This window comes from Streptomyces sp. NPDC058683, from assembly GCF_042716195.1.
In the GTDB taxonomy this organism is placed as follows: Bacteria; Actinomycetota; Actinomycetes; order Streptomycetales; family Streptomycetaceae; genus Streptomyces.
The window spans coordinates 56260-112133 of sequence record NZ_JBHXSK010000024.1; the positions used below are offsets into that span (position 1 = coordinate 56260).

Consider the following 55874-nt stretch of genomic DNA (forward strand, 5'->3'; position numbering starts at 1 on the left):
CCTTCTTCACCGGCTCGGGGGCGGCGTTCACCGTCAGCTTGGACGCGCGCTGGACCAGGGTGGTGGCGAGGCCGCTCTGGTCCTTGTAGCCGACCTTGCTCAGGTCGGGGTTGGTCACGCTCTGGCCGTTGAAGGCGACGGCCTCGGCGGCGACGCTCCAGCTGCCGGCCCAGACGCTCTTCAGGTCGCCGTCGGCCGGGTAGATGTCGACGGAACCCGTGCAGGTGGCGGTGGTCGCGGAGGTGGCGGTGCAGGTCGCCGAGTCGGCGTCGCCGTACAGCTCGGGGGCCGTGTCGCTGTAGGAGCCCTTGTAGAGGAAGGCGTCCGTGTAGAAGTCCTTCGCGGTGATGTCCACGTCGGCGCCGTGCGTCAGCTTGTACGTGTACTTGACGCTGACCTTGGCGGTGGTGCCGACCTTGACCGCCTTGGCGATCGACAGGTTCGAGAAGCTGGCGTTCAGCGTGTACGGGGTGCCCGAGTCGCCGGCGGCCTGTGCGGCCGGGACTGCGAGGGCGGAGAGGGCCAGGGCGCCGGAGACGGCGGCCACAGTGGCACGAATGCGCATGGATTCCCCAAGTGGAGAACAGTGGGCACGAGGCCCAAGTGATCTAGGGAGTCTGTTGACTCGGTGATCAGATCCACGAGGGGCAGGAGTGGTTGTACGGACGAGACGTAATCCGGTCAGATTTTGATTCCTTTGCGACCGGATTACGTCTCCTTTGGATTACTTCACGTCGACGTAGTCGCCCGTCGCGTTGACCGCCGGGGTCGTGGAGGTACCCACGAAGGAGAAGCGGTAGTAGCCGTCCACCGTCGCCTTGGTCGTCGTCTTCAGCGTGCCGGTCGAGGACGACTTGATGCCCTTGACGTTCGTGTAGGTGCTGGAGTTCTTCTTGCGGAACTGCAGCCGCACGGACTGGGTGGCGTAGCCGTGGTACTGGCCGTCGTCCCAGTTGGCGCGGGACAGCTTGCCGGTGACCGTGATGGTCTTGCCCTTCTTCACCGGCTCCGGGGCGGCGTTCACCGTCAGCTTCGACAGGCGCTGGAGCTTGGTGGTGGCCAGCTTGTCCTGCTCGGCGTAGCCGATCTTGCTCCAGTCGTCGCCGGTCGGGTCCTGCCCGTTGAGGGCGATCGCGAAGCCGAACGCCTTCCAGCTGGTGGCGTCGGCGTTGGAGAGCTGCTCGTCCGCGTAGACGTCGATGGTGCCCTTGCAGCTGGCGGTGGTCGTCGAGGTGTCCGTGCAGGACGGCCAGTCCACACCGAAGAGCTCGTTCGCGGCGTCGTCGATGGTGGTGCCGCGGTAGATCTCGACGTCCATCAGGAAGTCGTCCGCGTGGATGTCGACGTCGGCGCCGTGCGTCACCGTGTAGGTGACCGGGAACGTGCCGTGGGTGGTGGTGCCCGCGACGATCGGCTTGCCCTTGTTGACCTGGACGTTGGAGAAGGACAGGTCCAGCGCGTAGGGGGCGCCCGCGTCGGCCGCGGTCGAGGCGGTGTACGCCGACCGGCCGGCGGTGCCCTGGTGCGCCTGGGCGAGCTTCGCCAGGCCGGAGGGGCTGTAGGAAGAACCGCCGGCGGCCTGTGCGGCCGGCACGGCGAGGGCGGAGAGGGCCAGGACGCCGGAGACGGCGACCGTGGTGGCGCGTATACGCATGTGGCTTCCTCGGAGAATTTAGAGCGGGAGAGGAGGCGTGGGGGGTGGTGGTTGCGGGGCGAAGGCGTTTCTCCTTCACCCCGCGCAGCAGACCTACTTGACGTCGACGAAGTCGCCCGTGGAGCTGACCGCGCCGGTGGTCCCGTTGCCCGCGAAGGAGAAGCGGTAGTAGCCGTCCACCGTCGCCTTGGTCGTCGTCTTCAGGGCGCCCTTCGAGGTGGCCTTGATCGACTTCACCGTGGTGTAGGCGCTGGAGCTCTTCTTGCGGAACTGCAGCTTCACCGACTGGCTGCCGTAGGCCGAGTACTTGAGGGACTCCCAGTTGGCACGGGTCAGGCTGCCGGTCACCGTGAGGGTCTTGCCCTTCTTCACCGGCTCCGGCGTGGCGTTGGCGGTCAGCTTGGCGGCGCGCTGGAACTTGAAGGACCCCGCCTTGTCCGCCGTGATGAAGTCGTCGTCGTTGGCGTCGATCCACGTGCTGACGTACCAGGTGCCGGCGTTGGCGTTGCTGAGGAAGTCGACCTTCGGGTCGATCTTCACGGAGCTGGTGCACGTCGAGGTGGTGGAGTCGACCGCCTTGCACGTCGGCTTGGAGCCGCCGTAGTAGCCGTAGTCCGGGCCCTCCAGCGAGATGTACGCGGCGTCCGCGATGCCGGAGTCGTCCTTGGCGGTGACGCTGACCTTGACGGTCACCGCGCCGGACGTGCCCACGACCACCTTGTTGTCGCCGTCGACGACGACCTTGGTGATCGCGGTGTCCCCGTATCCCCCGTCCGCCTGGGCGGCCGGCACGGCGAGGGCACAGAGGGCCAGGGCGCCCGTGACCGAGGCCCCGATGGCTCGTATACGCATGTGTTCCCCACGTTGAGAGGGCGCCGACGGCCGTCGTCCCCACGGCCCGTCCGGCCGCCGGAGCCCATTTCGATCAAGGAGTCTTACTGACTCGTGTGATCAGACTTCGCGGTCAGGGGAACGGTTGTACGTGCCGGACAAGTTGTGCCCAATCTGTGAAGCCCGGCCGAACCGGCGGCCCGGGTTCCCGGTGTCACCACCGACCAGGTTCCCGGTCGAACCACCCCCGGGTCCTCAGTCGAACCAGCGGTCCCGGGCCAGTTCCTCCGTGCGGGACGGGTCCTCCAGCAGGGCGGCCACCTCGAAGCGGCGCGGCCACTGGCCGGCCGCCCAGGCGAGTCCGGCGGCGACGCCCTCCAGGGTGGCGGCGTGCAGGACGCCGTCCCCGGTGAGCCGCCAGTCGATCTCGACGCCGTCGACCAGCAGCTCCTCGTGTTCGACGTAGGTCTCCGGGGTGCGCGGCCCGAGCAGGACGTGCACCGGCTCGGGGACGTCGTGTTCGGTGCCCTCCGAGTCGACCGACCCCGTCACCGACTCGCTCAGCCGCCGCACCTGGAACAGTTCGGCCAGTTCGGCGGCGCGGGCGGGCCGTACCGGGAGCAGCGGGACGCCGGCCGTGAACGGCAGCAGGTCCGGGGAGTCGACGACCACCGCGTCCGCCGCGTCCACCACCTCCACCCGGCCGTCGATCACCGTCCGCAGCTCGTCGGGGAGGGTCACCTGCTCGGGGTCCAGGTCCGCCAGCGCGCCGTAGAGGGCGTGCAGTTGGGCGCCGGTGACGGAGCGGTCCGGGTCGGCGAGGCGGTCCAGGAGTTCGGCGGCGCCGCCCGGCTCGTCGAGGAGGGCGGCGACCGAGGTCCGTACCCCCAGCGCCCGCAGCACCTGCTCGTCCTCGAAGCCGGTCGCGTCGGCCTCCTCGTAGAGGCCGCGGAGGAGGGGGTCGCCGCCGGCGGCCAGCAGACCCGCCGGGCGGCGGCCGTCGAGGACCGGATTGCCGCGCAGCCACCATGCCGTGTACGGCCGTACGACCTCGTGGGTGCCGTCCGGCAGCAGGATGCGGACCGGTTGGGTGAGGGCGTCCCGCAGCGGCGGCTGGGCGAGCAGCGCGAGCGCCTCGGGCCAGTGGTCCTCGTCGACGAGGTCGAGGTCGCGGACGGCGATCAGCTCGGTGGCGACCGGGGGCACGGGCGTGTCCGGGAAGCGGTCGAGGATGTCCTCGCACCAGACGTCGACGGCGTCGAGGAGGCCGGCATCGTCCGGTTCGGCGAAGTCCCCTTCGCGGGGCTCCAGTTCGTCCGGGTCCAGGACGACGTCGGTGGCGCGGACGAGGGCGAAGTTCGCGAGCACCCCGCAGGCGGCCAGCGGCTGCTCGCCCCACTTCTCCGCCAGGTCGGCGGCCACGGCGGCGAGTTCGCCTTCCCTGATCACCCGGGCGAACGGGCTGCCGGGGAGGACGAGTTCACCGGCGGGGGCCGGTTCGCCGTCCTCGTCGGGCAGGGCGAGGGCGCCCAGCCAGGGCTCGTCGCCGGGTTCCAGGCCGGCGTCCCGGACCAGGGCGAGGACCGTGTCCGCCAGCTCCTCGGCGTCCGGGGTGTCCTCCTCCCAGTTCACGCTTCCCTCGTCGTCCAGGGAGGCGGCCACGGCGGCCCGTACCTGCGGGGTGGTGAGGACCGCGCGCGGGGTCGCGGGCAGGGCGCCGAGCTTCTCCAGGAGGGGGTGGGCGGCGTCCTGGTGGGCGACCTTGAGGCCGAGCCGGGCCAGGACCTCGGGGTCGATGGCCGCGTCCGCGGTGGGCAGCAGGATCTGGCGGGGGCCGATCGTCGTACGGCCGTCGGCGAGCGGCACCGGCAGGCCCGACAGCCGCTCCGGGTCGACGCCCGCGAGGCTGTCGTAGAGCCGCCACCACCAGTCCGGGTCCTTCTCCAGGCCGGCCAGGCGGTCGACGGCGTCGGCGAGCGGGAGGCGGCTGACGGACAGCGTCCGCAGTTCCACGCGGCGTTCGAGACCGGCGGGCAGGAGCGTGGGGAGCACCTCGGCGAGGACCCGGACCGTGTCCGCGCCCGCCCCCTCCACGATCTCGGCGTCCCGCGGCCGCAGCGCCTCGGGAAGCTCGCTGTCGTCGCCGGCCTCGACGGCGGGCGGCAGGAACGCGGTGCGCGGCAGCCGCTCCAGGATCGCCTGGCGCAGCGCGCCGTCCAGCTCGCCCTTGCCGAGCGGGCCGGGCACCAGATGGATGATCCCCTCCCCCACCGGCCGCCAGCCGGCGAGGAGTTCGGCGTACGCGTCGGCCGCGCGCTGCACCAGGAAGTCGGTGAGCGGGCCGGGGGCGGCGTGCCGGCGGGTGGTGTCGAGGGGGAAGGACGCGATGAGCAGGGCGGGGACGCCGAGGGGCTCGTCGCTGGGGGTGGGGGCGTGCAGCACGGCGGCGGTGCGCGGGCGGTCCGGGGCACCCGCGCCGTCCGTGGGCACGGCCCAGGTCAGCGACCAGTGCGGGCGCAGCCGCTCCTCCACCGGCCGGCCGGCGAGCAGCTCCGGGGTGAGCGGGCCGTGCGCGGAGACGGTACGCCAGCGGGTCGTGCCCTCCTGGGAGTCGGCTACGACGGTGAGCTCGCCGTCGGTGCCGCGGCGCAGGGTGCGCACGGTGTCGCCGGTCTCGACCACGACCTCTTCCAGCCCTGGCAGGGCGAGCAGGAGGGCGTCGTCGACGGCGGCGAGGAGACGCTCGGCGAGATCGGTGGCCGCGGTGTCCCTCAGCGGCAGGATCACGACCGTGTCGTACGGGTCCGGGGCGGTGCCCTCGGCGGCGAACGGGAGCCGGAGCAGCGGCACATGGCCGTCCCGGCGACGGATCTCGTCGCCCAGCCCGCCGCTCTGCCGGGCGGTCTCCTCGGCCAGTTCCCGGGCCTCGGCGAGCGACCACCGCACGCCACCGTGGCGACCGACCACCGCGGGCTCGTCCGTCACCGCCAGCACGGCGGCGAAGCCGACCCCGAACCGCCCGACGGCACTCTCGGTCTCCTCCCGCTTCGCGGAGGCGCGCAGGGTGGAGAGGGACTCGACGCCGGCCGCGTCCAGCGGGGCGCCGGTGTTGGCGGCGAACAGGACGCCGTCGCGGAGGGTGAGCCGGAACCGGCCGGGGACACCGGCGCGGGCGGCCGCGTCGGCGGCGTTCTGGGCGAGTTCCACGACGAGCCGGTCCCGGTAGCCGCCGAGGACCAGGTCCTCCTCGGCGTTGGCGTCCTCACGGAACCGGGCGGGGCTGGTGGCCCAGGCGTCGAGGACACCGCGGCGCAGGCGGTCGGTGCCGAAGGGGTCGGCGCCCTCAGCGGCCGGCCGCACGAACTTGCTCACGTTTTCTCTCCTCGTCGACGAGAGGACGAAGGTACCGCGCGCCGGGGGTCCCCCCACCCGCCCACCCGACCCGATCAGCCGACAGGCGCCCGCCCGGTCCCCGGCCCGATGGCCGCCCGGATCCCCCTGCCGTACCTTGACGGCAGAATCGGGTTCGTCGGCGCGTTGGTGGCTGGGTGACGCGTCTCCTCGACATGCCCGATGGAGACATCAGTGCCGTACCGCTCCCTGCTGCGCGTCGCGGGCGTGGGCTTCTTCCCGCTGGGATTCCTGGCCCGCCTGCCGTACGCCTCCGCGGCCCTCGCCACCCTCGTCCTGCTGCAGTCCTCGACCCACAGTTACGCCTTCGCCGGTCTCGCGAGCGCCACCCAGAGCATCGCGACCGCCATGGGCGGCCCCCTTCTCGGGACCCTGGCCGACCGGCACGGCCACCGACGCGTCGGCGTCCTCGCCGCGCTCGCCAACATCGCCGCGTGGGCGGGCCTGTTGGCCGCGAGCCACGGCACCCGGGCCGGCATGCTCGCGGCCGCCGGTCTCGTCGGCCTGACCCAGCCCCAGGTCGGCCCGCTCGTCCGCGTGCACTGGTCACGTCTGATCCACCGGCGCGGCGAGCACCGCCTCCTCCCCGCGGCCCTCTCCTACGAGGCGGCCGCCGACGAACTGAGCTTCGTGGCCGGCCCGGCGCTGGTCGGCGTACTGGCGACGGTCACCCCCCACGCCCCGGCCACGACGGCCATGCTCCTGCTCACGGCGGCCACGCTGCCCTTCGCCCTCCGCTACGCCGACGGCACCCCCGCACGCGCTGCCGCGGGTGCGGGCGAGCGCCCCCTGCCGTACCGCCCGCTGGCCGTGCTGTTCCTGGCGATGGCGGCCATGGGGGCGGTCTTCGGCGCGGTGCAGACGGCGGTCACCGTGTACGCCGACACGATCGGCGAGACGGGCGCCGCCGGACTCGTGTACGCCGAGTTCGGCATCGGCAGCGCCGTGGCCGGCGCGGCCTGCGCCTGGCTGCCGCGACGGTTCTCCCTGCGGGCGCGGTACGTCACGTTCGCCGCTGCCCTCTTCGTCGGCATGCTGCTGCTGTTCGCGGGCGCCCGCGTGCTGCCCCTGCCCGCCGCCGTGCCGGTGGCTAGCGTCACCGTGGCGCCGTACATGATCACGCTCTACGCCCTCACCGAACGGCTCGCCCCGGCGGAACGGGCCGCGACCGCGATGACCGTACTGTGCGCCGGGGGTCCCTTGGGCACGGCCGCCGGCCAGGCCGTCTCCGGCGTCCTCGCCGAGCCCTACGGCACCGAGGGCGCCCTTCTGGTCGCCCTCACGGCAGCGGCCGGCGCACTCCTGCTGGCGGCAGGGGCCGCCCTTCGGAGGCGTACGTGACGACGACCGACCACAGCACCTCGTCGGCCCTGTGCAGGGATCCGCCCCCGCCACAGCTGTAACTGGAGTTGCCCCCGGCGCGACAGGAGCCGGGGCTTCGCGGGCGCGGGCGCGCTCGTGCGGGCGGACCGCCGCGCCCGCGGCGTCATCAGGTCCTCCGGCAGCACCCGGGCGACATACGTGCCCGAGCCCTGCCGTCCCTCGATGTAGCCCTCGGCGTACAGCTGCGTGTAGGCGTTGAGCACCGTGTTGCGGGCGACGCCGAGCTGTTCCTGGAGCGCACGCGAGGCCGGCAGACGGGTCCCGGGCTTGAGCCGGCCGTCGAGGATCGCTTCGCGGAGCCGCCGGTACAGCTGGATGTGGAGAGGCTGCCCGGAGTTCCTCTCCAGGTCGCCGTTGAGCGAGGTGAGGTCCATGAGTGGCTCCCCTCGGCGCACTGCACGCGGATCTGCTCGATGGACCGATCCAACCACGGGGTGGCACACCCGCAGCCGCGCGCCGTCGCTCGGTCCGGACGTGGAGCCGGCACCGCACCACGGAGGAAAACGCCCTCTTGGTTCGGGTTTCAGCCTCCGAGGCCGGGAACCGCGGGCGTCAGCCCGGCCGTTCGGAGATCAGCGCTCGGGTTCGGGCGCGGGAACGCTGCCGCTGGGAGGGGTCGGCGGCCCCGGGGCATCCCACGGCCCGCCTGCGGCTGCGGCGAGGTTCCGCCGTACGTACGTGAGGCGTGCGATCTGCGCGTCCAGGGTGGCCAGGCGATCGGCCACGACGTCGCTGAACTCGCCTGGGGGGCTGCCACAGGATGCGGGCGGGGTCCGGGCGAGGAGGTCCAGGCGGTGGGCTCGGCGGCGGAGGTCCTCCAGGGTGAGGCCCAGAGCCAGCAGGTCGCGGATCACCCGGACGCGGGCCACCTCGGCAGCGCTGTAGTCACGTTGGCCGGACGGAGTGCGTGGCGGGGGCGGGAGCAGGCCACGGGCCTCGTACAGGCGCAGAGCGCGCGGTGTGGTGCCGGCTGCCGCCGCTGCCTCGCCGATCCGCATGTGCTCCCCCGTCCTACAGTTCCACGACGGCCGCCCCGAAGGAGCGGCCCGCAATCAGTTCCGGCAACGCCTCCGGAGCGCGCTCGATTCCACGGAACGGGGTGTAGGGGAACTGGATCTCGCCCGTCCGCAGCCAGTCCCCGAAGCGGGCCTCCCACTCCGCCTCGACATCCGGGTGGTCCGTGCCGTGGTAGCCGGCGATCGTGATGCCCCTGTTCAGCAGCCGGAAGGTGTCGAGCACGGCCGGCGCGCTCCCGCCCGCTCGGTCCGGGGACAGCTGCCCGTCCAGTGCGCCCACCAGGGCGAACCGGGCACCCCGGTTCGCCGCGTGGACGGCAGCCGTCAGCTGTTCGCCGCCCACGGTGTCCAGGACGACGTCGATGCCGTCCGGCGCCGCCTCGGCGAGCTGTCCGCCGATCGGTCCCGCTCCGCGCAGCACGGTGGCGTCGTAGCCGAGTTCCCGCTCCAGCCTCCGAGCCTTGTCCGGTGAGCCGGTGCTGCCGACCACCCGGGCGGCACCCAGCAGCCGGGCGATCTGGCCCGCCAGGGTGCCCACGGCACCGGCGGCGCCGGTCACGAACACGGTGTCGCCCTCCCGGACCCCGGTCAGCCGGGTCAGCGCGCCGTACGCCGCGGAGCCCTGCGCGAGGTGGGCCACCGGGTCGGGCAGCGTGCCCTCCAGCGGCCTGCACTCGGCAGCGGCGGGTGTCGCGTACTCCCGCCAGCCCTGGAGGTGCAGCACCAGCCGGCCCTTCTCCAGCGGCCCGTCGACCACCTCGCCGACCGCGGGGCCGAACAAGGTGTCACCGGGGCACAGCGGCGGCAGCGGGACGTCGCGGGTCTCGCCTCCGATGAGGGTGCGCAGGCCTGGGAACACCAGGAAACGGGTGTTGCGGACGAGTACCCGGCCGTCCTCGGGACGGGGGACGGGGACCCGCGCCAGGGTGAAGTCGTCCGCGGTCGGCAATCCGGCGGGGCGGCGGACCAGGCGCACGAGGCGATGCGTCGCGTTCATGTCCGGACGCTAAGCCCTGACCCATGGGTCAGGGGCAAGTCCCGGCTGCCGCGTCTACGGCCGGGCGCGTTCCTTCTCGTGGTCGGCGATGGGGTCCTGGATACCCCGGTCCACGTCGGCCGCGTTCCCGCACCCGATACAGAAGGCCAACTGGAGTGCCCCCTCGCGCAGTTCGCCCGGGCTCAGTTCGCCGTTGCGCAGCGCCCCGAGAGCCTGGACGGCCGGCCGCTCTGCCGGTCCACCGGCTCGCGGACCGGCTCCCGCCACCCCGCCGTTCCACGCCCCCGCGGAACCTCCGTCCGCTCCGGCCCGCAGGCGGACGGCCGGGCTGCCCGCTACGAGTGACCCAGCTCCGCAGACGTCTCGTCCTCCGTCGCCGGTACCGAGCCGGAGTCGGAGGCGGGGCGGAGCGGGAAGGGATCGACACGGGTCTCGTCGATCACCGGGGGTGCCACCACCGGCGGCTTCGGCATCACCGCGGCCTCCGAGTGGCCGCCGCAGCCGTAGGAGAAGGAGACGACCCGGCCGTCGGCCGGGGAGAACTCGTTGGCGCAGACGCCGAAGGCCTGGCCCAGGGAGCCCCCGATGGGGGTGAGGAAGCCGCAGCTGACGCACGTCGCGGGGGCCGCCTGGGCCATCGGGGTCTTGGCGCCGAACGACTCCTCCCAGCGGTCGGCGGCGATGTGCAGGCCGTAGCGGGACAGGACGCGGGCGCGGCGCATGCCCAGTTCCTCGGCGACCGACGCGATCGTGCCCCGCGAGGGGACGGTGGGCAGATGCGCGGGCGTGCCCGCGGTGACCTCGGCGTCCTCCGCCTCCGCCAGCTCCTCCATCTCCGCCGAGACCGGGGAGTTCGGCTCCGGCCCGTCCTCGCCGGTGTAGCCGGGCTCCAGACGGAGATCCTCGGCCTCGGTGGGGAGCAGGTCGCCGGGGCCCATGTCGCCGGGGCGCAGCCGCTCGCTCCAGGGCACCCATTCGGGGGCGAGGAGGGCGTCGGAGCCCGGCAGGAGGACGACCTCGTCCAGCGTGACGACCTTGGCGCGGGAGGCGCGGGCCACCGTCACCGCCCAGCGCCAGCCGCGGTACCCGAGTTCCTTGCACTCGAAGTAGTGCGTGACGACGCGGTCGCCCTCCGCCACCGCTCCGGCGTGCTCGCCCACCACTCCGGGTGCGGCGGCCTCCTCGGCGGCGGTCCGGGCGAGGTCGACCGCCTCGGCGCACAGGCGGTCGGGGGTGCGGCTTCGCGTTGTCGCTGCGCTCACAGGTATCGCTTCTCTCCTACGCCGTCTCACGAGTGCGGCTGCCTCCGGCGGTGGGGCGAACGGAGCGGACCTGTGGGCCGCATCGACGTCCGCGTCCGATCGCGCTCGGGCGCACCTCTGCCATCCATTGTGCTTTATGGCTGAGATAGGCACGCTACCCCGTCGCCGGTAGTGGGGGACAGTCCGCCGCGATGCCTGCGCGGCGACGGGGGGCCGACAGCGGGGGGTGCCGGGCGGGGTTGTGGGCCGGTGCGGGTGGGTGGGGGCTGGTCGCGCCCACGCGGCGGAGCCGCATATCGATTCAGCCCCGCGCCCCTGCGGGGCGCTGCGGTCCCCTCCGACTCGCTTGGTCACAAAGTGCACTAGGAACTGTCGTCTCAGGGCACTATGAACGACGTGGCAACCGCGAAGTCCCCCCAACACACCGTCGGGGTCGGCAGCGGTGCGGGCCGGGTGCGCGGTGCCGTCCGCTCCGTCGGGCGTGCCCTGCACCTCCCGGTGACCGGTACCGCCCGGGGCATCCGCAAGGCCACACACGCGCACGGCGCCGGCGAGTCCGGCCTGGGCAAGCTGATCGAGCTGCACGCGGTCAACGGCGCGGGCGATGTCATGATCACCATCGCCCTGGCCTCCACCGTGTTCTTCTCCGTGCCGACCGACGAGGCCCGGGGGCGGGTGGCGCTCTATCTGGCCATCACCATGGCGCCCTTCACCGTTCTCGCCCCGGTCATCGGTCCCCTCCTGGACCGTCTTCCGCACGGCCGCCGCGCCGCGATGGCCGGCGCGATGCTCGCCCGGGCGCTGCTCGCGCTGATCATCTCGGGGGCGGTGGCCAGCGGCAGCCTGGAGCTGTATCCGGCCGCGCTCGGGGTGCTGGTCGCGTCGAAGGCGTACGGCGTGGTGCGCAGTGCCGTCGTGCCCCGGCTGCTGCCGCCCCGGTTCTCCCTCGTGAAGGCCAATTCACGCGTCACCCTCGCCGGGCTGCTCGCCACCGGTGTGGCCGCCCCGATCGGGGCCGGGCTGCACGCCGTCGGCGACCCCTGGCCGCTCTACGGCGCCTTCGTGATCTTCGTTGCCGGGACGATTCTCTCCTTCACCCTCCCCTCGAAGGTCGACTCGGCCAAGGGCGAGGACGTGGCCCTGCTCGCCGCCGACGAGGACCATCTGCACGGCCCGCTCCGCAAAGGGGCGAAGCGGCCGGGGCTGCGAACGGTGGGGCCCGCCGTCACGCACGCGCTCGGCGCGAACGCGACCCTGCGCTGCCTCTCCGGCTTCCTGATCTTCTTCCTGGCGTTCCTGCTCCGCGAGCACCCGCTGACCGGCGAGAGCGCGGCGGTGTCGCTGGGGATAGTGGGGGTCGCCGCGGGCGCGGGCAACGCGCTCGGTACGGCGGTGGGGGCCTGGCTGCGCACCCGGACACCGGAGATCATCATCGTGACGGTGGTCGCCGTGGTGCTGGGGACGGCGATCGTCGCGGCCCTGTTCTTCGGCGCCTTCCTGGTGGCCGTGCTGGCCGCGGTGGCCGGGTTCGCGCAGGCGCTGGCCAAGCTGTGCCTGGACGCGCTGATCCAGCGGGACGTGCCGGAGCAGGTGCGCACCTCGGCGTTCGCGCGCTCGGAGACGCTGCTCCAGATGGCCTGGGTGTTCGGCGGCGCGGTGGGCATCGTGATGCCGCTGAACGGCACCTTGGGCCTGGTGGTGGCCGCCGTGATCGTCGCGGCCGGCTGGCTGGCCACCCTGCGCGGCCTGCTCAGCACGGCCCGGCACGGCACCCGCCCGCGGCAGAGGGTGGCCTGAGAAACGCACCTGGCGTAACGAACCGGGCACGCCGCACCCCGCTTGGGGGGAGGGCCGGGAGCTCCCGATAGCCTTCGGCCATGACCACGCTGCAATCCCGCTCGCGACGCCGCCGCGTCGTCGCCGCCGCCGGCGCCGTTTCCGCCGGACTGCTCGTCCTGTCGGCCTGTGACAAGCCGTCGCCCATCGCCACGATCACCGTCGGCACGAGCTCGGTCAACTCCGAGGCCACCTGTTACAACGACGGCAAGGCCCTCGACACGGCCTCCCTCGCGAACTGCCTCAAGGACACCGGGATCAAGTCCATCAAGGTGGACCCGGACGACACCGTCCGCTTCGGCGTCGACCCGAAGATCGCGGACAACGGCTGGACGATCCTGATGAACGGTCAGGCGCTCACCGAGTCCAGCACCAAGACCTACCGCACCATCCCGGGCAGCGTGTTCTTCAACGCCCAGTACGGCGCCTCCGGCAACTCGACCCTCGTCTCCATCAAGGAGGGCGACAAGTCGGTGCTGGGCCTGTGGTCCTTCAAGCTCAAGAAGGACGCCTGACCACGTCCGCCGTACGCATCCTCGTGGCCACCGCGGTCCCCGCCGAACGGGACGCGGTGGCAGATGCGTTCGCGGACGGGACGACCGAGGTACGGCTGCCCGGCTCGGCCCTGCTGCACCGCACGCGCGCCGGACGCGCGGGGTACGACCTGCTGGCCGCCGGAGTCGGCCCCGCCCGGGCCGCCGCGGGCACCGCGACCGCCCTCACCGCCGCCGCCCTCGACGGCCGGCCCTACGCCCTGGTCGTCTCCGCCGGGATCGCCGGCGGTTTCCAGCCGCAGGCCCCCGTCGGCTCCCTGGTCGTCGCCGACGAGATCATCGCGGCGGACCTGGGTGCCGAGACGGCCGACGGGTTCGCGCCGGTGACCGAACTGGGATTCGGGACCGTCAGCCACCGTCCGCCGGATCCACTCGTACGAGCCACCGCCGAGGCGACCGGAGCACGCCCCGGAGCGGTACTCACCGTGTCCACCGTGACCGGCTCGGCCGCCCGCGCGGCCGAACTGCGCGCCCGGCACCCGCACGCCCTGGCCGAGGCCATGGAGGGCTTCGGCGTGGCCGAGGCGGCCGCCGCGCACGGCGTGCCCGTGCTGGAGATGCGCGCGGTCTCCAACCCCGTCGGCCCCCGCGACCGCGCCGCCTGGCGCATCGCGGACGCCCTGGCCGCCCTGACCGGGGCCTTCGGGAAGCTCGCGCCCGTTCTGGAGAGTTGGAACCCACATGACCACCGCTGACTCGTTGCGCATCGCGTACTCGCCCTGCCCGAACGACACCTTCGTCTTCGACGCCCTCGCCCACGACCGCGTCCCGGGCGCACCCGCCCTCGACGTGACCTTCGCGGACATCGACATCACCAACGGCATGGCCGAGCGCGGCGAGTCCGACGCGCTGAAGGTGTCGTACGCCGTGCTGCCGTACGTCCTCGACGAGTACGCGCTGCTGCCCTGCGGGGGCGCGCTGGGCCGGGGCTGCGGGCCGCTGGTGCTGACGCGGGAGGCCGGCACGGACCTCACCGGCCGTACGGTCGCCGTACCGAGCGAGAAGTCGACGGCGTACCTGCTGTTCCGCCTCTGGGCGGCGGACACGCTCCCCGGCGGCGTCGGCGAGATCGTGGTCATGCCCTTCCACGAGATCATGCCGGCCGTACGGGACGGGAAGGTCGACGCCGGGCTGGTGATCCACGAGGCGCGCTTCACCTACCAGAACTACGGGCTGCACAAGCTCGCCGACATGGGCGAGCACTGGGAGAACACGACGGGCCTGCCCATCCCGCTCGGCGCGATCATCGCCAAGCGGTCGCTGGGCGCGGAGACGCTCACGCGCCTCGCCGAGTCGATCCGCACGTCCGTCCACGCGGCCTGGGACGACCCCGAGGCCTCCCGGCCGTACGTCATGGCGCACGCCCAGGAGATGGACCCGGCCGTCGCCGACCAGCACATCGGGCTCTACGTCAACGAGTTCACCTCGGAACTCGGCGAGGACGGCTACGCGGCGGTACGCGGACTGCTCACCCGGGCAGCGGCCGAGGGACTCGTACCGCCCCTCGGTCCGCACGCACTCGATTTCCCGTAAAAACACTTACGGAACTTGCACGCTTACGCGACTTGCCTGTCTCTTACACGCTTACACGTCAAGCTGGTCCGCGACCGCGCGCAGCAGCCCGGCGATCTTCGCGCCGGCCGCCTTGTCGGGGTAACGGCCGCGCTCCAGCATCGGCGTGATGTTTTCGAGCAGGGTCGTCAGGTCCTGCACGATCGAGGCCAGCTCGTCCGGCTTCTTGCGCTGGGCGGCGGCGACCGACGGGGTGGGGTCGAGCAGAACCACCGACAGTGCCTGGTCACCGCGTTGACCGGCGACGACGCCGAACTCCACGCGCTGTCCGGGCTTCAGAACGTCGACCCCGTCGGGGAGAACCGAGGAATGGACGAAGACGTCACCGCCGTCGTCACGGGAGAGAAAGCCGAAGCCCTTCTCACTGTTGAACCACTTGACCTTGCCGGTAGGCACGTCTGTCCTCGTCCTCGTATCTCGTCGGAAACTGCTCGGGAAACTTCTGAATGCAACAGCTCTGGAACGGGCCTTGATAGCACTCGGGCGGGTCGACCATGACCCGCCGGTACCAAGGCTAATGGTCTTCGGGCGCGTGACAAGACGTCGCCCGGTTGTTCCTTCGGGCAGGGAACTACCCTGGTCGAGTGCGTGACAAAACCCAAGCGAATTCCGCCGGGCCCGGTGACCGACTGATCCGCGCCGGTGCCGTGCTCTTCTTCATCGGTACGGTGGCCACTCTCGTCACCGTGATACCGCTGTTCCTCGGTGCGAAGCCTTTTCCGACCTACATGTACCTGCTGAGCATGCTCATGGGCGTCGGCTTCCTGGTCGCCGGCGCCGGAGTGCTCCAGTCGATCGCGGCGGGGCGCCGTCAGGCCCGGGAGGCGTCCTCGCGGTAGGCCGACAGCCAGGCCGGGAGTTCGGTGAGGTCCCCGAGAACCACGTCGGCGCCCGCCGCGAGCAGTTCGTCCGCGTCGCACGGCCCGGTGGCCACGGCGACGGACAGCGCTCCGGCGGTACGTGCCCCGCGCACGTCGCCGACGTGGTCGCCGACGTACACGCCCGCGCCGTGCTCGCGCAGCGCGACGGCCTTCTGCTCGGCCCACAGGTCACCGACCACCGCGTCGGGGACTATGCCGAGGTGGCTGAGATGCAGCTTCGCATTGGGCTCGTACTTTGCGGTGACGACGACGGCCTTGCCCCCCTCGCCCTGCACCGCCGCGACCGCCTCCCGCGCGCCCGGCATGGCGGGCGTCGCGGCGATCGCGATCTCCGGATACATGGCCCGGTACAGATCGCTCATCTCCGCGATCCGCTCGGCCGGAAACCAGTGCACCAACTCGTCGGCGAGCGGCGGCCCCAGCCGCGTGATCGCCAGATCGGCGTCGATGTAGGTCCCCGTGCGCTCGGCCAGGGCCGTGTAGCAGGCGTGGATCCCGGGCCGGGAGTCGATGAGGGTCATGTCGAGGTCGAAGCCGACGGTGAGGGCGCGAGAAGTCATATGAGCCATTGTGCCCGGGGGGTGCGTCGAGTCAGGTTGTCGGGCGGCTGCCGGCCGGTGGGGGCCGTTCGCGCCCACGCGGCGGAGCCGCATATCGGACACAGCCCCGCGCCCCCAAGAACGTGGGTCCACTGGTCCCACTTGAAGGGGCGCGGGGAACTGCGCGGCAAGCCCCCACGCACCCGCAGCCGCCCGACGACCGGACCCGGCGCCCCCCCTACCGCGCTCTCTGCGACCGCCACACCAGATACAGCGCCGACGCCACCGCCGCCCCCCGCACCACCCATGGCCAGGTCTCCCCCACCGCACCGCTCATGTGGCCCTGGGCTATCGGGGCGCCCCAGCGGCCGGCGCTCCGTCCCCACAGCCAGACCACGCCCGCCGCGACCGAGAGCCCCGGTACCCACATCACCGCCAGCTTGGTCTCCGTGGGGCCGAGCCGTCGGGAGCCGTAGGCGATGAGCCAGCCGAGGAGCAGCGCGAACCAGTTGCCGAGCACCGCGCCCACGACCAGCGCGACGGCGGCGAGCAGCAGCAGGGGGTTGCTCCAGCCGGTCGCGGGCCGGGGGACGACGCGGAAGCGGCGGCGAGCGGGCGGCACGGCTTCGGCCGCCTCGGCCTTCGGGGCCGGCCCGGCGGTCTCCTCCGGCTCCCCGGCCGCCGCCTCCGGCTCCTCCTTCCGCAGCCGCGGCTTCCTGAGCAGCTCCGGGATCTCCACACCGCCCACGAACCCCGGCACGCTGTCGCCGTCCCCGAACGGGCTGCTGTCCACCCGCCACCAGTCGGGCGGCATCGGACCGTCCTCCGGCTCGGCGGGCCGCGGACGCGGTACGACGCGGCGCAGGTTCTCGCCCCCGGCGGGCGCCCCGGTCTCCCGCTGGGCGGGAACCGCGGCCGGCGGCGGTGCGGTCTCCGTCGTACCCCCGGCCGCCTCGACGACCTCGTCGGGCGAGCCCAGCCGGTCCAGGATGCGCCGCACGGCGGCGGGACTGTCGACGGTCGCCTTCGCCCGGTGCCGGTCGATCTCGTTGCGCAGCCCCGACACCAGCCGCATACGGTCGGACGACGACAACTGGCGCTGGTGCGCGATGTCCCCGACGCGGCTCAGATACTCGTAGACGACCTGATCACTCTCGATACCCACGAAGTCCCCTCCGGGGCCGCTGCCTTGAATAACCCGTCGCAACGACGGTAGCGCAGGTCACGGTTCACGTCGGCCGGCACACCAGCGGGTAACGCGTCTCCGAGCAGGGGCGGTTGCCGTACTCGCGGAGGATGTCCTTGCCGCCCTGGTCGGTGAGGTAGCGCAGGAAGGCCGCGGCGATGGAGCCGGCGGGCGGTTCGCCGAAGGTGTAGGCGTACTCGGTCTGCCAGTACGGGTACGTGCCGTGCTCGACGCCTTCGAGGGTGGGCGGCATGTCGCCGATGTTCAGTTTGACCAGGTCGGCGGAGGTGACGCCGGCCGCCTCGCTGTAGCCGAGGGCGCCGCGCTGCGCGGCCGTGGTGTCCAGCATGGTGTCGGTGCTGTCGACCTCGCAGACGCCGGGCCTGGCCGGGTCCAGGGACGCGCAGTCGCCGTTCGCGGCGCCCGGCACCGGCTTGCCCGCGAGGACGCGTTCTTCGAGGGCGTTGCGGGTGCCGGAGTCGGAGTAGCGGTTGACGAGGTGGATGGAGAGGTCGGCGCCGCCCACCACGGACCAGTTGGTGATGTTCCTGGCGTAGATGTCGCGGATCTGCTGGAGGGAGAGGTTGCTGACGTGCGCGTCCTTGTTCACGACGAGGGTGAACAGGGAGTAGACCACCGGCCGGGGCAGATCCTCGGGGTGGCCCTTGCCGGCCGGGCCGTCGGTGAAGGCGATGTGGTCGCCGAGCCCCTCGTTGCCGGAGATCCCGGCGTCCCTGCCGGCCTTCTCCAGCGTGGTGAGCCCCGCCCCGCTGCCGCGGAACACCCCGCCGTCGACGGGGATGTGGGCGCCCTTGGCCGAGCACAGCCGGGTGTACTCCTCGGCCGCCGCCGTCACCGCCGGCTCGAAGGCGGTCGAGCCCGTCAGATGCAGGGTGCCGCCGACGCAGTCCAGCGGCGCGGGCCTGGCGGGGAAGAACAGGGTCAGGCTGGCCTGGAGCACGACCGCCGCCGCCAGCAGGGCCATGCCGGCCAGCGCCGCCCCGGAGGCAAAGGTGTGGCTCTCGGTGTGGGCCAGCTTGAGCCGGGCCAGCCAGCGCAGCCAGGCGAAGGAGTGGTCCATGCCCCCGGTGACCGCGGCCTGGAACTCCGGCTGCGGGAAGGGCGCGTGCGGGCTGCCGCCCCGGCGCTCCAGCACCGCGAGGACCTTGTAGTGGGCGCCGGGGTTCAGCGTCACCTTGGGCAGCCGGATGACACCGGTGCCGTCCTCCCAGTCCTTCCCGAAGCCGTCGGTCTCCTGGGTGGTGCCGTCCCGGGTGGTGACGAAGAAGTGCCGGAGGGTGGGCTGGCTGAGTTCGGTCACCGCCATGCCGACGACCCGGCGGTCCCGGAACATCACCCGGATACCGGTCTTGTCGTCGGGCGGGGTCAGATAGTCGCCGGGGACGATCTCCCGCCAGCCGGCGTTCTCGATCCGCACCAGCACGAACGACGGCTCCACCAGTTCGTGGCCGTCGTCCCGCATCCGCGCCAGCACGTCGGCGCTCGGCGCGTGCGCGGTGTCCGTGGCCAGGGTGTCCATCTGGAGCCGGTAGCCGAGCCGCTTGCGGCGGATGACGACGAACTCCCAGAAGAACGCCAGCACCGGGATCGCGACGCTGACGATCGCGACGACGTTGTTGAAATCGAGCTCGGCGTCGAACACTCGCACGACCGCATCCTCCCGAATCCCCGTGACCGGTCGCACAGTTGACTTCACGCGGCGGCCAGGGAGCCCAGGGTGACGAGTGCGCGGCGAGTGTCGCCGGAACTGCCGCGATCCTCCCGCTGAAGTTCATGTGGGGGACATCTACGAAACGTTCCGTTCGCCCGGTCGCTGCCCTGTACACAGAAGAGGCCGTGGGACAGGTGATCCCGGTCCCCGCCCCGCACCCGCTACCGTGGGTCGGATGAGCAACCCGGCCACCCCGCCGCGTTCCCTCGCGGAGGCGCTTCGCGCCAAGGACGACGCGTCCCTGGCCGTACTGCTGCGCGCCCGCCCCGACCTCATCACCCCCGTCCCCACCGACCTCACCCAGCTGGCCACCCGGGCCGGCACCCGCGCCTCGGTGCTGCGCGCCCTGGAACGCCTGGACCGCTTCGCCCTGCAGACCGCGGAGGCGCTCGCGGTGGCCGGCGACCCGGCGTCGTACGGGGAACTGCTGGGCCTGATGGCCGGCGACGGCGGGGACCCGCTGGTCGCCGCCGCCCTGCCGCGCGCCCTCGGCACGCTCCGCGACCAGGCGCTGGTGTGGGGCGACGACGACCGGCTGCGACTGGTGCGGACCACGCGCGAGGTGCTCGCCCCGTCTCCGCAGTACCCCTCGCCGACCGGGCTGGGCCCGACCGTGCGGGAGGCCACCTCGGGCATGTCGCCGGGCCGGATCCAGGAGATCGTCACCACCGCCGGGCTGCCCTCGACCCATGACCCGGTGTCCGCGGCGGACGCGCTCGGCCGGCTGTTCGGCCACCGCAAGAAGATGGCGAAGCTGCTCGCCGCCGCGCCCGCCGAGTCCCGCGAGGTGCTCTCCCGGCTGGTCTGGGGACCGCCGTACGGCCAGGTCACCCCGGAACCGGCCGCCCATCTGCGCTGGCTCCTGGACCGCGGCCTGCTGCTGCCGACCGGGCCGGGCACGGTCGTCCTCCCCCGCGAGGTCGCCCTGCACCTGCGCGAGGGCCGGGCGCACCGCGAGCCGGAGCCGGTGCCGCCCGCGGTCGAGCCGACGGCGACGCACCGTCCACAGGTTGTGGACGCGACGGCGGCCGGGCAGGCGTACACCGCGCTCGCCACCGTCGAGGAGCTGCTGAAGGACTGGGACGAGGGCGGGCCCACCGTGCTGCGGGCCGGCGGGCTCAGCGTCCGGGACCTCAAGCGGACGGCCGTGGCCCTGGACCTGCCCGAGCCCGTCGCGGCCTTCTGGGTCGAGCTGGCGTACGCGGCCGGGCTGCTCGCCTCCGACGGCGAGGCCGACGAACGCTACGCGGCCACCCCCGCCTACGACGAGTGGGTGGACCGCCCCCCGGCCGAACGCTGGGCCCAGCTCGCCCAGGCCTGGCTCACGGCGACCCGCGCCTCCGGGCTGGTGGGCGGCCGGGACGCCAAGGACCGCGCGCTGTCGGCGCTCGGCCCCGGCCTCGACCGCTCGGCCGCCCCCGAGGTACGGCACCGGGTGCTGACCCTGCTGGCGGGGCTCCCGGAGGGCACCGCCCCGGCCGCCGCCTCGGTACTGGCCCGGCTGCGCTGGGAACGCCCCCTGCGCGGCCCGCAGCAGCGTGACGACGACCTGCGCGGCCGCCTGGCCCGCTGGACCCTGTCGGAGGCCGAGCTGCTGGGCGTGACGGGACGCGGGGCGCTGTCGGCGCACGGCAGGGCGCTCCTCGGGGCGCCACCGCTGGAGCCCTCGGCGGACAAGGGGCAGGAGGCCACCGGGCCCGGCGACAAGCTCCCCGTGCACCACCACCGTCCCGCCGCCGTCCTCGAACCCCTCTCCCCGCCCGAGCAGGCCGTCGCCGCCGCGGCCGCCGGCCGTCTCCTGGCCCCGCTGCTGCCCGCGCCCCTCGACCACGTCCTGCTCCAGGCCGACCTGACGGCGGTCGCCCCCGGCCCGCTGCAACGCCCGCTCGCCGACGCCCTGGGCGTACTCGCCGACGTCGAGTCCAAGGGCGGCGCCACCGTCTACCGCTTCACGCCCGCCTCGGTCCGCCGCGCCTTGGACGCCGGCCGTACCGCCACCGACCTGCACGCCTTCCTCGGCACCCACTCCCGCACACCGGTCCCGCAGCCGCTCGCCTACCTGATCGACGACGTGGCCCGCAAGCACGGCCATCTGCGGGTGGGGGCGGCCTCGGCGTACGTCCGCTGCGACGACGACACCGTCCTGAACGAGATCATGGCCGACAAGCGGGCCGCCGCCCTGCGCCTGCGCCGCCTGGCCCCGACCGTGCTCGCCACCCAGGCCGACCCGGCCACCCTCCTGGAGGGCCTGCGCGCGATGGGCTACGCGCCCGCCGCCGAGTCCGCCGAGGGCGACGTCCTGATCACCCGCGCCCACGCCCACCGCACCCCGCCGCGCACGGCCCCCGAGCCGGTCCCGGACGGCCCGCCGCCGCCGGACGGCACCCTCCTGACCGCCGCGATCCGGGCGATCCGCGCCGGCGACCTGGCCGCCACCACCCCGCGCAAGCCCGCCGGCACCGCCGTCCAGGGCGGCGAACTCCCGCGCACCACCCCCGCCGAGACCCTCGCCACCATGCAGGCCGCCGTCCTCACCGGCGGCACCCTGTGGATCGGCTACGTCAACGCCGAAGGCACCGCCAGCCAGCGCGTCATCGCCCCGATCCGCGTCGAGGGCGGCTTCGTCACGGCGTACGACCACACGGCCGACGAAGTACGCACCTACCCCCTGCACCGGGTGACGGGAGTGGCGGAACTCGCGGAGGACTAGCGGTGCGGGTGGCTGGGCGGGTCTGGCGGGTCTGGCGGGACGAGCGAAGTCGGCCGGGATTCGGCAGCGCCGCGAAGGGTCGGCCGCGGTTCGGCAGCGCCGCGAAGGGGCGCGGGGCCACCGGGCGGCTCCGCCGCGGGGTGCGAGCGACCGGCCACGACGGTGCCGCAGCCGAACGACGGCCCGTCACGGCGCTCGCCGCGAAGCGCTCAGCAGTACCGCACCGGTGCGTCCGCCGGCAGGGCGAAGTGGGTGCGGGCCACGGTCTCCAGTCCGCTGGACTCCATCTCCTCGTCGAGGCGGGACTCGGCGTAGCGGCTGAAGTGGCCGGCCGTCCACGTGCCGTAGCCCTCGCCGTCCGGCGGCTCCTCCTCGGAGAGGACGCGGTAGCCGCCGTGCGCCGGGTCCCGCTCCAGCCGGACCACCTGCGGTATCTGCGCACCGCCGCACTCCACCAGGGCTCCGGCGCGCTCGCCGTACTCCAGGCACAGGGTGTTGACCCCGGCCCGTACCTGGCCCCCGCTCTCCGCCAGGTCCAGGGCCTCCGCCCGGCAGAACCACCGCGACCTGAGCGCGGGCTCGCTCTCCCCGGCCCCGGTGCCGGCGGCCTGCACCACGAGCCGGGCCTCTATCGCGGGGCGCACCCCGGCCCACAGACCTGCGTCCACACCGGCCGACCCCTGCGCCCACACCGCCGTCACCACCAGCACCGCCACCGCCCCGGCGCCTACCCCCCAGATACGTACGGACGTCACCCCACCCCTCCTCCCCGAGCCACACGCCTTGCGCGGCTCCCCCGGGACATGACACCCGAAACGGGCTCAAGGTTGCACGGGACGATCAGACACCCCCAAAAGCCGGGCAGGGACGGTGTACATCGCGTCGATCGGCGGAGGTGATCGCTCACCCATGAGGCACACTGGAACTTTGGCCCATGACGATGGCCGCCATGGCGATGGCCGCATGAGCCGAAAGGGAAAGGGTGCCGCGCGTGAATGGTCCGTTGATCGTCCAGTCCGACAAGACGCTGCTCCTGGAAGTCGACCATGAGCGGGCCGACGACTGCCGTCGGGCGATCGCGCCCTTCGCCGAGCTGGAGCGCGCGCCGGAGCACATCCACACCTACCGGGTGACCCCGCTGGGGCTGTGGAACGCGCGGGCGGCCGGACACGACGCCGAGCAGGTCGTGGACGCGCTGGTGGAGTACAGCCGCTACCCGGTGCCGCACGCGCTGCTGGTCGACATCGCCGAGACGATGGACCGCTACGGCCGGCTGACCCTCTCCAAGCACCCGGCGCACGGGCTGGTGCTCACCACCACCGACCGGCCGGTCCTGGAGGAGATCCTGCGCTCCAAGCGGATCATCCCGCTGGTCGGCGCCCGGATCGACCCCGACACCGTGGCCGTGCACCCCTCCGAGCGCGGGCAGATCAAGCAGACGCTGCTGAAGCTGGGCTGGCCCGCCGAGGACCTCGCCGGATACGTGGACGGCGAGGCGCACCCGATCGAGCTCGCCGAGGACGGCTGGGCGCTGCGGCCGTACCAGAAGCAGGCCGTGGAGAACTTCTGGCACGGCGGGAGCGGTGTCGTCGTGCTGCCCTGTGGGGCGGGCAAGACGCTGGTCGGTGCCGGGTCCATGGCACAGGCCAAGTCGACGACCCTGATCCTCGTCACCAACACCGTCTCCGCACGGCAGTGGAAGCACGAGCTGGTGAAGCGGACGAGTCTCACCGAGGACGAGATCGGGGAGTACAGCGGGACGCGGAAGGAGATCCGGCCCGTCACGATCGCCACGTACCAGGTGCTCACGACCAGGCGGAAGGGCGTCTACCCGCACCTCGAACTCTTCGACTCCCGGGACTGGGGTCTGATCGTCTACGACGAGGTCCATCTGCTGCCGGCTCCTGTCTTCAAGTTCACCGCCGATCTGCAGGCGCGCCGGCGGCTGGGGCTGACGGCCACCCTCGTGCGCGAGGACGGCCGGGAATCGGACGTGTTCTCTCTCATCGGGCCCAAGCGCTTCGACGCCCCGTGGAAGGAGATCGAGGCGCAGGGCTACATCGCGCCCGCCGACTGTGTCGAGGTGCGGGTGAACCTCACGGACTCGGAGCGGCTCGCCTACGCCACCGCCGAGACCGAGGAGAAGTACCGCTTCTGTGCGACCACCGCGACCAAGCGGAAGGTCACGGAGGCGATCGTGCGCCGCTTCGCGGGCCAGCAGATCCTTGTCATCGGCCAGTACATCGACCAGCTCGACGAGCTGGGCGAGCACCTGAACGCCCCCGTCATCAAGGGCGAGACCTCCAACGCCCAGCGCGAGAAGCTCTTCGAGGCCTTCCGCCAGGGCGAGATCAGCGTGCTGGTGGTGTCGAAGGTCGCCAACTTCTCCATCGACCTGCCGGAGGCGACGGTCGCCATCCAGGTGTCGGGCACCTTCGGCTCCCGACAGGAGGAGGCCCAGCGCCTCGGCCGGGTGCTCCGCCCCAAGGCCGACGGCCACAAGGCCCACTTCTACTCCGTCGTCGCCCGCGACACGATCGACCAGGACTTCGCCGCCCACCGGCAGCGGTTCCTGGCGGAGCAGGGCTATGCCTACCGCATCGTGGACGCGGACGAGCTCCTCGCCGAAGGCACGGAGGGCTCCGGGGGCGCCGAGGGCGTGGAGGGCACGGAAGGCTGAGTTTCCGGCAGGGCGCGGCTGTGCCGTCGCAGGGCTGCGGCCGCGCCCGCCAGCAGCGCCAGCCCCAGCAGCGGGTACGGCGCCGCGAACGGCTGCTGCCACCACGGGAGGTGCAGGTCCCGGTCGCCCTCGTGCGGCAGCAGCCACATCGTGCGGGCGGTGAAGAGTGCGGCGGCGGTGAGCGCGAGGGCCGTGCGGGTCTCCGCCAGGAGCACCGCCAGCAGCGGGACGCACCACACCCAGTGATGGGACCAGCTGATCGGGCTGATCAGCAGGGCCGTGAACGCGGTCAGCAGGATGCCCCACCGGTCGCCGGCGGCGCGGTGCGTGCGGTCGGTGCGGTCGGTGCGACGGGCGCGGTGGGCGCGGGTCGCCAGCCACAGGCCCGTCGCCGCGAGCACGGTCGCCGGGAGCACCCAGGCCAGGCCTGGTGCCTGCGCGCCCGTCACCCTGGCGATCAGGCCCTGGAGCGACTGGTTGTCGACGATCCAGGCCTTGCCGACCCGGCCGGTCTCGAACAGGCGCCGCGTCCAGAAGTCCACGGTCGCCGCGGGCAGGAACAGGGCACCGAGCAGTGCCGTACCGGCGAAGGACGCCGTCGCAACGCCTGCCTCCTTTCTGCGTGCGGTGAGCAGCAGGTAGGCGATGAAGATCGCCGGGGTGAGTTTGACGCCCGCCGCGATGCCCAGGACCAGGCCCTTGGCGCGGGCGCCGGGCGGGCGGGTGAGGTCCCACAGGACCAGGCAGGCGATCGCCAGGTTGATCTGGCCGAAGAGCAGAGTCTGGAAGACCGGCTCCAGCCAGAGGGACAGGGCGGTGGCCGTGCACAGCACGGGGAGGGGTGCCGTGCGGCCGGCCAGGCGGGCGGAGAGGGCGACGAGACAGGCGAGCAGGAGCGCGTTGCCCGCGAGGAATGCCGCCTTGAGGGCCGGGACGGGGATCCAGGTCGTCGGGACGAACAGGACCGCCGCGAAGGGCGGGTACGTCGCCGGCAGCCGCCACTCGGTGACCGTGAAGCCGTACAGGTCACTGCCGTGGACCACGGCCTCGCCCTCGGCCCGGTAGACCAGCAGATCGGCCATCGGGGCGTGCAGCAGGACGCAGAGGGCGGCGAAGGAGGAAAGGGAGACTGCCAGGAGAGAGAGGGAACGGGAGAGGGAGAGGGAGGGCAGGGGGTATGACGTCACCGTCCGGTTCGGCACGGAGGTGACACTATGCCGTCACTTACGGCGTATGCCTGCTTCCTCGCCGTATTCGCCGAGTATGACGACGCTGAACGCCGCGCCGACGAAGACCTTGACGGCACGCAGGGCGTCGCCCAGACGGTGCTGGGAGTGCGGGACTCCGTCCAGGGCGGTGGCGCCCGGCGGACCCGAGGGAACTGGATGGATGGTTGCTGCGCTCATGCCTCAATGGTGGAACTTCGGGCACCAGTACGGCATCGGTCCACGGGTCCAATTTCCGGCTTCCGCCAGTCCACCCGCCGATGGACCCCACCCCCTACCTCCGCCCCACCCCACGACGGACACACCCCCTAGGGGACCCGGCCCCCACCCCGGAGACACGACCGCCGCCCACCCTCCCCGCCGCACGGGCCAGGCCCCCTGCCCGGCACCACGCCCCCCGGCGCACCCACGCCCCCCTCCCGGCACACCCATGCCCCCCGGCCAGGCACCACGTCCCCCTCCCCGGCACACGCCACCCCCCTCCTCGGCGCCCCGCCCCACCCCCCCTCGGCGCATCCGGGGGAAATCCATTGGCCTCCCCCGCCCCCGCCTCACTAGAATCTCCGCTCTTGCCCGCCTCCTTCCCCGGAGTGCCGCCGCCCGGACGGAAACCGGTCGGCTGATCGCCACCTGTGCGCCACTCACCACCTGAGCGCCACCCACTCGCAGGCCTTCGGAGGCACCCCCTTGTCCATGCCCGCCCACGACCCCCTCACGGACTCGCCCGCCGGCCGCGGAGCCGATCCACGCACCGAACCCGCCACCGACCCCCTCTCCCGCGAGCGCGCCCACCTCGCCGGCTCCCGGTCCGCTCTGCGGGCCATGCGGAAGGACGTCGAGTCGCTGGACATCAGTGACGTCACCGCGAACTGGGTCAACGCCGAGGTGCTCGCCCGCCAGATCGAGGAACGCATCAAGGCGCTGGCCGACCTCAGCGACACCCCGCTGTTCTTCGGCCGCCTCGACTACCTGCACGCCCCCGGCGCCGACCAGGCCGAGGGCGCGTACGGCGAGCGCTTCTACATCGGGCGCCGGCACGTCCACGACCACGACGGCGACCCGATGGTCATCGACTGGCGGGCACCGGTCTCGCAGCCGTTCTACCGCGCGTCCAAGAAGGACCCGATGGACGTCGCACTGCGCCGCCGCTTCGGGTACACCCGGGGCGACATCACGGCGTACGAGGACGAGCACCTGTCCGACCCGGCCGAGGCCGCCCGGACCAGCAAGCTGCTCCAGCAGGAGATCGAGCGTCCGCGCGTCGGCCCGATGCGCGACATCGTCGCGACCATCCAGCCCGAGCAGGACGAGATCGTCCGCAGCGGACTGGGCGGCACGGTGTGCGTGCAGGGCGGCCCGGGGACCGGCAAGACCGCCGTCGGCCTGCACCGGGTCGCGTATCTCCTGTACGCCCACCGCGAGCGGCTGGCCCGCACCGGCACCCTGGTCATCGGCCCGAACCGCTCCTTCCTCCACTACATCGAGCAGGTGCTCCCGGCGCTGGGCGAGCTGACGGTGCAGCAGGCGACGGTGGACGACCTGGTGGCGAACGGCGTCGAGGTGCGCGGCACCGACACCGCGCCCGCCGCCGTCATCAAGGGCGACGCCCGGATGGCGGAGGTGCTGCGCAGGGCCGTCCAGGCGCACGTCACGATGCCCACCGAACCGGTCATGGTGGTCCGCGGCTCCCGGCGCTGGCGTGTCCCGGCGCACGAACTGGAGGTCATCGTCAGGGAGTTGCTGGACCGCGGCATCCGGTACGGCGCGGCGCGCGAGGCCCTGCCGCAGCGCATCGCACACGCCGTGCTGGTCCAGATGGAGCGCTCGGGCGAGGCCCCCGACGACCGCGTGCAGGACTCGGTGGCCCGCAACGCGGCGGTGAAGGCGGCCGTCAAGCAGGTGTGGCCGCCGGTCGACCCGGCGAAACTCGTGCTGCGCCTGCTCACGGACGCGGACTTCCTCGCCTCGCACGCGGAGGGGATCCTCAGCGACGACGAGCAGAAGACGATCGTCTGGGCGAAGCCGGTGCGCAGCGTCAAGGCGGCCAAGTGGTCGCCCGCGGACGCCGTGCTGATCGACGAGACGACGGATCTCGTCCAGCGGACGCACTCCCTCGGCCATGTGGTCCTGGACGAGGCGCAGGACCTGTCGCCCATGCAGTACCGCGCGGTCGGCCGCCGCTGCACCACCGGCTCGGCCACCGTCCTCGGCGACCTGGCGCAGGGCACCACGCCCTGGGCGACCCGGAGTTGGGACGAGGCCCTGTCCCACCTCGGCAAGTCGGACGGCGTGATCGAGGAACTGACGGCCGGTTTCCGCGTCCCGACGGACGTCATCACCTACGCCTCCCGGCTCCTCCCGCACATCGCGCCGGGCCTCACCCCGGTGGCGTCGGTCCGTGAGAACCCGGGATTCTTCGAGGTCCGCACGATCGAGAACACTGCCGAAGTCGTCATTGCGTGCCAGGAGTTGCTGCGCAACGAAGGGTCGACGGGCCTGATCGCGGCGGACGCGCGCGTCCCCGCGCTGGCCGAGGCGCTCACCGCAGCCGGGATCGGCTTCCTGAACCCGGGAGAGGAGACCACGGCCGAGACCCGTCTCACCCTCGTCCCGGCATCACTCGCCAAAGGCCTTGAGTACGACTACGTGGTCCTCGACGAGCCCCAGGCCGTGGTCGACGGCGAACCCGACGAACGCACCGGCCTGCGGCGGCTGTACGTGGCGCTGACCCGAGCGGTGTCCGGCCTGATCGTCACCCACTCGGCCGCGCTGCCGCCGCAACTGACCTGATCCTGTCTTTCACGGTTCAACCAAAACGCCCTGGCCGCCACCGCGTTGATGCGACACCGCACCCCAAAGTGGGTACCTTATTCCTATATAGGGGAATTTTACGGGGTTGGTGGCGATGGATCCGATCGTAGCGTCGGCGGCCACGGCCTTGGTGGGCGCGATGGTCACCGACGCCTGGCAGGACGTGCACACGGCCCTCGTCAGCTGGTGGCGCCGCATCTGTCCACAGCAGGCCGACAGCGTGGACGCGGAACTGCAGCAGTCCCGGGACCGAGCAGTGGCAGCCCGCCGGGAACGGGACACGGACGCGGAGTCGGAGCTGGTCGCGGCCTGGGAGGACCGGCTGGCCGAGCTGCTGGGGGAGAACCGCGAGCTGGCGGACGAGCTGCGCCGGCTGATGGAGCGGGACATCGCCCCGCAGGTGCACCGCGAACACGTGCACCAGGACACCGGCAACCGCGCCGGGACCCAGGAGGTCCACGCCGAGGCGTCCGGAAACGCCCGGGTCTTCATCGCCGGGCGTGACCAGCACATCCACGAGCCATGACTCCCGCCGGCGGACCCCCCGCACGCGGCTTCGGCGGACCCCCTGTCCGCAGCGAGGAGATGCGGCGCGGTGAGCAGATCCGCCTGCAGGCGCACGCCTCGGACCGGGCCAGGATCTACCAGGCCCACCGGGACCTGTACGTCTCCGAGCGGGATCTGCATGTGCACTACGAGGACGGGGTGCGCGAAGCGCACCGGGTGCTCACCGGCTCGGTCTCCGACGAGTGCCCGTATCCCGGCCTGACCGCGTTCGGGACCGACCAGGCGCAGTGGTTCTTCGGCCGGGACGAGCTGGTGGCCAAGCTGCTGGTCCGGCTGGACACCTGCCTGGCGGTGGGCGGTGCACTGGTGGTCGTCGCCCCGTCCGGTGCCGGGAAGTCCTCGCTGCTGAGGGCGGGGGTCCTGGCCGGGCTGGCACGGGGAGCGCTGCCGGGTTCGACACGTTGGCCGCAGGTGTGGCTGACCCCGACGCCAAATCCCATGGAGGCTCTCGGCACCCATCTGTGGGAGGTCATGGGCAGCGGTTCGGACGGTTCTCCTGCCCTGCGGCCGGACCGACTGCGCCGAGCACTCGCGCAGGGCCCCGGGGAGCGCCGGCTGGTCCTGGTCGTCGACCAGCTGGAGGAACTGTTCACGCTGTGCCCCGACAAGCAGGAGCGGCGGGACTTCCTCGACGCGGTCCTGGGCATCGCGGAAGCCGGTCCGGGCAGCGAGCCCCCACCCGGCCTGGTCGTCTTCGGTCTGCGCTCGGACTTCTACTCCAAGTGCGCGGCCCACCCTGGCCTCCGGAACGCGGTGGAGCGCAACCAGGTGATGGTGGGGCCGCTGTCCCGGACCGGCGTACGGGAGGCGATCCTGTATCCCGCCCGCGCGGTCGGGCTGGACGTCGAACCCGGACTGGTGCCGGTACTGCTGCGCGACCTGGGCGCGACAGAAGACGGAACAGAAGACGGAGCGGACGACACCGGTGCCTACGAGATCGGTCGGCTGCCCCTGCTCGCCCACGCCCTGCGGGCCACCTGGATGCGCCGCGCGGGCCATGTCCTCACCGTCGACGGCTACGAGGCGACCGGCGGTATCGCGAACAGCGTGACCGCGGAGGCGGACAGTTGGTTCGACCGGCTGGATCCCGCTGCCCGGCAGACCGCGCAGTCCGTGTTCCTGCGCCTGATCAAGTTCGGCGGCAGCGGAACCAAGGACACGCGGCGTCCGGTGCCGTACGACGAACTCGTGAACCACTGCACACGCCCCGGGGAGGCGGCCCAGGTCATAGAGAAGTTCACCAAGGGCCGGCTGCTGACCCGGGAGCAGGACACGGTCACCATCACCCACGAGGTGCTGCTGCGGGCCTGGCCGCGGCTACGGGAGTGGATCAGGGAGCACCGCGTCCACTACATGGCCCGGCAGCGATTGGAGGACGCGGCGGTCGCGTGGCAGGAGGCCGGACAGGATCCGGGAATGCTGTATCGGGGTGGCCGGCTGGAGGAGGCCCGGGGCTTGGCGGGGGCCGACGGTGAGGACGCCGACGGGGGTGCGGGCGGGCTCGGTCCGGTCGCGTCCGGGTTCCTGGCCGCTTCGGTACGACATCGGGACCGCTCCCGCCGGATCCGGCAGGGGGTTGTCGCCTGCCTGAGCGTGCTGGCCGTGCTGGTGGCGGTGACGGGCGCCATCGCGCTCCTGCAGAGCAACACGGCGGAGCGCGAACGCAGGACCAAGATCCTGAGTGAGGTCGGGGCCAACGCGGACCAAGTACGCACGAGGGACGCCTCGCTCGCCGCCCAGCTGGACCTGGTGGCACACCGCATGAAGCCGACCGAGTCGACCGAGAGCGACCTTCTCAGCGACCAGAACGTGCCCCTTTCCACGATGCTGACCGGCCATGAGGGCGACGTGGACGCCGTGGAGTTCAGCCCGGACGGGCGCCTGCTGGCCAGCGGAGACGCCAAAGGCGTGATCCGGCTGTGGAACACCGCCCGCAGGGGCCACCCAGCCGCACTGGGCGATCCGCTGCATGACTTCAAGAAGAGCGTATGGGGACTGGTCTTCAACCCCGACGGACGCTTCCTCGCCGCAGCCGGCGAGGACGGTGCCATCCGTCTGTGGGACATACGGGAGCCCCTCCACCCCACCACCATCGGTGACCCGGTCAAGGTCGGCGGCGGTGAGCTGTACACACTCGCCATGAGCCCCGACGGACACTCCCTGGCGACAGGGGGTGAGGACGGTCGTGTCCACCTGTGGGACGTCACCGAACCCCGAACCCCGAAGCGCCTCGCAAAGCCGCTCACCGGTGCCGTCGGCGAGGTGTACGGGGTCGCCTTGAGCCGGGACGGCAAGCTGCTGGCGTGCGGCGGGAGCGATGGGACGATACGCCTGTGGCGCGTTACGGACCCGCGGCATCCGGCGGCCGTCGGCAAGGTTCCAGCTCCCATCACCGAAGCCGGAACCCGGGGCAGCGTCCAGTCAGTCGCCTTCAGTCCGAACAGCCGGACGCTGGCCGCCGCCGGTACCGACGGGACAGCCCATCTGTGGGACGTCACGAACCCCGCAAAGCCCTCCCCGCTGGACTCTCCGACCACCGAGGACATCGTCAACGCGGTGGCGTTCTCCCCCCGGGGAAACCTCATGGCCTTCGGCAGCGATGACACCACCGTCTGGCTTAAGAACGTGACGTCCCCGAAGGACCAGCGGAGTCTCACGCCAGCCACGAAGGGCCATACCGGACGTGTGATAGCACTGGCCTTCGACCCCACCGGCACCACGCTGGCCACCGCCGGCACCGACCGCACCGTCCGGCTGTGGACGATCCCGCGCACGATCCTCACCGGACACACGGATGCCGTAGAGGCACTGACCATGAGCCGTGACGGGCATCTGCTGGCCTCGGGTGCGGATGACGGCACCGTACGTCTCTGGGATGTCAGCGACCCGGCCCATCCCCGCCTGGTCAGCGCATCGATCCGAGGCGCCAAGCCCAGCTACGGCACCGTCGCCTTCAGGCCCGGCGGTAGGGAACTGGCCGTCTCGACCGGACCTGAGGTGCAGCTGTGGGACGTCACCGAACCGGCCAAACCCAGGCTCCTGGGCGACGCACCGCGCGCCCGAGGAGACTTCCAAAGCGTCGCGTTCGCTCCCGACGGGAATACGTTGGCGGGCGGCAACCAAAACGGAACGATCGTCCTGTGGAACGTCTCCGATCCATCACGCCCGAAACCTCTCGGCCGGCCGCTGGACATGGGCGGCGCCAAACAGGTCACCCAGGTGGCCATCAGCCCGGACCGACGCACACTCGTCGCCGCGACGGACTACGGCGACCTCCGCCTCTGGGACATCACCGACCCCACACGCCCCCACGTCCTGGCCAAACACCTGACAGCCAGCCAAGAAGCAGTCAACTCAGTTGCCTTCAGCCCGGACAGCCGCACACTCGCGACCTCCGGCGATGACACCGAGATCCGCTTGTGGGACCTCGCCGACCCCGCTCGCCCCCAGCAACTGGGTAACCCCCTGACGGGTCACGCGGGCCCCGTTTCGGACCTGACCTTCAGTCAGGACGGTCACAGACTGTTCAGCAGTGGCAGTTCCGACCTCACGGTCCGGCTGTGGGACATCCCCCGGGACCGGGCGGACGCGCGGCCCCACGGAGAGCCGGTGACCGGCATCTTCGACTACGTGAACACGATCGCGCTCTCCCGCGACGACAGCCGCCTCTTCATCGGCAACGGTGACTCCACCGTACGCATCATGCCCCTGACCGCCCCGGCAGCTATCGACTACATCTGCCGTTCCACCGGAAACCTGCTGACCCCCGAGCTATGGCACAGGTACGTCCCCGATCAGGCCTACGACCCCCCTTGCGCCCACCCTTGACCCACCTCATCCCTCACCCGGGCCGTCTCCGGCCTGATCGTGACGCACACGACCCCGCTCCCGACCCAGCTGACCTGACGCAGACGGTCGCGACACGAGGTGGGCGACCCGGTGGAGCGGCATCGTCCGGCAGGCGTGACGCGAGGGCGTAGAGGGCCGGTTCGGCGTGCTCGGCCTGGTCCTCGACGCCCTCGTGGGTTCAGGCGCTGTGGCGGTGGACCGCGTCGAGGAGCTGGTCGATGTCGTCGGTCTGGTGGGAGAAGGCGGTGACGAAGCGGACGATGCCCGGCTCCCAGCGGTCGTGGTAGAAGGCGTAGCCCTCGGCGAGGAGACCGTCGGTGACGTGCTGGGGCAGGCGGCAGAAGAGGATGTTGGCCTGCGGGGCGGCCAGCAGGCCGACGCCGGGGATGGCCTTGAGGCCGGCACCGAGACGGGTGGCCATGGCGTTGGCCCGGCGGGCGTTGTCCAGCCACAGGCCGTCGGTGAGGTAGGCGTCGAGCTGGGCCGTCTGGAAGCGCATCTTGGAGGTGAGCTGACCGCCGCGCTTGGCCCGGAAGGCCAGCTCCGTGGCGAGGGCGGGGTCGAAGCAGACGATGGCGTCGGCGGTCATCGCGCCGTTCTTGGTGGCGCCGAAGGACAGCACGTCGACCCCCGCCTTCCAGGTCATCTCGGCGGGGGTGGCGTCGAGGTGGACCAGGGCGTTGGCGAAGCGGGTGCCGTCCATGTGAACGCGCAGTCCCCCGTCCTTGGCGATCGAGGAGAGCCGGCGGATCTCCTCGACGGTGTGGACGCTGCCGCTCTCGGTGGCCTGGCTGATGCTCACCACGGACGGCTGCACGGTGTGGACGTCGCCGGCGCGGCGGCGCACCGCGGCCTGGAGCGCCTCGGGGTCGATCTTGCTGTCGAGGCCGGGGAGTCCGACGAGCTTGGCGCCGCCGGTGAAGAACTCGGGTGCCCCGCATTCGTCGTGGTGGATGTGGCTGTCCTGGTGGGCGAGGACGCTGCCCCACGGCGGGGTGAGGGCGGCCAGGGCGAGGCCGTTGGCGGCGGATCCGGTGGAGACGGGGAAGACGTCGACGTCCCGTTCGAAGATCTCGGCGAGCCTGCCGCGGGCGCGCTCGGTGAAGGGGTCGTTGCCGTACGGCAGGACCTGACCCGCGGCGGCTTCGGCGACGGCGGCGGCTATGCGGGGGGAGGCGCCGGCCATGTTGTCGCTGATGAAGGACAGGCCGGACGGGGTGGTGGTGACGGTGCTCATGAGGGGTGTTCCCGTTCTCAGGCGCTGATGGGGGAGGCGAAGACGACGGTGATGTCCACCGCCTCGGCGCCGGTGCGGTAGAAGTGCGGGGCATCGCCGGCGAAGGCGAGCATGTCGCCGGGGCCGAGGTCGTGCGGGGCGTCGACCGGTCCGGCGGTGACGTGACCGGTGGCGACGATCAGGTGCTCGATCGTCCCGGTGGCGTGCGGGACACCGGCCAGTTCGGTCTCGGGCCGGATGCGCAGCCGCCAGATCTCCAGGCTGTTGCCGCTGCTGATGCGGCGCAGCAGCTCGCGGGTGACCTCGCCGGGTTCGGCTTCCGTGCCCGCCCGGTAGACCGGGCCGGTGTCGGCGTCACGTGCGAGCAGGTCCGCGATCGGGATGCGCAGCGCGATCGCGATGGCGTCCAGGGTGTCGATGGTCGGGTTGCCCCGGCCGGCCTCCAGCTGGGACAGGGTGGCCTTGCTCAGTCCGGCGCGGCGGGCCATCTCGGCCGCGCTCATGCCGCGCTGCTGACGGCGCAGGCGGATCTTCGCGCCGACCGCGGCCGCGGTGCTGCTCACCGGCTGCCGCCCCGTCCCGGACTGCGGGCCCATCAACGGCCCCAGAAGTCGTTTGAGTGAACCATGCGTTCAATATAACAGGCCATGCCGATAAGAAAAACCCCGCGTTCACTAAAATGAACGCGGGGAACCTCCCGAAGGCGCCTACCCTTCGTCCAGCACCCGCCGCCACTCCCGTACGGCCGGCGTCGAGACCGGCCGGTCCCAGCCGCCCGGCCGCGCCGCGCCGCCGATGTGGAACGCGTCGATCCCCGCCGCCCGCAGCGCCGGCACATGGTCGAGCCGCAGACCTCCTCCCACCAGAAGCGTCTGCCCGTACCCCGGCTCGCCGCGGCGCCGCGCCTCGGCCAGCAGGGTGGGCAGCCCCTCGTCCACGCCCGTCGCCGCGCCCGCGGTGAGGTAGGTGTCGAGGCCCGGAAGGTCGGCGAGTTGCTTGCGCAGCGCGTCGCGGTCGGCGGCGCGGTCGATGGCCCGGTGGAAGGTCCAGCGGCAGCCCGCCAGCTCGGCCGCCACACGCTCCACGGCCGCCAGGTCCACGTCCCCGTGCGCGCCGAGGAACCCGAGCACGAACTGGTCGGCCCCCGCCGCCCGCAGCTGCGCGGCCACCCCGACCAGGCGGTCGACGTCCCCCGCCGCGAACCCGTCCGCCGGCCGCAGCATCACGCGCAGGTCGATGTCGACGGCGGCCCGGATCGCGGTGAACGTCCGGGGCGACGGGGTCAGCCCGTCGGCCGCCATGTCGGTGACCAGTTCGAGGCGGTCCGCGCCTCCGGCCTGGGCGGCGACCGCGTCCTCGGCGTCGAGGGCGATCACCTCCAGGACTGCACGCGTGCTCATAGGGCCCCTTCCGTGGTGTTCCCCGTGTACCCCTGGCGCGGCCGGCCGATCCGCAGGGCTGACCGGCCGACCGCAGGAGGTCTAGTCCAATCCAAGGGTACGTGGGGTCCGTATACGGCCGCGAGACCACCCCCGGCCGCTCACCCGAACAGATTCAGCCCCTCACCCGTACAGATTCAGCTCCTCCACGGCCGCCCCCGTCAGCTCGTACGCCGCCCCGTCGACCGCCCGTCCCGTGTACAGCCGTACGAGCGTCGCCGAGTCGCCGATGAAACGGGCCGGTGTCCGCGTCCCGCTCCTCGCTCCCAGGTGCAGCGGCTCGTCCACGTCGTCCAGGTCGGCCTGCAACCGCAGCCGCCCCCGCTCCCGGGTGACCCGGGCCAGCAGCGAGAGCGCGTACGGCCGGCCCGCGCCGGTGTAGGCCCCGGGCTCGCCGAGCGAGTCACGGACGTCACCGGCGTGCACCCACTCTCCAAAAGCAATCCCGTCCCAGGCCCCGTCGGCCCGCCCCGCGATCACCTCCCCGGCCTCGGTCATCCCGCGCTCCAGTTCGTCCAGGACCCGGGCGTTCGTCCAGTCGGCGCGGTCGGCGATGTCCCGGTCGTTCGACTCGGGCGAGAACACCCCCTTCTCGAAGCGGCCCTCCACCACCCGGAGCAGCGCGGCCGAACAGTGTGCGAGCACATCGCGCACCGTCCACCCCGGACACGCGGCGGCCGGCAGCGCGAAGTCCGCGTCCGGCCGGGCGCGCAGGAGCGGAAGCAGCACGTCACGCTCGACGGCGAGCAGACGTCCGGGCAGCGTGGGATCACGTACGTCGTCGGCAGCAGTCATGCCGTCCACGCTAGGGGCATGTCAGTGGCGCGCGGGAGAATGGGCGCATGGCCGATCTCCAGGAACTGCGCGTCCGCTGGCGGCGCGCCGTGCGGATGGCGCGGGACGAAGACACCTGCCACCCCGACACCGACCCGTACGCCGACGAGCTGTTGCGCCGCTGGCAGGAGCCCCGGCGCCGGTACCACACCCTGGCCCACCTCACGGCGGTCCTCGACCACGTCGACGTACTGGCGGAGTACGCGGACGACCCCGATCTGGTGCGGCTCGCCGCCTGGTTCCACGACGCGGTGTATCTGCCGGAGCGGTCGACGAACGAGGAGCGCTCGGCCCGTCTCGCCGAACGCGCCCTCCCCGAGGCCGGGGTCTCCGAGGCCGGGACCGCCGAGGTCGCCCGCCTGGTCCGGCTCACCGTCACCCACGACCCGGCCCCCGGCGACCGCAACGGCGAGGTCCTGTGCGACGCCGACCTGGCGATCCTCGCCGCCCCGCCCGCCGCGTACGCCGCCTACACCGCCGAGGTACGCGAGGAGTACCACTTCGTCCCGAACGACGCCTTCCGCGACGGCCGTTCCGCGATCCTCCGCCAACTGCTCGACCTGCCACGGCTCTTCAGAACCCCGCACGGCCGGGCGGCATGGGAGCCGACCGCGCGCTACAACCTCGCCGCCGAGCTGGAAATGCTGTCGACCGCGGAGGATCCGGCGTCCTAGGGTGCGCCTCATGCGCGAAATGGGCGGGGATCAGATAGAAGAGGCCGTCGCGGGCTGTATCGCGGCGCTGCGGCCGACGGTGGCACGGGACTGGACGGAGGTGAAGGCGGGAGACCTGGACTGGAACTGCCACGAGACGGCGGTCCATGTCGCCGACGATCTCGTCGCGTACGCCGCCAACCTGGCCGGGCGCGCCCGGGACGCGTACGTGCCCTTCGAGCTGAAGCTCGACGACGGCACCGACAACTCCGGTCTGCTGCACGTGATCGAGACGACCGGCGCCCTGCTCGCCGCCACCGTCCGGACCACCCCGCGCGCGGTCCGCGCCTTCCACCCGTTCCCCTTCCGCAGCGCGGACCGTGTCGGCTCCGCCGCGATGGGCATCGCCGAAGTACTGCTCCACACGCACGACATGGCGAAGGGGCTGGAAGTCCCCTACCGGCCCTCCGACGCACTGGCCGAGTCCGTCCTGGCGCTGCTCTTCCCGCACGTCCAGCCCGGTCCGACGCCCTGGGAGACCCTGCTGTGGGCCACCGGCCGCGGCGAGCTGCCCGGCCGCGCCCCGGTCACCGAGTGGCACTGGTACAACAACCTCGTCGTCCCCGCCGACCGCCTCGACCTCGTCGGCATCCGCCCCGCCGAGGCCCGCGACCTGAGCCTCGGCGGCGACGGCGGCTTCCAGTGGACCGAGGACGGCCCCTACGAGGGCACCCGGGAGGCCGCCGGCTTCCTGCTGAAGGCGTACGAAGGGGGCGTGCACCGGCCGGAGTTCGGCGTCTTCGCCCTGGTCCGCCGGGAGGACGGCCGCGCGATCGGCGGCATGGGCTTCCACTCCGCGCCGGACGAGGAGGGCCGGGTGGAGATCGGCTACGACCTGACCGAGTCCGCCCGCGGCCACGGCTACGCGACAGAGGCGCTGCGCACCCTGGCCGACTGGGCCCTGTCCCGCGCCGACGTCCGCTCCCTGTTCGCCACCATCGAGCCCGTCAACCTCCCCTCCCAGGCGGTCGTCGGCCGCGCCGGCTTCACGAAGGTGAGCGAGGACGGGGAGGGGCTGGCCTTCGAACTGCGGGCGGCGCGGTAGGAGCCGTCACCGGGGCATGTCGCCCTTGCGTCTGCGCAGCCCCGCCCCGTGCAGCAGCCGTACCACCTCGCGGCTGCTGACCTCCACCGCGCCCGCCCGGACCGCGTCGGTGTAGCGGTGGGACGGGATGTCGTAGTGGTCGCGTTCGAAGCCGCGGCGGGGGACGCCCAACGCCTCGGCGAAGACGTGCAGTTCGGCGTAGGAGGCGTCGCTGACCAGGTGGGACCACATGCGGCCGTGGCCCGGCCAGTCCGGCGGGTCGATGTACACCGTCATGAGAGCACCTTCATGAGCGCACCGTCACGAGGACGCCATCCCGCCCGTCGCCGGGCCCAGGGAGCCGACGGAGGCGACCTTCACGCCCACCTTGTGGCACACCCAGTGCGGGTCGGGGCCGAGCTCCGGCTCGACGTCCAGGGCGTGCGGGTCGCCGGTGCCGCACACCGGGCACAGCGGCCAGCGGCCGTACCGCTCGAGCAGCGCGTCCTGGACGTCCTGGGCGACCAGCCCCGCCACGTACTCCGCCCCGTCCGGCCACTGCTCGACCCACCAGCGCCGCTGTACGACGGAGTCCTCGACCAGTGAGACGACGTCCGCCTCGGCGACCTCGCCCGCGACCAGGTCGGCGAGCACCAGGGCGCGGGCTGCGTGCAGCGCCAGTTCCAGGGGGCTTACGGGGTCCATGGTCCTATTGTGCGCGGTCTTGACCGGGCCCCCGCAACGAAAATATCTTTCAGGGGTGACCGAGAACGTGAAGGAAATTTTCGGCAACAGTCCGGTCGGGACCCCGGCCCCGGGAAACGCACCGCCGGCTCCGGCCGCCCTCGCGGCCAAGGTGCGCACCCTCGCCCCCTCCATGACCCGCTCCATGCAGCGTGTCGCCGAAGCCGTCGCGGGCGACCCCGCCGGCTGCGCGGCCCTCACGGTCACCGGGCTCGCGGAGCGCACCGGCACGAGCGAGGCGACCGTCGTCCGCACCGCCCGGCTGCTCGGTTACCCCGGCTACCGCGATCTGCGGCTCGCCCTCGCCGGGCTCGCCGCACACCAGCAGTCGGGGCGGGCGCCCGCGATCACCACCGACATAGCCGTCGACGATCCGATCGCCGACGTCGTCGCGAAGCTCGCCTACGACGAGCAGCAGACCCTCGCGGACACGGCCGCCGGCCTGGACACCGTCCAGCTGGGGGCCGCGGTGAGCGCGCTCGCCGGGGCCCGGCGGACCGACGTCTACGGCATCGGGGCGTCCGGGCTGGTCGCCCAGGACCTCACGCAGAAGCTGCTGCGGATAGGGCTGATAGCGCATGCGCACAGCGATCCGCATCTGGCGGTCACCAACGCGGTGCAGTTGCGGGCCGGGGATGTGGCCATCGCCATCACGCACTCCGGGTCCACCGGGGATGTCATCGAGCCCTTGCGGGTCGCGTTCGAGCGGGGGGCGACGACTGTTGCCATCACCGGGCGGCCGGATTCCTCGGTGACGCAGTACGCCGACCATGTGCTGACGACCTCGACCTCGCGGGAGAGTGAGCTGCGGCCGGCCGCGATGTCCTCGCGGACCAGTCAGTTGCTGGTGGTGGACTGTCTGTTCGTGGGCGTGGCCCAGCGGACGTACGAGGCGGCGGCTCCGGCGTTGGCGGCGTCTTATGAGGCGTTGGCTCACAGGCACCGGAGTGTGCCGCGTTAGATCGTGGGGGTGCGTGAGGTACGGCGACTGCGGCTGCGTTGTGGCTGGTCGCGCCCACGCGGCGGAGCCGCACATCGATTCAGCCCCGCGCCCCTTGGTTGGTTGACTGAGCGCTAATCAGAAAGAGCCGTGTGTCCATGACCACCGAACACCGCGCCCTCCGCTCCGAGCTGGAGGCGCTCACCACCGAGGCGTTTCGGCCGGAGCTTTCCGAGATCGACACGCTTTCCACCCTCGACATCGCGCGGCTCATGAACGGCGAGGACGCCGGGGTCGCCGGCGCCGTGGCGCTGCGGCTGCCGGAGATCTCCGGGGCCATCGACGCCGTCGCCGCCCGGATGGCCCAGGGCGGGCGGCTCATCTACGCCGGTGCCGGTACCGCCGGGCGGCTCGGGGTGCTCGACGCCTCCGAGTGTCCGCCCACCTTCAACACCGCTCCCGGTCAGGTCGTCGGTGTCATCGCGGGCGGGCCGGAGGCCATGGTCACGTCCGTGGAGGGCGCCGAGGACTCCGCCGAGCTGGCCCGGAAGGATCTCGACGCCCTTGGGGTCGCCGCCACCGACTCCGTCGTCGGTGTCTCGGCCTCCGGCCGCACCCCCTACGCCGTCGGCGCCGTCGAGCACGCCCGCGCCCTCGGCGCCCTGACCGTCGGCCTCTCCTGCAACGCGGGCAGCGCGCTCGCGGCCGCCGCCGAGCACGGCATCGAGGTGGTCGTCGGCCCCGAGCTGCTCACCGGCTCCACCCGCCTGAAGGCCGGCACCGCCCAGAAGCTCGTCCTCAACATGCTGTCGACGATCACGATGATCCGGCTCGGCAAGACCTACGGGAACCTGATGGTCGACGTCCGGGCCTCGAACGAGAAGCTGCGCGCCCGTTCCCGACGGATCGTGGCGCTCGCGACCGGGGCCGGGGACGAGGAGATCGAGCAGGCGCTCACCGCCACCGGCGGCGAGGTGAAGAACGCCGTCCTGGTGATCCTGGCCGGTGTCGACGGGCCCACCGCCGCCCGCCTTCTGGAGGAGTCCGGCGGCCATCTGCGCGCCGCGCTCGCCACGGCGGCCGGCTGACCCGCACGCTCGGGGTGTGCAGAGATCGCCGTACGACACCGCCGCCGCCCTGCTGCCCCTCGTCGGCGGCCCCGCGAACATCACCTCCGTCGCCCACTGCATGACCCGGCTGCGGCTGGGGCTGAGCGATCCCTCGCTGGTGGAGCGGGAGGCGGTGCGGGCGGTGCCGGGGGTGCTGGGGGTGGTGGCCGACGGGGACAGCCTCCAGGTGGTGATCGGGCCGGGGGCGGTGGTGACGGTGACCGCCGAGTTCCAGCGATTGCTGACGGCGGAGGAAGCGGCAGCGGCCGAGCAGCCCGCCGCCCAAGGCGCCGGACAGCCCGCCACCCCCGGAGCCGAGCAGCTCGCCGTCCCCGGAGCCGAGCAGCTCGCCGCCCGCGGGGCCGAGTTGCGCGCCGCGCGCGTCCGGCGCAACGCGACCCCCCTCAAGACCGTCCTGCGCCGCATCGCCGACGTCTTCGTGCCGCTCATCCCCGCCCTGATCGGCTGCGGGGTGCTGGCCGGTCTCAACGGGCTCCTCGTCAACGCCGGCCTGCTGCCCTCGCTCACCCCCGCCCTCGCCGCCATCGCCTCCGGCTTCATGGCCCTGATCAGCATCTTCGTCGGATACAACACGGCGAAGGTGTTCGGCGGGACGCCCATCCTCGGCGGTGCGGTCGCGGCGATCGTCGTCTATCCGGGCGTCGCGAAGGTGACCGCCTTCGGCGTGGCCCTCGCGCCGGGGCAGGGCGGGGTGCTGGGCGCGCTGGCCGCCGCCCTGCTCGCCGTCCACGTCGAGCGGTGGTGCCGGGGCCGCGTCCCCGACGCCCTCGACGTCCTCCTCACCCCCACCGTCACCGTCCTCGTCGCCGGCCTGGCCACCCTGTACGGCCTGATGTACGCCGCCGGTGTCGTCTCCTCCGCCATCGGCACCGCCGCGAACTGGCTCCTCGCCACGACCGGCCCCCTCGCCGGACTGATCCTCGGCGGCCTCTTCCTCCCCCTCGTGATGCTGGGCCTCCACCAGGCCCTGATCCCGATCCACACCACCCTCATCCAGCAGCAGGGCTACACCGTCCTGCTCCCCCTCCTGGCCATGGCCGGCGCCGGACAGGTGGGTGCCGCGCTGGCCGTGTACGCCCGCCTCCGGCACGACACCTCACTGCGTACGACCATCAAGTCCGCCCTCCCGGCCGGCCTGCTGGGCGTCGGCGAACCCCTGATCTACGGCGTCTCCCTCCCCCTCGGCCGCCCCTTCCTCACCGCCTGCGCGGGCGGCGCGGCGGGCGGGGCCTTCGTCGGCTTCTTCGCCGTACTGGGCGACCGCGTCGGGGCCACCGCCATCGGCCCCTCGGGCTGGGCCCTGTTCCCCCTGCTGACGGGGAACAGGGGCCCGGCCCTGGCGGCGGCGGTCTACGCGGGCGGCCTGCTGACCGGCTACGCCGTCGGCTTCCTGGCCACCTACGTGAGTTTCAGCGCCGACGGCTCGCGGGCCGGTGACCCGACACCTGCGCGATCCACGTGATGAAGTCCCCGGGGTCGTTGTCGGCGCCGTGCCCGGCGTCCCAGTAGTACGTGATGTCCACGTCGTCGCCGAGGTTCCTCAGCCGGGCGGCGAGGTGGGCCGCGACGGTCAGCGAGGTGTCGCTGTCCTTCGTGCCGAGCCGGATCCACCAGTGCCTGGCCCTGTTCGGGTTCACCTGCTCCACCAGGTGGAACATCGGGTTCATCTGGTGCAGCCGCTCGGGGATGTCGCTGTCGAGGCGGGCGCCGGCGCCCTCCGCGTGCCGCAGGCTGTAGAGGGTGAAGTGGCGGGCGGCGGTGGTGCCGGTGCCGAACTCGTTGCACTCGGGCGTCGACAGGTCGAAGGCGTCGAACGACGGCGCGCCCTTCTTCCGGGCACCGACATGGGCGAGGAAGTCCGCCCAGGAGAAGGTGGCGTTCGTGCCGTCCCAGCTGATGAACGTGTTCGCGGCCAGGTAGGTGGCGCGGTCCGCGTCCGACAGGGCGGCGAGGTAGCTGGTGGCGGACGGCTCCAGGTGGGTCTTCACCAGGTACTCGTCCAGGTTGCGGTCGGTCAGCCGCCCGAACCCGGGTGCGGCGAGCCGCAGTGAGGCCAGATAGCCGGTGAACTCCGCCTTCAGGTCGGCGGAGATCGTCGCGTCCACGGTCGAGCCGTCGCCGAGCGGGTTGCCGCCCCAGCACCACTCGTACGACGCGTCGGCGTGCTCCAGGTCGGTGATCGGGCACCAGTCACCGCTCGCGAAGACCGCGTCGCTCGCGTCGGCCGCGCCCAGCGCCGCCAGGTCCCTGGCGTAGAGCGGGCTGTCGCCGGAGGCACCGAGCAGCGCGGAGAGCGCGCCACCGGCACTCGTACCGGACGAGACGATCCGCTCCACGTTCCCCGGTATCCGCCCCCGGTTGAACTTCACGTACCGCACGGCCGCCTTGAGGTCGACGATCGCGGCGGGCGCGGTGCCGTAGTACACACCGGACGAGTCGACGAGGGTACGGCCGCGGGCGCCCGGCTCGACCACCACATACCCGGCGAGCAGCGCCAGCAGCGTCCGGTTCGGCCCGCTGTTGCCGCCCCCGGGACCGCCGGGTCCGCCCGGCCCGCCCGGTCCCCCGGGACCGCCCGCGCCCCCACCGGCCCCGATACCGGTGGCACTCGCGACCGAGGAGGGCATGTAACCGCCCACCGAGTTGGCGAACAGGATCGGTGCGCCGGTGGCGTCGACGGCCGTCCCGTCGACCGCCACCGGAACGCTGACGTTGAGCCCCTGGTATGTGACGTCGACCGGCGCGGCCACGTAACTGCTGACCTTGTAGAAGTGGTACGTCACCTCGTGGGCGGTGCCCTCGGTGTCGGTGATGCTGGTGGTCAGCTCGGTGTAGGTGCTCGGGTCGAAGACCAGGGAGGCGTCCGTGCTCCCCGCCCGGGTCGCCGCCTGCGCGACCCCGGAACCGACCCCGACCCCGACCGCCGGAACCGCGGCGGCCGCGGTGAGCCCCACGACCACAGTTCTGCGCTTCACTCGCTTCACTTCCGTCTCTTCTCTGGGCGGCTCGTGCGGGCATGAGTGCAGCAGCGGTTTCTGAAGACTCCCTGTGAAGTCGATGAGTTGCCGCCAAAATTGTCAACAATGCCTGGTCGGGCGACGGCCGGGACACAGAAGTTGGCCAGTTTCAGCGGTCCCTGACACTGTGAGGGCACACTTCCGGGTACGAGGCGTGCATTCAGGGGGAGTTGCCATGGCGACGATCGGGTTGGCCGCAGCCATCGAGGAGTTGCGGCAGGAACTGTACGAGGCCCAGGACCGAGGCACGCACGAACAGTTCGCCTTCGAGATCCAGGAAGCCCAGCTGGAGTTGCTGCTGGAACTGCGCGACGACGTCAAGGGCGAAGGGAAGCTCCAGTTCGGGGTGGCCTCGGCGGGCGCGGGCGCCGGACACTCGTCGGCCCGGTCGCACAAGCTGACCCTGAAGCTCCGGGTCAGGGACCGGGCGACGGGCGGCGGCAGCCCCGAGATCGGCGGGCCGCAGTCCGGCTCCTGGGACGACGAGGGCTGAGGTGGACCGCCGACGGCTCGCCCTGGTCAGGGGCGGAGAGGACACGGGGTTCCGCCGCATCGGCAGCGGGTACCTGATCGCACCGCGCCTGGTACTGACCGCCCGGCACGTCGTCGAGGAGAACCCGGGAGCCGCCTGGCGGCGCATCGACGTACGCGTGGGGCACCCCCAGGACGAGACACGGCGCTGCGCGGCACAGGTCTGCTGGACCCACCCCGACGGCCGCGACGTCGCCCTGCTCCTGCTCGACGAGTCCGTCGAGGCACCGGGCGCGGTGCGCTGGGGCCGCCCGGTCGGCAACGGCCCCCTCCCCTACGACGCGCTCGGCTTCCCGGCCGCGACGACGAGCAACGGGCAGTACGGCGTCGAGCACCTGCGGGGAGAGCTGCCCGTGCTGGGCGGGGGCAGCGGCGAACAGGACCGGTACGTCCTCGACCAGGGCCCCGCACCGGAAGCGGATTCCAGGAACGGCGGCAGGGCCTGGTCCGGTGCCTCCGGCAGCGCGGTCTTCTGCGGGGACCATCTCGTCGGGGTCGTCATCCATGACGACGAGGCGTTCCGGAACCGCCGGCTGCACGCGTGTCCGGCCCGGTCGTTCGTGGACGACCCCGGCTTCGCCGACGTACTGGAGCGCCACGGCGACGGCCGTCCCCGGCTGAGCCGGGTCGGCACGGACCTGGAACCCTATCTGCGTGCCGCCCGGCTCGCCGCCACCCAGCACCCGTACCCCGGGGTCATGCCCGGCACCATGCCGCCGCTGTCCCACATCTACGTGCGCCAGCAGGTCGTGAGCCGGAACTCGCCCGCCGAGGAGAGCGCCGGGAACGCCGGACTCATGGCGAGCGGCCTGCTCCCCGCCGCCCCGCCACAGCCGGCCGACGAGGTCCTGACCGGTGACGGGGTCTGTCTGGTCGTCGGAGGACCGGGCGGCGGCAAGTCCAGCCTGCTGCGCACCCGCCTCACCCACGGCGCCGCACAGTGGCTCGACGGCACCGCCGACCCGGGCCCCGCGCCAGTCCTGGTGCCGGCCGCCGCCCTGGTCGGCGCTCCCCTCAGCAGAGCCCTCGCCGACACCGTCAACGCCCAGCTCCGGCAGTACGGCCTCACCTCTCCCCTCCCCGACACCTTCTTCGAAGACCGTCCGGCCCCGGGCCACGGCTGGCTGGTGCTGGTCGACGGCCTCGACGAGATCACGAGCGTCTCCGGCCGGGAGGACGTTCTCAGGACCGTGGCCCACGCCGGCGACCAGTACGCGTTCGTCGTGGCCACCCGCCCCGTGCGCGAAACCGAACAGCGCATCCTCGGCCCGCAGGTCCCGTGCTACGAGCTGGAACCGTTCCGCGCCGACGAGCTGCAACGCGTGGCGGCCGGCTGGTTCCGGGCCCTTGATGTCGCCGAACCCGAGCAGACCGCACAGGAGTTCCTCAACACGCTCCACGCGATGGGGCTGATCGACCTCGCCCGGGTCCCGCTCATGATGTCCATGCTCTGTCAGCTCCGCGCCAAAGCCCCCACAGAGCCACCCCCTCGCGGGCGCGGCGACCTCTACCGCAGGTTCGTGGACCTGCTGCACGAGCGCCAGTACGCCGCCGGTGCCGTGGAACAGGCCCGGGCCGCCCTGCGGCAGTACGGCTCCGACGCCGAGGCCGGGGCGGAACGGACCGTCCAGAACCTCCGGCCGATCCTCGCCGACCTGGCCCACGAGCTGCTCTTCGCCGGCGAACACGAAGGCCGGGCCGTCCTGGACGCCGTACAGGACCATGAATGCGCCGAACGTCCGGCGGCGGTGCCGGAAACACGCTGGCGGGAGTTCCTGGAGTCGGTTCTGTGCGGCACCGGGCTGCTGATCCGGCGCTCGGACGACCTGGTCTTCACCCACCAGACCTTCCTGGAGTACTTCGCCGCTCGCCATGCCACCGACGAGGAGGAGAGACTCCAGGTCGTCTTCCGGGAGATCTTCTTCCGTCGGGCCCCGGCTCGCCGACGGTTCAGAAGAGACTGGACGCCGCCCGAGTACGACCCGTTCGGCGGCTTCCTCCTCGACCTCACGCCTGACGGCCACCCGCTCAAGGCCGAGTTCCTGACCTTGATGAACTCGGGGCGTGCGAGCGCCCGCGGTCCCCAGTTCCTGATCAATCAGGCGCAGTCGGGAACCTGGCTGTCCGAGGACGTGCTCAAGGACTCCGTGAAGCTGCTCCGCCGACTCAGCCGCGACCGGTCGCTGACCGCGTTCAACCGCTTTCGCGTGGCCGTGACGCTGAGCACCGTCGACACGACGGCCAGCATGGAAGCCTCCCGTGATCTCGCCCAGGACCCCAAGGCGGACGACTACGTACGCGCGCTCGCGGTACGCCTGTACACCGGATTCGCCCCGACGGAACCCGCCGGATTCCTCGTCGACCTCGCCCCGGACACGCCAGGCGATGCCAAACCGTCGCACCAGCTGAAAGCGGCGCTGGCCCTGACCGAGAGCGATCCGGCGACCGCCGTCCGGCGACTGCACGCCGTCGCCCGCGACGGCAGTGTGCCGCCTGAGGAGCGGGCGCGGGCAGTGGTCGTGCTGAGGACGCTCGACAAGCGGCCCGGACTGGCGGAACTACTGCGCGACCTCGCCGACGACACCACCTTGGACATCGGCCGACGCCTCACAGTGGGATGGCTGCTGCACGACGCCGACCACGACACAGCCACCGCACTGCACGAGAAGGTCGCCCGGGATTCCGCGACGAGGGCCGCCCAGCGCCTGGAGGCCGCGGAGTCGCTCTCATGGATCGACCCGCAGCGAGCGCGGATCGTCCTCGGTGAACTCCTCGACGACACCACGATCGGACGCAGACACCGTCGCCAGGCCGCGGAGCTGCTCGCCAAGACACACGACTCGCAACCGGACTGACCGCCCTCAACAGCGCATCCCCCGCGCCCTGTTGGCCCACCGCACCTGCTCCCGCAGCACCTCGTCCGGCGGCGTGAGCTCCAGCGACTCCGCCGGACAGTCCCACTCCCGCCCGCCGGCCACGGGCCGCAGCTGCACCTTGCCGCCGACGTGCCCCATCACCTCGCCGATCCGACCGTCCCGTACGTCCGTCACACACGTCCCGACGGGCGGCCGTTCACCGCGCACCACCGAGGCCAGCCGCTCCGCCACCCGGACGTTGCAGCGCCCCAGCTCGACCAGGGCGAAGGGCTCGTCACTCGCCCCGGTCACCGGATCTACGCACAACGACGGCAGCACGACCCCGGCGCCCTTCAAGGCCATCCGCAACGACTCCACGACTTCTTCGGTCGGCCGCACCTTTCCCACCTCCACGCTGAGTTCGCCATTCGCAACACAGCGTGTCCGTCACGGCTCTAGCCTGGCTAGATAAGACATCCCAACAACCTCGTCCGTGGAACAGGGAGTTGCCCATGGCGGCACCGAAGGACCTGGACCCGTCGTCGTCACCGCGAGCGCTGCTGGGCGCCGAGTTACGGCATGCGCGCGAGCGAAAGGGGCTGAGCCAAGCGGAGTTGGGCCAAAGGCTGTTCGTGAGCGGGTCGTTCATCGGGCAGTTGGAGGCGGGGACGCGGCGGATGCAGCCGGAGTACGCGCGGATGCTGGACGAGGTCCTGGAGACGGGGGGCTTCTTCATGCGGAACTGCGGCGCGGCGGCCAAGTCGAAGTATCAGCACCACTACGCGGACGTAGTGGAGGCGGAGGCTCTGGCAACGACGATCAGACATTACGCTCCGCTACTGATCCCCGGACTGCTCCAGACGCCTGCCTATGCGCGGGCCGTCGACCAGGTGTGGGCTGCGATGACGCCGGAGGAGACGATCAAGGAGTGGGTGGAAGGCCGTTTGGAACGGGCCCGTCTGCTCGATCACCCAACAAAGCCCGTGTTGTGGGCGGTGCTTGACGAGGCGGCGCTGCGCCGGAAAGTCGGTGGCCCGGCGGTGATGGCGGAGGCCCTACGCCATGTCGCCGGTCTGGCCCGCCGGAACCGGATCATCATGCAGGTGGTGCCTTTCAACGCGGGCGCACACACGGCGATGCAGGGCGCTCTGAAGCTGATGGAGTTCGAGGACGCCCCTCCGCTGGCCTACATGGAAGGACTGAGCACCGGACGGCTGGAGGACGACCCCGCCACCGTCACCCGACTGAGGTTCGTCTACGACCTCCTCGTGGCCTCAGCGCTCTCGCAGGAGAAGTCCCTGGTGCTCATCGAGGCGTTGGCAGAGGATTACGCCCATGAGGAACATCCCTGACCCGAGCCTGGGCACGGCCGTATGGATCAAGTCGAGCTACAGCGGCGGCGACGAAAACTGCCTCGAAATCACCCACACCCACCCCACCCTCATCCCCGTCCGAGACTCCAAAACCGCCCCCCACGGCCCGAGGCTCGCGTTCCGGCCGGAGGCCTGGTCGGCCTTCGTGAACGGCGTCAAGCAGTAACCCCGTGGTCATGGCCCGACGGGCGCCGGGCCAGGGCCTGGGCGCGTGCGGTGATCTCGGCCCTGGACACCGCGTCCACGCCGACCAGTACGTCTTCCAGCGCGGCCAGCCACAACCGGTAGTAGCGGTACGGCTCGTCGCGCGGCGCCGCCGCGATCCTGGCGATCAGCGCGGCCTGGAACTGCGGCCAGCTGAACGCGCCCGCCTCGTACAGGCTGACCGCCATGCCGAACGCCCGGCTCTCCCACGGCTCGGCGAAGACCAGTTCGCCGTTGGAGCGCGGTGGCGCGGCCGGGCCCTCGGCCTCCAGCGGCGCGGTCACGGTGCCGCCACCTTGGCCACGCCGACCATCGCGTCCCGGGACACCAGGGGCACGAGTTCCTCCTCGGAGAGGTGCTCGGTGCCCGCCGGGCGTTCGGGCAGGACCAGCCAGCGGACCTCGCTGGTGGAGTCGTGGACGGTGATCCGCACGTCGTCGTCCAGGTCGAGGCCCATCTCGGCCAGCACCCGACGCGGCTCCTTCACCACGCGGGCGCGGTAGGCGGGGTCCTTGTACCAGCCGGGCGGCAGGCCGAGCACCGGCCACGGGTAGCACGAGCAGAGCGTGCAGACGACGACGTGATGGGTGGTCGGGGTGTTCTCCACGACGACGATGTGCTCGCCCTGCGGCCCTGAGAAGCCGAGTTCCTTGATGGCCGCGGTGCCGTCGTCCAGAAGCCGACGCCTGTACTCCGGGTCGGTCCAGGCCTTGGCGACGACCTTCGCGCCGTTGAGCGGGCCGACGTTGGTCTCGTACTCGGTGATGATCCCGTTCATCACCTTCGGGTCGATCAGGCCCCGCTCGGTGAGCAGTTGCTCCAGCGCCTCGGTGCGCAGGGCCGGGGGCAGGCGCTCCTCCGATCCGGCCTCTGATCCGGCCTCTGGTCCGGCGGTGGTCATGCGGCGGCCTCCAGATAGCTCTCGTACATCTCCACGGTGATCGCGAAGGGTTCGGCGTCGGCGCCCCACAGTTCGCGGGAGTCGAACCGCACCGAGTAGACGTACTGCGGGTTCTCGCCCCGGAAGTGGGCGTTGGTGTCCGGGAGCACGGACGCGGGCCGCACGGCCTGGACGACGCCGGTACGGCCGCGGGCGTAGCGCGGCAGCCGGGTGTGCCCGGGGACCGACGTGGCCCGGGCCCGGACGCGGTGACCGGCGGCGAAGGCGGGCGCGGTGTCCAGGGAGCGCAGGGAGCCGGGGGCGGTCGGGGCGTAGTCGGGCCGGGCGGGCTCGGGGACCGGCGGCTCGGGCACGTGTTCGCCGCGCAGGTTGCGGGCGCGGGCGTCGATGGCGCCGGGCGCCAGGATCGAGCTGTCGGCGAGCATCAGCTCCCCGCCGTTGAGCCAGCGGCCGTAGTAGCCGTCGTCGAAGTAGGCGGCCCGGTCCAGGCGCTCCAGGGCGTGCCGGAAGGCGTCCGTGTTGACACCGCCGGACGCGACACGGCCGGAGAGGATCGCGAGGGCGAAGGCCCGGCGCTGCCAGGGCTGCGCGAAGACCGGTTCGTCAGGGGGCGGGGGGTGCACGGGGCCCCATCCCGGTGTGCCGCCCAGATCAGCAAGACCGTCCATGACAGAGCTCCCCATATGGCCGCATAACGGACCATGCATCTGAATCGTATGCGAAAGGCCGGCCGGAGGCCCTGCCGGTGATGCCGCCGGTGGTACTGCTGGTCCCACCCGGGCATCTGGCGGCGGCCGGTTCCGGAAGAGGATCATCGGCGCGGGATGGTCACCCCACACCGGTCACCCACACCGAACGGACATCGCCGTGAGCATGATGTACCTCGCCCAGCCCGAGCAGCAGCAGAAGCTCGAATGGCTCGACGGCGGACAGTTCGCCGTCCTCCTGGACAGCGCGGCCACCGACGGGCAGCTGACCGTGGGCCGGTTCAGCGTCGCCAGGGGAGAGGCGCCGCCGTACCACATGCACACCCGCGAGGACGAGATCTTCATGCTGATCAAGGGCACCGCGCTGGTGTGGTCGGACGACCAGGAGCTGGAGCTGTCGGAGGGCGGGATCGTCTACCTGCCCAAGAACGTCCCGCACGGCTACCGGATCACCTCCGACACCGCCGACCTGCTGATGATCTGCACTCCGGGCGGCATCGAGGGCATGTTCCGGCACGCGGGGCGCGACATGTCGACCGCCCGGCCGGAGGGGTTCGAGATATCCAAGGACCTGATGGCCGAGGCCGCCGACCAGTACGGCCAGATCATCGTCGGCCCGCCGCGCTGAGCGTCGGCACCGTCGGCTCCTCCACCTCCACCTCCGTCTCTGTCTCCGCCCCGCTACGAAAGGCACAGCCATGTCCGGGCAGCAACGCCGCGACCTCGACGAGATGCTCCGGCACGCCCCGCTCGACGTCGGAGGCGACGTGGCGGAAGCGCGCGCGGTCTTCCACGGGATGATGACCTCGATGCCGCTGCCTCCCGACGTCACGACCACCCCCGGCCGGCTCGGCGGCGTCCCCGTCGTCACGGTCGAGACGCCCGGCGGCGATCCGTCCGACGTGGTGCTGTACTTCCACGGCGGCGCCTACGCCATCGGCTCCGCCGCCGACGCGGCGGGTCTGGCCGCCGACGTGTCCCGGCGGGTCGGCGCCCGTGCCGTCTGCGTCGACTACCGGCTGGCGCCCGAGAACCCGTTCCCCGCGGCCGTCGAGGACGCGGTGGCCGCGTACCGCGCGCTGCTCGACCAGGGCGTCCCCGCGGCCCGGACCGCCTTCGTCGGCGAGTCCGCCGGCGGCGGCCTGGCCGTCGCCACGCTGGTCGCCCTCAAGGAGGCGGGACTGCCCCAGCCGTCGTCGGCCGCGGTGTTCTCGCCCTGGGCCGACCTCACGGTGTCCGGCGCCGGCGCGACCGGCAAGGCCGCTCTGGACCCGGCGCTCACCCCGCAGGCCCTGCGCACCCGGGCCCGCGACTACCTCGGTACGACGCCCGGCACCGAACCGCTGGTCAGCCCGGTCTTCGCCGACCTGACGGGGCTGCCGCCGCTGCTCGTCCAGGTGGGCTCGCACGAGATCCTGCTGGACGACGCCGTACGGCTGGCCGCCCGCGCCGCCGCCGACGACGTCCGCGTCGACCTCCAGGTCTGGCCCCAAGTCCCGCACGTCTTCCAGTCGTTCGCGGTCATGCTGGACGAGGCCGACGAGGCGCTGGAGTCTGCCGCCGCCTTCACCCGGGCCCACTGGGCGGCCGCCCGGACCTCCGCCGAGGCCGCGCTCAGCTCCTGACCGCCGCCACAAGCAGGCCTTTACCCAGATGTGGCACAAGAGTTCCCCTGCGCGCAGATCATCCGAACAATTGCGAACGATGATGCCCGCATGGCAACGACGAACAACTTCGGCATCGCCCTGCGCGGCTGGCGGGAGCGCCGTTCACCCCTGACGGGCGAGCTGCAATCCGGCGCGGACCGGCGCATCCCGGGTCTGCGCCGCGAGGAACTCGCCCGGCTGTCCGGGCTGTCCGTCGACTACGTGGTGCGGCTCGAACAGGGCCGCGCCCGCAACCCCTCGGCCCAGGTCGTCGGCGCCCTGTCCCGGGCCCTGCGCCTGGACGCCGAGGAGCGCGACCACCTGTTCCGGTGCGCCAGGCTCACCCCGCCCGCCGCCGGCGACGTGCCGCGGCAGGTGCCGCCGAGGGTCCACCGGCTCGTCCGGCAGCTGGGCGACGCACCGGTCGCGGTCTACGCCGCCGACTGGACGCTGCTCAGCTGGAACCGGATGTGGACCGCCGTCATAGGGGACCCCCGTACCTACGGCTGGGACCAGGGCAGTCTCGTCGCCGGGATGTTCCGCTCCCCCGGCGGCCACCGGGTCGACGCCATCGCCGCCTGGCCGGTCCGGTCCTGGGCCGGCGACGAGGCCGAGGAGGAGTCCCTGGTGGCCGACCTGCGGGTCACGGCGGTGGCCCACCCCGACGACGCCCGGCTCTCCCTGCTCGTCGACCGGCTCCTGGGCACCAGCCCCCGCTTCGCCCGGCTGTGGTCCAACGGCACCGCGGGCCTCCACACCGGCGACCGCAAGACCGTCGAACACCCCCTGGTCGGCGACCTCACCCTCGACCTCGACGTCCTCACGGTCCCCGGCTCCGACCTCCGCATCGTCGTCTACGCCCCTGCCATCGAAACGGACACCCCCGAAAGACTGGACGGCCTGCGCACGGCCGGACACCGGTACGCCGACTGAGCTCCCCGGTGTGTTGTCAGCGCCGTGTGCCACGCTGGAGCGTATGAACCACTCCCAGCTGACCGCCCTGGGTCGTGCCCTTCGTCTGCTCGGCGAGCACGGGGAGGCGCTGACCGCCAGTACGCCCGACGCCAAGCTGCACGAGGTCAAGAACGACCTCCGGCGCGCTCTCGACCTGCTGGAGGAGAGCGTCAGCGCGGCCGCGCCCACCACCCGGTGTGCCGAGCATCCGCAGGGGCCCGTGGACGAGAGCGCCCCGGATCTGTGTCTGCTGTGCGAGACGCGGCGGCGGGCCGCCCGGCGGTCGGAGTTCGCGGGCGGACCCCGGCCGGTGCAGGGCGACACGGCCGCGGGGCCCTCGATGTCCCGGTACGGGGTGCGGGCCGACCGGCCGCAGGCCCAGCAGCGGTGGCTGCCGGAGGCGTGGAACGGCCGGGAGTGGGAGCTGTGCGGCACCCCCCGCCGCGACCGGCGCGAGGCCGAGCTGTACATCAATGCCCAGCGCCGCGGGTCCCGGCCGGCCATGGCCTACCGGCTCGTCCACGAGTTCACCGACTACGAGGTGCTCCGGGTCTGGGGCACCCCGGTCCACATGGACATCGAGCCCCTCGGCAACCTCTGAGCCCCGGTCCCGCCGGTCAGCCGAGCAGCGGGGAGGGCGTGAACTCGTGCCCCTCCCAGAGCTTTCGGCTGCGCTCCTCCGGGTACGACGTCACCGCCGGTGTGGTGTCCAGTACCTGGGTGAGGCGGTCCTGGACGTCGAACTCCGCCCAGCCCGGGTCTCCCGTCCTCGCGAACGCCGTCCATGCCCTGCGGAAGCGGGCGGAGAGGTCCCTGGCCTCGGGGGTGACGTCCGTGCCCGCGAAGAGGAGGTTGGCGAGGTCCGCCTCGAACGTGCCGAACAGCAGCGGGATGTCCAGGCCGTGGCAGGCGCCCAGCAGCCCGCCGTTGCCCGGGGCGCCCCAGGTCAGTTCGTACAGGTGGGCCCGGCCGCCGGCCGCGGTCTGCGCCTCCGCCAGGCGCAGTGACGGTATGCCGAAGAGCCAGTCGGTCTGCACCCGTTCGTACAGCTCGTCCGGCGATGCCTCGGGGAAGGCCTCGCGGTAGGCCTGCACCCCCGCCTCGCCGCCCGGTGCGAACAGACGCAGGGCGCCGGTCGCCTGCTCCTCCGTGATCTTGCCGTACATCCCGCCCATCACCAGGAAGAGGCGGTACTCGTCGCGGTTGTGGCCGACCAGGAGGTCCACGTCCCGGGCGGCACCGGAGGCCAGCGCCTGCCAGGGGGTGGTGGGCAGCACCTCGCCGTCGACCACCGGGGAGAACGGTGTCACCGTCGGCGCGATCTGCCCCCAACGGCCCATGTACTGGGGCATCTTGACGCCCAGCGACTGGCCCACGTCCGTCAGCCGGCGCGGGTCGGTCGTCGCCAGGTCGGCCAGCGTGGGGCGCAGGCCGGCCTCCGCCGCGAGGGCCTGGGCGATGTCCGCGGCCAACTCGGTGGAGAAGAAGGTGCCCGGCACGCTCTGGGCGATCGCCCGCCGGAACAGGCCCCGTGCGCTGGGCATCGCCAGCAGCGCGGCCACCGACCCGCCGCCCGCCGACTCCCCGAAGACCGTGACCTGGTCGGGGTCGCCGCCGAAGGCCGCGATGTTCTCCCGCACCCACTCCAGCGCCGCCACCTGGTCCAGCAGGCCCCGGTTGGCGGGCGCCCCCTCGATCTGGACGAAACCCTCCATGCCGACGCGGTAGTTGAGGGAGACCACGACCACGTCGCCGTCACGTGCGATGTGCTGGGCGTCGTAGCCGGGGCTGCCGGAGTGGCCCAGCTTGTAGGCGCCGCCGTAGATCCACACCATCACCGGGCGGCGGGCGGCCAGGTCGGGGTCGGGTGTCCAGACGTTCACCGTCAGCCAGTCGTCGCCCTCGGGTGCCTCCAGGACACCCGTGCGCCCCTGGACGCCCAGGTCCTGCGGGGGCGGCGGGCCGAAGGCGTACGCCTCGCGCGTCCCGTCCCACGCGCGTGCCGGGCGGGGCGCCGCGAACCTGGCCTCTCCCACCGGGGGCTCGGCGAACGGTATGCCCCGGAAGACCGCCAGCCCGTCCTCCCGCAACCCGCGCACGGCACCCGCCGCGGTACGTACGACCGGTCCCTCGGCGGCGTGGGTCGGCTCAGGAGACTGACTTGTCGTCATGCTCGCTCGCTTTCGGTGGGGGCGCTGCCGTCGTCACGGCCGGTCACTCGTGGAACGTCCGGCACTTCGCACGAGTGCCGAACACCCCTCACCCGTATGGGTGAAACCGTCAGCCATGCTGGGCGACGAACGCCCTGGCCTGCGCCTCGTCGATCTCGTACACCGTCTCATGGGCCCGCGGATCGCGCGCATGGAAGGTGTGGCACAGCGGACCGGCCGGCCCGCCCAGCTCCACCAGCGACGCCGACGCCCCGCGCACCGCCCGCTCACCGGGCGCCACGGTCAGGTCGATCCGGTTGACGACCCCCGGCGTCACCCACACCGGCACCGACTCCAGCAGGCCGAAGAGCTGGAGGTGGTAGTGCCCGTTGAGGATCATCCGTACGTCACCGCCCCGGAGCGCCGCCGCCAGCTCGCCGGGGTCGCGCAGCCCGAAGGCCGGCTGGGTCACCGAGAGGTCCAGGGCGAAGGGCGGGTGGTGGAAGGCGAGGACCGTGCCGCGCTCGGCCGGGGTGCGCAGCACCTCGCGCAGCCACTCCAGCTGGGGCGCGCCCAGCCGGCCGTACACCTTGCCCGGTACCAGCGAGTCCAGGGTGACGAAGCGCCAGCCGCCGACCGTGCTGACGGCGGCCCGCTCCTCACCGCCGAACACCTGCTCGGCGCGGTCGGTGCCGTCGGCGTCCAGATGCCCGCTGCCCAGCACCTTGGCGAAGGCCCCGCGCTCGTCGTGGTTGCCGGTGGTGCAGAAGACGGGGAT

The 55874-nt window shown here is 72.4% G+C and carries 53 protein-coding genes (2 of these 53 only partly in view); 24 read left to right on the forward strand and 29 right to left on the reverse strand.

Annotated elements, in window-relative coordinates; genetic code table 11:
* The 4 genes from ACFWXC_RS26235 to ACFWXC_RS26250 all read right to left on the reverse strand — a co-directional run.
* Positions 1 to 565: the 5' portion of a hypothetical protein gene (locus tag ACFWXC_RS26235; RefSeq protein ID WP_384482489.1), read on the reverse strand. 269 nt of this gene lie to the left of the window's left edge; only the first 565 of its 834 coding nucleotides appear in the window; the start codon lies at positions 563 to 565; its stop codon lies beyond the left edge, outside the window.
* Positions 566 to 724: 159 nt separating this feature from the next.
* Positions 725 to 1654, reverse strand: coding sequence for a hypothetical protein (locus ACFWXC_RS26240; protein ID WP_384482491.1), 930 nt, complete (start codon positions 1652 to 1654; stop codon positions 725 to 727).
* Between the two features lie 93 nt (positions 1655 to 1747).
* Positions 1748 to 2506 (reverse strand): calcium-binding protein, encoded by a 759-nt coding sequence (locus tag ACFWXC_RS26245; protein WP_384482492.1) that lies wholly within the window; start codon positions 2504 to 2506, stop codon positions 1748 to 1750.
* 234 nt (positions 2507 to 2740) lie between these two features.
* Entirely contained in the window at positions 2741 to 5857 is a 3117-nt protein-coding gene (locus tag ACFWXC_RS26250; protein WP_384482494.1) for a sacsin N-terminal ATP-binding-like domain-containing protein, read from the reverse strand.
* A 201-nt stretch (positions 5858 to 6058) separates the two neighbouring features.
* Here ACFWXC_RS26250 and ACFWXC_RS26255 point away from each other — a divergent pair, with 201 nt between their 5' ends.
* Complete coding sequence (locus ACFWXC_RS26255) at positions 6059 to 7237, forward strand: MFS transporter (protein ID WP_384482496.1); 1179 nt, start codon at positions 6059 to 6061, stop codon at positions 7235 to 7237.
* On the opposite strand, the gene ACFWXC_RS26260 is transcribed toward ACFWXC_RS26255, so the two are convergent.
* The 5 genes from ACFWXC_RS26260 to ACFWXC_RS26280 all read right to left on the reverse strand — a co-directional run bounded on the left by ACFWXC_RS26260 (position 7144) and on the right by ACFWXC_RS26280 (position 10554).
* The gene (locus tag ACFWXC_RS26260) at positions 7144 to 7653 is read right to left on the reverse strand and encodes a GntR family transcriptional regulator (RefSeq protein WP_384482498.1); all 510 of its coding nucleotides are present in this window, start codon (positions 7651 to 7653) and stop codon (positions 7144 to 7146) included. The genes ACFWXC_RS26255 and ACFWXC_RS26260 overlap by 94 nt on opposite strands.
* A 198-nt stretch (positions 7654 to 7851) precedes the next feature.
* Positions 7852 to 8277 (reverse strand): MerR family transcriptional regulator, encoded by a 426-nt coding sequence (locus ACFWXC_RS26265; RefSeq protein WP_384482499.1) that lies wholly within the window; start codon positions 8275 to 8277, stop codon positions 7852 to 7854.
* Between the two features lie 13 nt (positions 8278 to 8290).
* Entirely contained in the window at positions 8291 to 9292 is a 1002-nt protein-coding gene (locus tag ACFWXC_RS26270) for an MDR family NADP-dependent oxidoreductase (RefSeq protein ID WP_384482501.1), read from the reverse strand.
* A 54-nt stretch (positions 9293 to 9346) separates the two neighbouring features.
* A complete protein-coding gene (locus ACFWXC_RS26275) occupies positions 9347 to 9559 on the reverse strand; it encodes a hypothetical protein (protein ID WP_384482503.1) in 213 nt (70 codons plus the stop codon).
* A 68-nt stretch (positions 9560 to 9627) separates the two neighbouring features.
* Positions 9628 to 10554: a DUF3027 domain-containing protein gene (locus ACFWXC_RS26280; protein WP_384482505.1), complete on the reverse strand. Its 927-nt coding sequence runs from the start codon at positions 10552 to 10554 to the stop codon at positions 9628 to 9630.
* Positions 10555 to 10950: 396 nt separating this feature from the next.
* On the opposite strand from ACFWXC_RS26280, the gene ACFWXC_RS26285 reads away from it, so the two are divergent.
* The 4 genes from ACFWXC_RS26285 (at position 10951) to ACFWXC_RS26300 (ending at position 14477) form a co-directional block, all read left to right on the forward strand.
* A complete protein-coding gene (locus ACFWXC_RS26285; protein ID WP_384482507.1) occupies positions 10951 to 12351 on the forward strand; it encodes an MFS transporter in 1401 nt (466 codons plus the stop codon).
* 80 nt (positions 12352 to 12431) lie between these two features.
* Complete coding sequence (locus ACFWXC_RS26290; RefSeq protein WP_384482509.1) at positions 12432 to 12905, forward strand: DUF2771 domain-containing protein; 474 nt, start codon at positions 12432 to 12434, stop codon at positions 12903 to 12905.
* On the forward strand, positions 12875 to 13639 hold the full coding sequence (locus ACFWXC_RS26295) for a futalosine hydrolase (RefSeq protein ID WP_384482511.1): 765 nt from the start codon (positions 12875 to 12877) through the stop codon (positions 13637 to 13639). The genes ACFWXC_RS26290 and ACFWXC_RS26295 overlap by 31 nt, the downstream gene beginning before the upstream one ends.
* The gene (locus tag ACFWXC_RS26300) at positions 13626 to 14477 is read left to right on the forward strand and encodes a 1,4-dihydroxy-6-naphthoate synthase (RefSeq protein WP_384482513.1); all 852 of its coding nucleotides are present in this window, start codon (positions 13626 to 13628) and stop codon (positions 14475 to 14477) included. The genes ACFWXC_RS26295 and ACFWXC_RS26300 overlap by 14 nt, the downstream gene beginning before the upstream one ends.
* Before the next feature lie 51 nt (positions 14478 to 14528).
* Here ACFWXC_RS26300 and ACFWXC_RS26305 read toward each other — a convergent pair whose 3' ends face one another.
* A complete protein-coding gene (locus ACFWXC_RS26305) occupies positions 14529 to 14912 on the reverse strand; it encodes a cold-shock protein (protein ID WP_351711400.1) in 384 nt (127 codons plus the stop codon).
* A gap of 188 nt (positions 14913 to 15100) precedes the next feature.
* Between ACFWXC_RS26305 and ACFWXC_RS26310 the strand changes: the two genes are divergently transcribed.
* Positions 15101 to 15355: a hypothetical protein gene (locus tag ACFWXC_RS26310; RefSeq protein ID WP_351711398.1), complete on the forward strand. Its 255-nt coding sequence runs from the start codon at positions 15101 to 15103 to the stop codon at positions 15353 to 15355.
* On the opposite strand, the gene ACFWXC_RS26315 is transcribed toward ACFWXC_RS26310, so the two are convergent.
* The 3 genes from ACFWXC_RS26315 to ACFWXC_RS26325 form a co-directional block, all read right to left on the reverse strand.
* Entirely contained in the window at positions 15328 to 15966 is a 639-nt protein-coding gene (locus tag ACFWXC_RS26315) for an HAD family hydrolase (protein WP_384482515.1), read from the reverse strand. The genes ACFWXC_RS26310 and ACFWXC_RS26315 overlap by 28 nt on opposite strands.
* Before the next feature lie 208 nt (positions 15967 to 16174).
* Positions 16175 to 17101 carry a hypothetical protein gene (locus tag ACFWXC_RS26320; protein ID WP_384482517.1) on the reverse strand — a complete coding sequence of 309 codons (927 nt, stop codon included), beginning with the start codon at positions 17099 to 17101 and terminating at the stop codon, positions 16175 to 16177.
* Positions 17102 to 17165: 64 nt separating this feature from the next.
* Positions 17166 to 18791 carry a PstS family phosphate ABC transporter substrate-binding protein gene (locus tag ACFWXC_RS26325; RefSeq protein ID WP_384482519.1) on the reverse strand — a complete coding sequence of 542 codons (1626 nt, stop codon included), beginning with the start codon at positions 18789 to 18791 and terminating at the stop codon, positions 17166 to 17168.
* 238 nt (positions 18792 to 19029) lie between these two features.
* Here ACFWXC_RS26325 and ACFWXC_RS26330 point away from each other — a divergent pair, with 238 nt between their 5' ends.
* On the forward strand, positions 19030 to 21564 hold the full coding sequence (locus ACFWXC_RS26330) for a helicase-associated domain-containing protein (RefSeq protein WP_384482521.1): 2535 nt from the start codon (positions 19030 to 19032) through the stop codon (positions 21562 to 21564).
* A 209-nt stretch (positions 21565 to 21773) separates the two neighbouring features.
* Here the strand turns inward: ACFWXC_RS26330 and ACFWXC_RS26335 are convergent, their stop codons facing one another.
* The gene (locus ACFWXC_RS26335) at positions 21774 to 22319 is read right to left on the reverse strand and encodes a hypothetical protein (protein WP_384482523.1); all 546 of its coding nucleotides are present in this window, start codon (positions 22317 to 22319) and stop codon (positions 21774 to 21776) included.
* Between the two features lie 236 nt (positions 22320 to 22555).
* On the opposite strand from ACFWXC_RS26335, the gene ACFWXC_RS26340 reads away from it, so the two are divergent.
* A complete protein-coding gene (locus ACFWXC_RS26340; RefSeq protein WP_384482525.1) occupies positions 22556 to 24244 on the forward strand; it encodes a DNA repair helicase XPB in 1689 nt (562 codons plus the stop codon).
* Here ACFWXC_RS26340 and ACFWXC_RS26345 read toward each other — a convergent pair.
* Both ACFWXC_RS26345 and ACFWXC_RS26350 read right to left on the reverse strand, forming a co-directional pair.
* Positions 24157 to 25326, reverse strand: coding sequence for a glycosyltransferase 87 family protein (locus ACFWXC_RS26345; protein WP_384482673.1), 1170 nt, complete (start codon positions 25324 to 25326; stop codon positions 24157 to 24159). The genes ACFWXC_RS26340 and ACFWXC_RS26345 overlap by 88 nt on opposite strands.
* A 138-nt stretch (positions 25327 to 25464) precedes the next feature.
* Complete coding sequence (locus tag ACFWXC_RS26350) at positions 25465 to 25650, reverse strand: hypothetical protein (RefSeq protein WP_384482527.1); 186 nt, start codon at positions 25648 to 25650, stop codon at positions 25465 to 25467.
* Positions 25651 to 26163: 513 nt separating this feature from the next.
* Here ACFWXC_RS26350 and ACFWXC_RS26355 point away from each other — a divergent pair.
* From ACFWXC_RS26355 to ACFWXC_RS26365, 3 genes are all read left to right on the forward strand, one after another.
* Positions 26164 to 28260, forward strand: coding sequence for a HelD family protein (locus ACFWXC_RS26355; RefSeq protein ID WP_384482529.1), 2097 nt, complete (start codon positions 26164 to 26166; stop codon positions 28258 to 28260).
* A gap of 115 nt (positions 28261 to 28375) precedes the next feature.
* Positions 28376 to 28807 carry a hypothetical protein gene (locus ACFWXC_RS26360; protein WP_384482531.1) on the forward strand — a complete coding sequence of 144 codons (432 nt, stop codon included), beginning with the start codon at positions 28376 to 28378 and terminating at the stop codon, positions 28805 to 28807.
* Entirely contained in the window at positions 28804 to 32676 is a 3873-nt protein-coding gene (locus ACFWXC_RS26365) for a hypothetical protein (RefSeq protein WP_384482533.1), read from the forward strand. Before ACFWXC_RS26360 ends, ACFWXC_RS26365 begins: the two co-directional genes overlap by 4 nt.
* A 199-nt stretch (positions 32677 to 32875) precedes the next feature.
* Here ACFWXC_RS26365 and ACFWXC_RS26370 read toward each other — a convergent pair whose 3' ends face one another.
* From ACFWXC_RS26370 to ACFWXC_RS26385, 4 genes are all read right to left on the reverse strand, one after another.
* Positions 32876 to 33934, reverse strand: coding sequence for a threonine aldolase family protein (locus ACFWXC_RS26370; protein WP_384482535.1), 1059 nt, complete (start codon positions 33932 to 33934; stop codon positions 32876 to 32878).
* A 17-nt stretch (positions 33935 to 33951) separates the two neighbouring features.
* Positions 33952 to 34497, reverse strand: coding sequence for an XRE family transcriptional regulator (locus ACFWXC_RS26375; protein ID WP_365799658.1), 546 nt, complete (start codon positions 34495 to 34497; stop codon positions 33952 to 33954).
* A 144-nt stretch (positions 34498 to 34641) separates the two neighbouring features.
* Positions 34642 to 35334, reverse strand: a complete 693-nt coding sequence (locus ACFWXC_RS26380; RefSeq protein WP_384482537.1) for a copper homeostasis protein CutC — start codon at positions 35332 to 35334, stop codon at positions 34642 to 34644.
* Positions 35335 to 35496: 162 nt separating this feature from the next.
* Positions 35497 to 36168, reverse strand: coding sequence for a maleylpyruvate isomerase family mycothiol-dependent enzyme (locus ACFWXC_RS26385; protein ID WP_384482539.1), 672 nt, complete (start codon positions 36166 to 36168; stop codon positions 35497 to 35499).
* 47 nt (positions 36169 to 36215) lie between these two features.
* Between ACFWXC_RS26385 and ACFWXC_RS26390 the strand changes: the two genes are divergently transcribed.
* Positions 36216 to 36881 carry a hypothetical protein gene (locus tag ACFWXC_RS26390; protein ID WP_384482541.1) on the forward strand — a complete coding sequence of 222 codons (666 nt, stop codon included), beginning with the start codon at positions 36216 to 36218 and terminating at the stop codon, positions 36879 to 36881.
* A gap of 10 nt (positions 36882 to 36891) precedes the next feature.
* The gene (locus ACFWXC_RS26395) at positions 36892 to 37965 is read left to right on the forward strand and encodes a GNAT family N-acetyltransferase (protein WP_384482542.1); all 1074 of its coding nucleotides are present in this window, start codon (positions 36892 to 36894) and stop codon (positions 37963 to 37965) included.
* A 6-nt stretch (positions 37966 to 37971) separates the two neighbouring features.
* Here ACFWXC_RS26395 and ACFWXC_RS26400 read toward each other — a convergent pair whose 3' ends face one another.
* Positions 37972 to 38241, reverse strand: a complete 270-nt coding sequence (locus ACFWXC_RS26400; RefSeq protein ID WP_384482544.1) for a DUF4031 domain-containing protein — start codon at positions 38239 to 38241, stop codon at positions 37972 to 37974.
* A gap of 24 nt (positions 38242 to 38265) precedes the next feature.
* Entirely contained in the window at positions 38266 to 38649 is a 384-nt protein-coding gene (locus ACFWXC_RS26405; RefSeq protein ID WP_384482546.1) for a hypothetical protein, read from the reverse strand.
* Positions 38650 to 38704: 55 nt separating this feature from the next.
* On the opposite strand from ACFWXC_RS26405, the gene ACFWXC_RS26410 reads away from it, so the two are divergent.
* The 3 genes from ACFWXC_RS26410 to ACFWXC_RS26420 all read left to right on the forward strand — a co-directional run bounded on the left by ACFWXC_RS26410 (position 38705) and on the right by ACFWXC_RS26420 (position 42220).
* Positions 38705 to 39649, forward strand: coding sequence for a MurR/RpiR family transcriptional regulator (locus ACFWXC_RS26410; protein ID WP_384482548.1), 945 nt, complete (start codon positions 38705 to 38707; stop codon positions 39647 to 39649).
* 137 nt (positions 39650 to 39786) lie between these two features.
* The gene (gene murQ / locus ACFWXC_RS26415) at positions 39787 to 40716 is read left to right on the forward strand and encodes an N-acetylmuramic acid 6-phosphate etherase (RefSeq protein ID WP_384482549.1); all 930 of its coding nucleotides are present in this window, start codon (positions 39787 to 39789) and stop codon (positions 40714 to 40716) included.
* 16 nt (positions 40717 to 40732) lie between these two features.
* A complete protein-coding gene (locus ACFWXC_RS26420; protein WP_384482551.1) occupies positions 40733 to 42220 on the forward strand; it encodes a PTS transporter subunit EIIC in 1488 nt (495 codons plus the stop codon).
* Here ACFWXC_RS26420 and ACFWXC_RS26425 read toward each other — a convergent pair.
* Positions 42168 to 43733: a subtype B tannase gene (locus ACFWXC_RS26425; protein WP_384482553.1), complete on the reverse strand. Its 1566-nt coding sequence runs from the start codon at positions 43731 to 43733 to the stop codon at positions 42168 to 42170. The genes ACFWXC_RS26420 and ACFWXC_RS26425 overlap by 53 nt on opposite strands.
* A gap of 217 nt (positions 43734 to 43950) precedes the next feature.
* On the opposite strand from ACFWXC_RS26425, the gene ACFWXC_RS26430 reads away from it, so the two are divergent.
* A complete protein-coding gene (locus ACFWXC_RS26430; protein ID WP_384482555.1) occupies positions 43951 to 44268 on the forward strand; it encodes a trypco2 family protein in 318 nt (105 codons plus the stop codon).
* Between the two features lies 1 nt (position 44269).
* Positions 44270 to 47161: a trypsin-like peptidase domain-containing protein gene (locus ACFWXC_RS26435; RefSeq protein WP_384482556.1), complete on the forward strand. Its 2892-nt coding sequence runs from the start codon at positions 44270 to 44272 to the stop codon at positions 47159 to 47161.
* Between the two features lie 6 nt (positions 47162 to 47167).
* Here ACFWXC_RS26435 and ACFWXC_RS26440 read toward each other — a convergent pair whose 3' ends face one another.
* On the reverse strand, positions 47168 to 47560 hold the full coding sequence (locus ACFWXC_RS26440) for a hypothetical protein (RefSeq protein ID WP_384482558.1): 393 nt from the start codon (positions 47558 to 47560) through the stop codon (positions 47168 to 47170).
* A 113-nt stretch (positions 47561 to 47673) separates the two neighbouring features.
* Here ACFWXC_RS26440 and ACFWXC_RS26445 point away from each other — a divergent pair, with 113 nt between their 5' ends.
* Together ACFWXC_RS26445 and ACFWXC_RS26450 are read left to right on the forward strand one after the other, a co-directional pair.
* A complete protein-coding gene (locus ACFWXC_RS26445; RefSeq protein WP_384482559.1) occupies positions 47674 to 48513 on the forward strand; it encodes a Scr1 family TA system antitoxin-like transcriptional regulator in 840 nt (279 codons plus the stop codon).
* Positions 48497 to 48700, forward strand: coding sequence for a DUF397 domain-containing protein (locus ACFWXC_RS26450; protein WP_384482561.1), 204 nt, complete (start codon positions 48497 to 48499; stop codon positions 48698 to 48700). Before ACFWXC_RS26445 ends, ACFWXC_RS26450 begins: the two co-directional genes overlap by 17 nt.
* On the opposite strand, the gene ACFWXC_RS26455 is transcribed toward ACFWXC_RS26450, so the two are convergent.
* The 3 genes from ACFWXC_RS26455 to nthB are packed head-to-tail and all read right to left on the reverse strand — an operon-like array spanning position 48690 to position 50307.
* The gene (locus ACFWXC_RS26455; RefSeq protein ID WP_384482563.1) at positions 48690 to 49022 is read right to left on the reverse strand and encodes a nitrile hydratase accessory protein; all 333 of its coding nucleotides are present in this window, start codon (positions 49020 to 49022) and stop codon (positions 48690 to 48692) included. The genes ACFWXC_RS26450 and ACFWXC_RS26455 overlap by 11 nt on opposite strands.
* Entirely contained in the window at positions 49019 to 49639 is a 621-nt protein-coding gene (gene nthA, locus ACFWXC_RS26460; RefSeq protein ID WP_384482565.1) for a nitrile hydratase subunit alpha, read from the reverse strand. The genes ACFWXC_RS26455 and nthA overlap by 4 nt, the downstream gene beginning before the upstream one ends.
* Positions 49636 to 50307: a nitrile hydratase subunit beta gene (gene nthB / locus ACFWXC_RS26465; RefSeq protein ID WP_384482567.1), complete on the reverse strand. Its 672-nt coding sequence runs from the start codon at positions 50305 to 50307 to the stop codon at positions 49636 to 49638. The genes nthA and nthB overlap by 4 nt, the downstream gene beginning before the upstream one ends.
* A gap of 205 nt (positions 50308 to 50512) precedes the next feature.
* On the opposite strand from nthB, the gene ACFWXC_RS26470 reads away from it, so the two are divergent.
* The 4 genes from ACFWXC_RS26470 (at position 50513) to ACFWXC_RS26485 (ending at position 53547) form a co-directional block, all read left to right on the forward strand.
* Positions 50513 to 50974 (forward strand): cupin domain-containing protein, encoded by a 462-nt coding sequence (locus ACFWXC_RS26470; RefSeq protein WP_384482675.1) that lies wholly within the window; start codon positions 50513 to 50515, stop codon positions 50972 to 50974.
* A gap of 70 nt (positions 50975 to 51044) precedes the next feature.
* Positions 51045 to 51971, forward strand: coding sequence for an alpha/beta hydrolase (locus ACFWXC_RS26475; protein WP_384482568.1), 927 nt, complete (start codon positions 51045 to 51047; stop codon positions 51969 to 51971).
* 90 nt (positions 51972 to 52061) lie between these two features.
* Positions 52062 to 52925, forward strand: a complete 864-nt coding sequence (locus tag ACFWXC_RS26480; RefSeq protein WP_384482570.1) for a helix-turn-helix domain-containing protein — start codon at positions 52062 to 52064, stop codon at positions 52923 to 52925.
* Positions 52926 to 52968: 43 nt separating this feature from the next.
* The gene (locus ACFWXC_RS26485) at positions 52969 to 53547 is read left to right on the forward strand and encodes a hypothetical protein (RefSeq protein ID WP_384482572.1); all 579 of its coding nucleotides are present in this window, start codon (positions 52969 to 52971) and stop codon (positions 53545 to 53547) included.
* Between the two features lie 16 nt (positions 53548 to 53563).
* On the opposite strand, the gene ACFWXC_RS26490 is transcribed toward ACFWXC_RS26485, so the two are convergent.
* Together ACFWXC_RS26490 and ACFWXC_RS26495 are read right to left on the reverse strand one after the other, a co-directional pair.
* Positions 53564 to 55117, reverse strand: coding sequence for a carboxylesterase/lipase family protein (locus tag ACFWXC_RS26490; RefSeq protein WP_384482574.1), 1554 nt, complete (start codon positions 55115 to 55117; stop codon positions 53564 to 53566).
* Between the two features lie 109 nt (positions 55118 to 55226).
* Positions 55227 to 55874: the 3' portion of a metallophosphoesterase family protein gene (locus tag ACFWXC_RS26495; RefSeq protein WP_384482575.1), read on the reverse strand. It continues 222 nt past the right edge of the window; only the last 648 of its 870 coding nucleotides appear in the window; its start codon lies beyond the right edge, outside the window — the gene reads right to left on this strand; it ends in the stop codon at positions 55227 to 55229.

Bases quoted from the DNA above. Each gene is read 5' to 3' on its own strand.
- ACFWXC_RS26240 (WP_384482491.1), bottom strand. From the start codon at position 1,654: ATGCGTATACGCGCCACCACGGTCGCCGTCTCCGGCGTCCTGGCCCTC.
- ACFWXC_RS26245 (WP_384482492.1), bottom strand. From the start codon at position 2,506: ATGCGTATACGAGCCATCGGGGCCTCGGTCACGGGCGCCCTGGCCCTC.
- ACFWXC_RS26255 (WP_384482496.1), top strand. From the start codon at position 6,059: ATGGAGACATCAGTGCCGTACCGCTCCCTGCTGCGCGTCGCGGGCGTG.
- ACFWXC_RS26260 (WP_384482498.1), bottom strand. From the start codon at position 7,653: ATGGACCTCACCTCGCTCAACGGCGACCTGGAGAGGAACTCCGGGCAG.
- ACFWXC_RS26265 (WP_384482499.1), bottom strand. From the start codon at position 8,277: ATGCGGATCGGCGAGGCAGCGGCGGCAGCCGGCACCACACCGCGCGCT.
- ACFWXC_RS26270 (WP_384482501.1), bottom strand. From the start codon at position 9,292: ATGAACGCGACGCATCGCCTCGTGCGCCTGGTCCGCCGCCCCGCCGGA.
- ACFWXC_RS26290 (WP_384482509.1), top strand. From the start codon at position 12,432: ATGACCACGCTGCAATCCCGCTCGCGACGCCGCCGCGTCGTCGCCGCC.
- ACFWXC_RS26300 (WP_384482513.1), top strand. From the start codon at position 13,626: ATGACCACCGCTGACTCGTTGCGCATCGCGTACTCGCCCTGCCCGAAC.
- ACFWXC_RS26315 (WP_384482515.1), bottom strand. From the start codon at position 15,966: ATGGCTCATATGACTTCTCGCGCCCTCACCGTCGGCTTCGACCTCGAC.
- ACFWXC_RS26330 (WP_384482521.1), top strand. From the start codon at position 19,030: ATGAGCAACCCGGCCACCCCGCCGCGTTCCCTCGCGGAGGCGCTTCGC.
- ACFWXC_RS26345 (WP_384482673.1), bottom strand. From the start codon at position 25,326: ATGGCCGATCTGCTGGTCTACCGGGCCGAGGGCGAGGCCGTGGTCCAC.
- ACFWXC_RS26350 (WP_384482527.1), bottom strand. From the start codon at position 25,650: ATGAGCGCAGCAACCATCCATCCAGTTCCCTCGGGTCCGCCGGGCGCC.
- ACFWXC_RS26355 (WP_384482529.1), top strand. From the start codon at position 26,164: ATGCCCGCCCACGACCCCCTCACGGACTCGCCCGCCGGCCGCGGAGCC.
- ACFWXC_RS26360 (WP_384482531.1), top strand. From the start codon at position 28,376: ATGGATCCGATCGTAGCGTCGGCGGCCACGGCCTTGGTGGGCGCGATG.
- ACFWXC_RS26365 (WP_384482533.1), top strand. From the start codon at position 28,804: ATGACTCCCGCCGGCGGACCCCCCGCACGCGGCTTCGGCGGACCCCCT.
- ACFWXC_RS26370 (WP_384482535.1), bottom strand. From the start codon at position 33,934: ATGAGCACCGTCACCACCACCCCGTCCGGCCTGTCCTTCATCAGCGAC.
- ACFWXC_RS26380 (WP_384482537.1), bottom strand. From the start codon at position 35,334: ATGAGCACGCGTGCAGTCCTGGAGGTGATCGCCCTCGACGCCGAGGAC.
- ACFWXC_RS26385 (WP_384482539.1), bottom strand. From the start codon at position 36,168: ATGACTGCTGCCGACGACGTACGTGATCCCACGCTGCCCGGACGTCTG.
- ACFWXC_RS26390 (WP_384482541.1), top strand. From the start codon at position 36,216: ATGGCCGATCTCCAGGAACTGCGCGTCCGCTGGCGGCGCGCCGTGCGG.
- ACFWXC_RS26395 (WP_384482542.1), top strand. From the start codon at position 36,892: ATGCGCGAAATGGGCGGGGATCAGATAGAAGAGGCCGTCGCGGGCTGT.
- ACFWXC_RS26400 (WP_384482544.1), bottom strand. From the start codon at position 38,241: ATGACGGTGTACATCGACCCGCCGGACTGGCCGGGCCACGGCCGCATG.
- ACFWXC_RS26405 (WP_384482546.1), bottom strand. From the start codon at position 38,649: ATGGACCCCGTAAGCCCCCTGGAACTGGCGCTGCACGCAGCCCGCGCC.
- murQ (WP_384482549.1), top strand. From the start codon at position 39,787: ATGACCACCGAACACCGCGCCCTCCGCTCCGAGCTGGAGGCGCTCACC.
- ACFWXC_RS26430 (WP_384482555.1), top strand. From the start codon at position 43,951: ATGGCGACGATCGGGTTGGCCGCAGCCATCGAGGAGTTGCGGCAGGAA.
- ACFWXC_RS26445 (WP_384482559.1), top strand. From the start codon at position 47,674: ATGGCGGCACCGAAGGACCTGGACCCGTCGTCGTCACCGCGAGCGCTG.
- ACFWXC_RS26450 (WP_384482561.1), top strand. From the start codon at position 48,497: ATGAGGAACATCCCTGACCCGAGCCTGGGCACGGCCGTATGGATCAAG.
- nthA (WP_384482565.1), bottom strand. From the start codon at position 49,639: ATGACCACCGCCGGACCAGAGGCCGGATCAGAGGCCGGATCGGAGGAG.
- nthB (WP_384482567.1), bottom strand. From the start codon at position 50,307: ATGGACGGTCTTGCTGATCTGGGCGGCACACCGGGATGGGGCCCCGTG.
- ACFWXC_RS26470 (WP_384482675.1), top strand. From the start codon at position 50,513: ATGATGTACCTCGCCCAGCCCGAGCAGCAGCAGAAGCTCGAATGGCTC.
- ACFWXC_RS26475 (WP_384482568.1), top strand. From the start codon at position 51,045: ATGTCCGGGCAGCAACGCCGCGACCTCGACGAGATGCTCCGGCACGCC.
- ACFWXC_RS26480 (WP_384482570.1), top strand. From the start codon at position 52,062: ATGGCAACGACGAACAACTTCGGCATCGCCCTGCGCGGCTGGCGGGAG.
- ACFWXC_RS26485 (WP_384482572.1), top strand. From the start codon at position 52,969: ATGAACCACTCCCAGCTGACCGCCCTGGGTCGTGCCCTTCGTCTGCTC.
- ACFWXC_RS26490 (WP_384482574.1), bottom strand. From the start codon at position 55,117: ATGACGACAAGTCAGTCTCCTGAGCCGACCCACGCCGCCGAGGGACCG.